The following is a 57,671-nucleotide window of genomic DNA, read 5'->3' as shown; positions in this document are numbered from 1 at the left end:
AACGAGCTGGCATCGGACAAGCCCGCTTGACGTTCACGAAATCGGAAATCATTGACGCTTTGCGTCAGGCACGGGAGGAACTCGATCCTTTCACGAGCGCGACGTACCGCGAATGGGCACAACAGAAGCAAGCACCAAGCCTGACGGATATCGTCCATCAATTCAACTCGTGGCAGCAGGCATTGTCAGAAGCAGATATCTTGAAGGAACGCGTACAGGAAATGGAACAACGGATCATCGAGTCACTACTTGAAGCGCAAGGTGCCTTGCCGGTCTTGACGAGCCAGACCTACACGAAGTGGGCGGCTGGTCAAAATCGTCCGACCGTCGCAACGATTGCCCGCCGGTACGGCTCTTGGTCGAACGCCCTGGAAATCATCGGGATCGAATTTCCCCGTAAACGCTGGCGGGAAGAAGAGGTACTCGACGTACTTGCTGCAGCCGCGCAAGAAACGGAAAATCTGACGATCGCAAGTTATCAACGGTTCAGTATCGGACGCGATGCACCGAGCATCGGTGTCATCACTGCCTTGTTCGGTAGCTGGCGCAATGCGTTGCTCATACTTGAGGCACAACGACCGTCCTGAATTCAAATCGAAGAAAAGGAGAATGGGTGATGAAGAAATGGAAATGGATCGTACTGACACTGACGGGGATTTGCCTGCTCCTTCTCTTCGGTTCAGGCGGATATGTCTATCATAAAGCGAGTCAAACACTTCAAGAGGTTCAAGTGCCGGTCAAGGCGAGCGTCGAGACAGAGAAGGCCGTCGAACAGAAAAAAGGACTCTCGTTTCTCTTGCTCGGCGTCGATCAACGGAAAAATGAGACAGGACGTAGTGACACGATCATCGTCGTGACGATTGACCCGAATACGAATAAGAGCCAGATGATCAGTATCCCACGTGATTTGAAGACAGAAATCATCGGTAATGGGTCGAATGATAAGATCAATCACGCGTATGCGTTTGGTGGTCCACAGATGTCACTCGATACGGTTAGTCATCTGCTCGATATCCGGATTGACTATTTTGCAGAGATCAATCTAGACGGCTTTACGGATCTCGTCAACGCCGTCGATGGGGTCACCGTCGAGAACGATATCGATTTTTCATACTATGAGATGCAGTTCCCTAAAGGAGAACTTTCACTGAACGGGAAGGAAGCGCTCGCTTATGCGCGAATGCGCTATGATGATCCACGCGGAGATTTCGGACGACAAATCCGTCAACGGCAAGTCGTTCAGGCGGTTGCTGATAAGATGACGGAGGACTTCTCGATTCGTCGCTTCAATGCCATCCTTGAAGCACTCGGGAAAAACGTTAAGACAAACGTACCGTTTTCCGTTGCTCGGACCGTCGCGACGGATTACCGGGATGCTTTACGAAATGTCGAGACCTTATCACTTGATGGGAAAGGTGGCATCGAATCGGACGGCATCTACTATTGGCATCCGACGGATAAGTCGTTGAAAGAAGTTCAAGCTCAGCTGCAGGAAGCATTGGAATGATATGAGGGAAGAACGAGCGTACGCTTTGTTCGCCTCGCATCGTTTTCCTGGGACAAGCATCGTGCCGCTTCGCTGCGCTGCAGGGTCATTTTCCCTAGGAAGCGATGTCGAGCGAACAAACTCCTCCTCTGTTCTTTTGACGCGTACTACAAATTGAACAAAAAAGATGTCCATCTCCGATTCAAAACCGAAAATGGACATCTTTTTTGATGAATTGATTAGCGTGTCACGACGAGCGGATCGTCCGAAGCATCGAGAATTTCATCATCGTATAGAGGAAATAAACAACAGTCAGAATGGCAGCACCGCTCCATAACCACTGGTATGCCGAACTGAAGTAGCCGAACCGAAGACCAATCAGTGCCGGTGCGATCAACGTCAACCAGCTCAAGACGAGGGCAACGCGGGCAGTGATTGCATCAATCGGGCGATTCATTCCCATTCCGAGGAAGAACAGGCTCCAGAGCAGTGCCCAGAACAACCAGGTCACACCACCGATGATGTCATTCGTCGTAAAGCTGACGAACGCATAAAACAAGGCGGCAATCGCGACGAACAAGGAAAACCAACCGACACCGCTCCCGTCGAGATTGAATAAGAACGTGATCCCGACGTACACATACGTAAAGGCAAACAGATAGATGCTCGCGTATCCGAACGTCAGGGCTGGATCACCTGCTGCACCGATGACGAGATAGGTCGCGATGAACGTCTGCAATAGACCAGTGATAAGGCTGAAGACACCCGCACTACGGAGATCGACTTTTCCGAACAAGGTCAAACTATTTAAAAAGAGCGCGACGCCCCCCAAATAACAAACTGACATTTCCCACGTAAAACTCTCCTTCATTAAGACGTCAGACGTCTGATTCTAAACTTAACTCTAAGATGAATTCGTTTTCAGCGCAAGCATAATTTTAGAGGCGAAACGAAAAACAACCTGACTCCCGGAAAGGGAATCAGGTTGTTGATTAAAAGATCATTGGTTCAAGACAGAACGGAGTGTCGTCTCGGTTTGAGACAACGATCCTTTCAGTGTGACAAGACCATATCGCGTCGAGCCTTTTTTGATGAAGAAGACACGTGTGTAACCAGATTCCGGTGTGTAACCGGTCTTGCTCGCATAAACACGCGTATCACCTGGAAGTGACGTGTTCGTGTGATACCACGTCAATGTCCGTGCGTACGGTCCTTTGACAGTCGTCTGGTATGATTTTCGTCCACTGATCGTCATGAGCGCGCTGTACTTCGCATATGTATTCGCGAGTTTTTGCATATCAGCAGCCGTCGTGTAATGACTTGGATGATAGAAGCCATGTGGGTTCATGAAATGGTTCGCACTCATCCCGATTGAACGGGCGCGACTGTTCATGTACGAGACGAACTTCGATTCAGAACCTGCTGTCCGGACAGCGATCGCTTTTGCTGCATCATTACCAGAGCGGATCAGCATCCCGTTCAACAGTTGACGCATCGTGACTTTATCGCCAGCCCGGAAGCCAGCGACACTGCTACCTGCCGGAACGGATAACATCGAAGACGTCAGAGTGAACACTTGATCGAGCGTACCTTTACGTGCTGCTTCATCATACGCGACGATTCCCGTCAACAGTTTCGTCGTACTCGCTGGGTAACGACGGACGAAGCTTTCCTTCGTCAATTGATAACTTGACGATCCAAGCTTGAAATACCGCATCGATGCAACCGGATAACTGCCACTCGATGGTTTAGGGCTGCTCGTCGTCACTTTTCGGGCAACTTGGCTAGAGACGTAATAATAATTGACTTTCCCTTTGACCTTATACCAACCGTTCGAGTACGAGACTGCATTGAACTTCGAATTGTAGGATGCGAGTCGTTTGATATTTTTTGATGAGGCCGTGCTTGGTGATGTCCGGACGTTCGCTCCAGCTTTCGAGTAGACGACGATTTTGTACGTCTTCACGGAACTACTCGTTACTTTTTTAGCGACTTGGTTCGATAGATAACGATATGTACCTCCGTCCTTGATCTTATACCAGCCATTCGTATACGAGACGGCTGTGAATTTTGCCTTGTACGCGGCACGTCGGACGATTGTCGCAGACGAGGCTGTACTCGGCTTTGAGCGGATGTTCGCCCCAATCGTCGAAGTGACGACGACTTGGTAACTGGCTGCCTTTGCAGGTATGGCAGGAAGACATAAAGCGAACAATAATAAGAGCGTAAGACTAGTACGGAGCAAGCGCTTCATAAAAACTCATTCCCTCCTTGTTCAAATATGGTTTTATCATAAAACAAAAAAAGGAAATTCACTTCTTTTCAAAAAAAGGAATTCGAATCCTGTAACGAGCTGATTTCCATCTTTTCGTGTCAATTGACGTATCATAGGGAATGTAAGCAACAGAGGAAAAGGAGGAGTTCACATGAAATTAGCAGTCATTGGTCTAGGGGACATCGCACAAAAAGCCTACTTACCCGTCTATGCCGAACGATCCGATATCGAGGTGTATCTGATCTCGCGAGACGAGGAAAAAGCAAAACGATTGCAAGCGGCCTATCGCTTTGCAGGAACATACGCGACGTTTGCTGACGCCGTACAGGAGGGAATCGATGCGGTCATGATCCATTCAGCGACTGTCGTCCATGCGGAGCAGGCACGGCAAGCGCTTGAAGCAGGAATCGCCGTCTACGTTGATAAGCCGGTCTCGATGGAAATCGAAGAGATTCGTGAACTGACACGTTTGTCGGAAGAGAAACAGTTACCGTTTATCACGGGATTCAATCGACGCTTCGCTTCAGCGCATCAGCGCTTGCTTGAGGTCAACGATCCGAATCTCGTCCTCATGCAAAAAAATCGGACGTCGTTCATCGAAGACGCTAAGCCGTTTCTATTTGACGACTTCATTCATGTTGCGGATACACTGCGTTTCTTGACAGGACGCGGTGAGATTGAAGACCTACACGTCAAGAGTAAGCAGGACGCAAGCGGTCTGCATCACGTGACGATTCAATTCGTCTCAAACGGTATCACGGCAATCGGTGTCATGAACCGCAATAACGGCATCACGGAAGAACGCGTCGAAATGATGGGACCGGAAGAAAAACGAATCGCAACGGACGTGACGATACTCAATCAATTGACGAAAGAAGGCACGCTTCGATATCCGCTCGATAACTGGGAAGCGACATTAAAGCGCCGTGGATTCGTCGGTATGCTGGACGCGTTCCTTCGGACGGTCAAAGGGGAATCCTCCGAGTCGGTCGTAGCTTCTGATAGCCTCGCGACACATGAATTATGCCAACAGGTGTATGAGCAGGTTCAAGCAACACGTTAAATTAAAATCATAAAAAAGCGCCGCTTCACTCGAGGATCGTCTCAAGTAAAGCGGCGTTTTACTGGTTATTTATCTGACAGTTGTTTGAGTTGATAGATGCGCTTACCGCCGGGACCTTCGAACGTCACGCGGAGTGTCGAACGGACGAAGCGATAGCTGACTTGTCCTCCAGATAAACTGACACGAGCGGAGAGATCGGGTTCGAAACGGATGGTCTCCTCATCGTTTCGGAGCGCGTCCGGGAGACCGAACTGATCAAAGCGAAGCGTCGCGATGAACGTATCTTGCTCATCAAAAGAGACATCGATGCGCCCAGTTCCGTCGAACGGCTCGTCTTCGAGCGTGCTTCGTTCAACTTCATATGTTCCTTCGAACTGTTTGACTTGTTGTAGCGTCTCTCTTGCACTGAGAGCGATGGCTTCGGCTCGTTTTTGGACGGGATGATCCGCTGCGAGTTGAAGGCGTTCGATCGCCTCCGCCGTTTTTAAGACATCACGCAGTTGATAACCGGCAAGCTGTCGCTCAAGCTGAACCATCAGTCGAGCAGCCGGTTCATCGATGTCTTGTTTCGATTGTTCAACGGCGCGGGTGTAGGTTTGCTGTTCGAGCTGTTCTTGAATCTTGGATGTTTCGGGTGAACACGCCATCAGGAGACAAAGGGGCAGACAGAGGAGTACACGTTTCATGAGTGCACCTCCGTCCGGTTGACATCAATGATTTGCAGATGATCCGTATGCACTTTCAAACGATAATGAACGCGGTAGGTCACAGGCTTTGAACCTTCTGCAGTCGCGATTTGGTACGTTTCCTGTGTGCGCAAGTGATACGTGGTGCCTTTTGACGTGAATTTTTGGAATGTCACGGCAAGAACACTTGGAGCGACAGGCGCATCAACGGCATTCGTCAACCGCTCAAGATGGTCGAACTCGGATTCGAATACCTTCAAGGTCGTAAACTGGATCGCAGAAAACGTCTCGATGGAATCGTATTTCTTTGAATACGTCGCAAGCTCTGGAATCGTTCGTGTGTATTGGCGGACGAAACGAAGGACATCATAGGATGTCGGAGGTCGATCTTTCGAATACGTTTGATTGTAAGCTGTTTGTTCATCGGACCATTCAGAAAGAGCGAGTGCTTCGACGCTAGGTGTCTGACCGGCTTCCGGCGAAACGGGATCTTTTAACGAATACCACAGGAAACCGGCCCCTCCGACGAGAAAGAGCAAAAGACAGGTGCTGATGAGCCAAGCCCGTGAAAAGGACGGAGCGGGTGGTTCAACTGGTCGTTCTTTTTTGATGACAGGATGTTGGCAATGAGAACAAGTCATATCGTGTTGACGAAGTGGTGTACCACATAACGAACAGCGTTCCATGAAATAAGACCTCCTGTGTATGTAAAATGAAATGTCAGATAAGGTAATAGTAATTTGAAATTAGTATCATCGTAACATTAATTGGAAACGCAATCAAAACTTGATATGAGTTTTTTAGGGGGAATGGACAGATGGGACGTCACTTGATTTTGATGGATGCATTCAAAGGGAGTATTTCTTCGAACGAGGCGGCAGAAGCTGTCGCCTCCGGAATCCGAGCGTATGATTCGACAGCAATCATCGATTCTTCGCCTGTTGCGGACGGCGGGGAGGGAACGCTCGATGTCTATCTCGCACTCGGATATGACGTGAAGACGGCGATGACGATGGATTTGGCAGGTCGTCCGTGTGAAGTAGAGTACGCTGTCAAGGGTACAGATGCCGTCATCGAAGTCGCGCGTATTTGTGGATTGCCGATGCGGCGAAGCGAGGATGATCCCGTCCGAATGAATACGCGTGGTGTCGGTCGTTTGATTGCTCAGTTACGTGATCAAGGAATCACGCAGATCCGACTGGCTTTAGGCGGGACTGGTACGACGGATGGAGGACTTGGTTTGCTCGCAGAAGTCGGCTGTCGGTTACAGGATGCCTTGGGTGACCCGATTTCATTTCAAACGAATCCGTTACTTGAGACGCATACTATTCAATGCCCGGCGTATCCTGTTCAACTGGAAGCGCTCGTCGATGTGACAGCCCTTTATCATGGTCCAGATGGTCCAGCTTATCTGTTCGGTCCCCAAAAAGGACTGCTTTTAGAAAACATCGTAAAGCTTGATCAACAACTTGAACGGATCGGGAGGTTACTTGGACTAGAAAATGTTAAAGGAACTGGAGCAGCCGGTGGACTCGGGGGAGCGATCTATGCGCTTGGTGGCACAATCGTTCCAGGAGCCAAGACGATCCTGCAACATCTTCGCGTAGCAGAGCGGATGGAGCAAGCAGATTATGTCTGGACGGGAGAAGGACGTGTCGACCGTCAAAGTCAAATCGGTAAGTTACCGGGTGAGGTCACGCGGATGGCACAAGCAGCTGACGTCCCTTGTCTGATCCTTGCCGGAATCGTCGAAGAAAACATGCCACACGCACTCGATTGTCGCTCGATCCATGGAGGACAAGCAATCACGCTCGAGCGAGAACAGACAATGGCTCGTATGAGCGAACAAGCACGTAAGTGGCTCGAGGAACTTTCGCTGAAACAGGGATGAATTCGGAAAAGTTTGGGTAAATAACTGTATATTGCCATACTTTTAGAGAAGGTAGGTCATCGTATGATCAATCAATCGATTCAATTATCGTTTCGCCAAGTCCGAGCGCTGGTCGAACATACCCTGCTATTATTCAAAGAGCTCGATCAACAATTAGCAAACCGTGGATACGAACCGGTCCTCCCGGAAGTCGTCCAAACGGAACATGGTCTGAGCATCCATCAGACGAAGGAGAGTGCGGAGTCACTCGTGCCGCACTTTTTAACACGGACGTATGTCCGGCAACAAGAAAAAACGAACCAACATGGATTGCTGATCTCTGTTCAATACACGCATCCGCTCCATGAACGATTCGACCCGGTCGTCCTTGTCGGTGATGTTACGTTCAAGCAGGCGAAACATGCGCAAAAAATCTTGAGTGAAAAGCCGTGGCTCCTGAAATATGCTGCCTTTGAATCCGCGATTGCGCAAGAGTTCGTTGCCGATGGTACACACTACACGACGCAACCGATTGAAGAAATCGAAGAGCTGATTGTCTGGGGACATCCGTTCACAGAAATGCGCGATATCGATGACGTCAAACGATTGGCGGAAGAGATGATCAGTCGTCATCTCGAGCCGGGAACAACATAAAAATAAGCTTCCGTTCCTTCAAGAGAGAAGGAGGGAAGCTTATTTTTTTAGACTTGAACGAGCAATCGTTCGATCGCTGCCGTCAAATCAGTTGGATTCGTTTTTGGTGAGAACCGCGTCACTTCTCCATCACGGGTCACGAGGAATTTCGTGAAATTCCACTCGACGTCTGTTGTACCGTCCATCGTTGGTGCTTGTGCTTTCAGTTCCTCAAATAGCGGATGTGCTTGCTCACCGTTGACATCGATTTTTGAGAAGACGGGGAATGTCACGCCGTAGTTGACTTGGCAGAACGACTGAATCTCCTCGTCTGTTCCCGGATCTTGATTCGCGAACTGATTACATGGGAAACCAAGTACGGTCAATCCTTGCGAACGATAGTCTTGATGCAATTGCTCGAGTCCTTCGAACTGTGGCGTTAAGCCACATTTGCTGGCTGTATTGACGATCAGCCATGCTTGAGCTGGGTAGTCACTTAAGGATGCCGACGTTCCGTCGACGCGTTGAAATGAATGATCTTGTAACATATCGATTCCCCCTTTTTAAGTACTTCTCCAGTGTAACAAATCCGTTTTCTCGTCGTCTTCTATCGCTACTTGCGAGATGACAGAAACATCACAATCGGGTGTCAGCGGCGCTTTTTCGACGAATCTTTGTTACGATGAAAAGGAATATGGAAGGAAAGGAGAGATGCCACATGAGAAAAATGTTGAAACAATCGCGGTTCGTCATGATCGCGACGCTTTGTCTCGTCCTGGTCAGTAGTTGTATTACATTGCTGACGCTTGGGTTCGAACGCGATATTGTGATTCTTGTTTCTGGAGTGGTTGCCCTATGGGTGACGATGCTAGCTCCTTTGACGGTCCATGCCAAAATGAATCAGCAATCATAATCATTGTTCGTTCATGAAACCGCGGAACGATTCTCGCTAAAATGGAGCTCCTCCATTTTAGATGAAGGAATCGATTTCTGTGGTTTTTTTCTTCTATAGCATAGGGCGGAAAAACGCTATTTTTCGAAAGTAAGTCATTAAAAAATCAGACTATTTTTTTTTCGACTTTTCTATTTACAACCTCAAACAATCGGAGTAATATCCATCTCATCAACGAACACTAACATGTTAATGCTTCGATCTCAAAGTACGCCGAATTCATGATTGAAGCGGGGGACCCAACCGTCACGACACGTGACACGGGGTGAATCCTTTCCGAACGGGAAAGGTAGGGCGAATTCCTAGGTATGCCCGAATCCGACAGCTAACCTCGCAGGCGTTTTAGGAGGGAACGACTCTTTTTCAGTATGCCAAGTTATCAAGGCGATGCTGGGGCCGTTTATTGCCTCACATCGTCTTTTTGTCGTGTTTAAATGTAAAAATATTGAATAATATGGGGGTAATTTCATAATGGGAGAGCTGTGGAGTATTTTACTGCTTGCCTTCTTCTTCGGTACGACGTTCAGGATGATTCATCTGATCGAGCGTGTCCAGTGGAGAGCAGGTGACCGCAAATGACATGGTTTTTACTGGCGACGGGTTGCCTCGTCTTCTTGTATCTCGGTTATTGTCTGATGTATCCAGAAAAATTCTAATCGCATAGGGAGAACAGAAAAACATGTGGACTCAATTCATGATCCAATTTTGGATCCTACTCGTCATCGCACTTTGCGCGGCGGTCTTGCTTGGTCGCTACATCGGGATATACTTCGCACCTGTCGCAGAGCGTCGGGTCGATAAAATCAGTAAGGTCGAACGACGGCTCCTGTTGTTACTCGGCGTCGATGAAAAGAAACACGATCAATCGTGGGTCGGCTATTCGAAAAGTTTGTTGCTTGTAAATATTTTCTTCTTCATCGGTGGTTATTTGCTACTTCGTTTCCAAGGCAGTCTACCGCTCAATCCGAACGGTGCTGTGAATCTCGATTGGTCGACAGCGTTGCATACGACGATCAGTTTCATGACGAACACCGATCAACAACACTATTCAGGCGAGGCACTCTCATATCTCTCGCAAACGTTCGTCCTTGGAACGATGTTGTTCGTCGCTCCAACGATGGCGTTCACGGTCTGTATCGCTGTCATTCGTGGTCTTGCGAACAAACCGCTCGGTAACTTCTATGCCGACTTCGTTCGCTTCATCTTGCGGATCCTGATTCCGATTTCACTCGTGTTCGGGATGGTCATGATCGTCTTCGGTGTACCACAGACGTTCGGAGGGGCGGTCAGCGTCACGACGCTCGAAGGAGCGAAGCAGTTGATTTACCGTGGACCGGTCGCTGCTTTTGAAGTCATCAAACAGCTCGGGAACAACGGTGGTGGTTTCTTTGGTGTCAATGGTGCTCATCCATTCGAGAACCCGAACCAATTCGTCAACTTCATCCAGATGTTCTTGATGCTACTGATTCCGATGTCACTTCCGATCGCTTACGGAAAAATCATCGGTTCGGCGAAACAAGGACGATTATTCCTTGATGTCATGACGCTTCTCTTCATCATGATGACGGTCGGGATGGCAGGGAGCTTACTTGCGAATCCAACGGCACATGGTCAGGAATTACGATTTGGTCAAATCGGAACGGCGCTCTACAGTTCGATCACGACGGCAGCTGAAACCGGAGCGGTCAACGCGATGCATGACTCGCTGCATCCACTTGCTGGATTGATCCAGCTCGGCAATATGATGCTTAACGTCGTTTACGGTGGAGCAGGTGCAGGATTCCTGAACGTCTTGCTTTACGCCTTCGTCGCAGTCTTCCTGACAGGTCTCTTGATCGGTCGGACACCGACGTTCCTCGGAAAGAAAATCGAGACGTTCGAAGTGAAGATGATCGCGATCGCGCTACTCGTACCGCCATTCCTGATTCTCGTCGGAACGGCAATCTCGATGTACGCTGCACCAGGCGTTGCCGGTATCTCGAATCCAGGTTATCACGGACTGTCGCAAGTCTTGTACGAGTTCACGTCCGCGACGGCGAACAACGGATCCGGGTTTGAAGGGCTTGGCGACGCCAACGTCTACTGGAACGTCTCGACATCATTCGCGCTGTTCTTCGGACGCTACATCCCATTGATCTTGATGCTTGCAATCGTGGGTTCGCTTAAAGCGAAGCCATCGGTTCCTCAAGATGAATTTTCGTTTAAGACAGATACACCACTCTTCGGAACAGTCTTCCTCGGTACGGTCGTACTCGTCGGTGCATTGACATTCTTGCCAGTGCTCGTACTTGGACCGGTCGCGGATTGGCTGACGATGTGAACAGGAGATAAAAGCATATGATGGAACGAATCATGCATCCGACGCCCGAGGAACACCAACCGAACGGGGAGCCGGAACACCAATCCAAATCAGCAATCAATGGCTCGATCGCGCGTCAAGCGACGATCGATGCCTTTAAAAAATTAAATCCCGTCAATATGGTCAAACAACCAATCATGTTCGTCGTCTGGATCGGTTGCTTGCTCGCAATCGGCTATACGATCTTCATTGACGAGATGCGTGGCTTTAACTTAACGGTCAGCATCATCCTCTTTTTGACGGTCTTATTCGCGAACTTCGCGGAGTCGATCGCGGAAGGACGTGGGAAAGCACAAGCGGACTCACTGAAAGCGTCGAAAGCAGACGTCATGGCCCGTAAACGTGTCGGACAACTGATTCAAAGCGTCTCGTCGGCGACACTTCGGAAGGGAGATATTGTCTTCGTCCGAGCAGGGGAGTATGTACCGGGTGACGGTGAAATCATCAAAGGACTTGCTTCGATTGATGAATCAGCGATCACCGGTGAATCCGCACCCGTCATCAAGGAAGCAGGCGGTGATTTCTCATCGGTCATCGGCGGAACACTCGTCGTCAGTGACGAGATCGAAGTCCGGATCACAAGTAATCCAGGTGAGTCATTCCTCGATCAGATGATTGCCCTCGTTGAAGGCGCAAGTCGTCAGAAGACACCGAACGAACTCGCGTTATCAACGCTCTTGACGAGCTTGACATTGATTTTCTTACTTGTCGTCATGACATTACCTGTCTTTACGAACTACCTTGGATTTGATCTGTCAGGTCCAATCTTGATCGCCTTACTCGTCTGTTTGATCCCGACGACGATCGGTGGCTTGCTGTCCGCAATCGGAATCGCCGGGATGGACCGAGTCACCCGCTTCAACGTCATCGCGATGAGCGGGAAGGCGGTCGAAGCAGCAGGCGATATCCAGACGATCATCCTGGACAAAACAGGAACGATCACGTTCGGTAACCGGATGGCGTCGGAGATCACGCCAGTCGGTGAGCGTACTGCTGAGCAGGCGTTCGAGGGGACAATCCTCGCCTCGCTCGCTGATGAGACACCAGAAGGACGTTCCGTTCTTGAACTCGCTGAACTTCGCGCAATGCCGGTTGAACAACACTGGTTAGATGGCGCAGAGATTGTACCGTTTCGAGCAGAGACACGAATGTCCGGACTCGACTTAAGAGATGGACGCCGTGTACGGAAAGGGGCGGGACAAGCGATTCAAGATTGGGTGACAGAACAAGGCGGAACGATTCCGAATGATTTGCAAGAGAAAGTAGATGCGGTCTCTCGTCTCGGTGGCACACCACTTGTCGTCGCGATCGACGCAACGATCCTTGGCGTCATCTATTTAAAAGATACGGTCAAACCGGGCATGCGGGAACGATTCGATCGTTTACGTGAAATGGGCATCAAGACGGTCATGTGTACCGGAGATAACCCGTTGACGGCAGCAACGATCGCCCGCGAAGCAGGCGTCGATGATTTCGTCGCGGAATGTAAGCCGGAAGACAAGATTCGTGTCATCCAGCAGGAACAAGCAGCCGGTCACCTCGTCGCGATGACGGGAGACGGTACGAATGACGCACCGGCACTCGCTCAAGCCGATGTCGGTCTCGCGATGAACAGCGGAACACAAGCGGCGAAAGAAGCAGCGAACATGATTGATCTTGATTCAAACCCGACGAAAATCATCGAAGTCGTCGAAATCGGGAAGCAGCTCTTGATGACACGGGGAGCGTTGACGACGTTCTCGATCGCAAACGATGTCGCGAAATATTTTGCGATCATCCCGGCAATGTTCATGGTCGCCATTCCACAGATGGAAGTACTCAATATCATGCGTCTTGATTCCCCGACGACAGCGATTTTGTCTGCCTTGATCTTCAATGCGATCATCATTCCGATGTTGATTCCGCTTGCGATGCGAGGAGTCACTTACAAACCGATGACGGCGGATCAATTACTCGGTCGTAACTTACTGATCTACGGTCTTGGCGGTGTCGTCGTACCGTTCATTGGGATTAAAATCATCGATGTCTTGCTTGCAAGCATCCTCTAAGGAGAAAACGAATCATGAAACAAGCCATTCGTGTGACGGTCTTCGTCGCAGCGTTATGCGGGATCGTCTTTCCCGCTTTGTTGACATTATTCGGTCAATTGCTCGTACCAGATAAAGCAGAAGGTTCTTTAGTGCAAGAAAACGGAAAATTCATCGGATCGGAATTGATTGCCCAGCCGTTCACGTCGAAACAGTATTTTCACGGACGTCCATCAGCAGTCGATCAATTAGCGGGAGCGTCTGCTGGGGATAACCTAGCAGCATCGAACCCGGAGCTTGGCACGAAGATGGCGGAATTACAGAAACAGAACCAAGTGGACGGCGCTTCGCTTCCGGACGATGCCCTCGTGACATCCGGTTCTGGCTTCGATCCGCACATCTCAGTCGATTATGCCTTGGTGCAGGCGAAGCGTATCGCAACCGCACGCGACCTGTCGCGTGAAGAAGTACGGAAGTTAATCACGAAGGAAGCCGGAACCCATGATTACGTCAACGTCCTGCGCTTGAACTTAGCACTTGATCGGAGTAAGTCATGACACGAGGAAAGCTGAAGCTGTACATCGGCTCAGCTCCTGGTGTCGGAAAGACGTATAAGATGCTGGCCGATGCACGAACATTGACGCTTGAAGGTAAGGATGTCGTCATCGGTCTGATTGAGACGCATGGTCGAAAAGAGACGGCAGAGATGGTCGGGCAACTCGAACAAGTCCCGCTACTTGAAGTCGTCTATAAGGACAAGACATTCCCCGAGGTGAACGTGGACGCGATCATTGCCCGTCGCCCCGATATCGTACTGATCGATGAACTGGCGCATACGAATGCGCCAGGATCGGTACGAAAAAAACGCTATCAAGATGTCGCAGCACTGCTTGAGGCGGGAATCAATGTCTATTCGGCCGTCAACATTCAGCATTTCGAAAGCTTGCTTTTTAAAGTCAAAGAAGTGACGGGCGTCGAAGTCCGGGAACGCATCCCGGATCCGTTTCTCGGTGAAGCCGATGAGATTCTACTCGTCGATGTCACGCCACAAACGTTACGGGAACGACTCGAGCAAGGAAAGATCTATAAGAAGGAAAAGATTGAACAGAGCTTGAATTCGTTTTTTTCGCTTCAGAATCTTGCGAGCTTACGTGAGTTATCGCTACGTCAGGTCGCGGACGAAGTCGACGATCAAGTCTATCAATCACGCTTGTTGATTGAAAAGGATCCAGCGTCGCTACAAGAACGGATTCTCGTCTGTATCCAGCTCAACGACAACGCGCGGAAGTTGATCTATCGTGGTTTTCGGATGGCGAGTCGGCTAAAAGCAGATCTATATGTACTGACGATTTTACCGACGGTTGAGAATCAATTGAATGCAAAACAAAAAGAAGTTTTAGCGATGGTCCGCGAGAGTGGCTCTTTGTTCGGGGCAGAAGTGCTGATCCGAATCCAAGGGGAGCGCTCGATTGCCCAAGCGATCACGGCAGCTGCCAAGCATCATCGCATCACTCAAATCGTCCTCGGTCAATCTGCACGGACCCGTTGGCAGGAAGTCCGGCGTGGATCGATCATCAATGAAATCATGCGTCATGTCCGCGGGATCGATATTCAAATCGTTGCCGATGACATGGAACGCTAGGGGAGCCCTTCCGCGTAAATGCAGGGGTTCTCTTCGAAGTTTGTCGTTTCACAAGACGAACGAGTCGGTCATTCTCCCTTTCCTCAGGCGGGAGGTAAGCCGCGGCATCCCCGCATGTGACGCGGTCTGCCGGGTCTTACCTAACCCTGACGAAAGCGCCGAGCGCGCTTTCTTATCCTGTAGGAGTGGAGGATGACTTTTTTCGTTCTACACTAATCAAAAAGGAAAGACCGTTCCAGTGAAGTCACCAGAACGGTCTTTCCTTTTTGTTGGAATTATTTCATTGATTTAAAGACTCAGCTTCATCGTTTCCTTAACGAGCGAAGACCGGAATATCGAAGGTAGCCGTATAGCTATCCATCTGTTGATAGAGTGAATAGATCCGTGACGTCTGTTTGACGGCCCATCCCATGTCTGTTGCGTACTGATGGCTACCAGGGCGCATCGGACTCCAACGCATTTTGTAAAGCGTATTTTGTCCATAGGCATTGTGGATGTACTTCGTGCTGATGAATTCAGCACCACCGACAATCGCGGCTTCCGGAGTGAACCAACCTTGGCTATACGCATAAGCAGCACCGGTGTTGATTGCATCGTAATCATACGCACCAATGCCGTACATGTTGTAGACTTTGCGTCCATTCCATGTCACACCCATTGCGAGTGTCGATTTTCCGTTACCTGTCTCAAGCAAAGCGTGGGAGATCAAGTAAGCTTCGTTGACGCTGTACTTTTGACCAGCATCGATAAACGCTTGACCACAACTACCGTTGCTACACTTGTTGAAGATTCCTTCGCCCTTCGTGACGTTCGCTAACATCTTATCGAGTGTCGCAGGTGTCGCACCTGTTGTTTTCGATAGATCAAGGAACTGATAGAAGTCTGAAGAATTCCGGTCGACCTTCAGTGGATCAGCAGCGTTACGGACGTCTGTTTCGAGTGCATTCAGCCACTGGATCGTCGAGTAATTCGTTGCGTTCGAATAGACACGTGGGTACGTCGTATAGAAGCCGCTGACGGATTGATAGACGCGAATCATCCGACCAGGCTGGAATTGACCATAGACGTGACTTGCTGTCGAAGCGCCTGAACGAATGTTGAGCGGTGTCGTCGCTGTGACAGTCGCAATCGTTCCATTGACTGGATCGAGTGCACCACCGAGACGGACGTAACCCGTGCTGACGTACATCAATTTGTTTTTGTAGATATCCGTTTGCGGAGGTGGATTTAGTTTCATCTGTGCGCTGATGAAACTATCGAACGTATACGGTGTCGCGACGGAGTTATAGACGTTTAATTTAGAAGAAGTCGTCACGAACGCCCCCTTATATGCATATCCACTTTTGCCATCGTAGGAAATCTTATACCAATCACCGATTTGACCAGAGACAGTGACGACGAGATTTTGAGGAAGCGTCTTGATGACATTGTATGAGCTACCGACGTAAGAGCGTAAAGCAACGTTTGATGTAGCCCGTACGTACAATTTTTGTTTTGCTTCGTATTTGATTGATGACGTGTTTTGTCCGGTGCGGATATAACCCGTTTTGCCATCAATCGTTACTTTATGCCACGAGGTGTTCGTGTAGGACGTGATCAAAGAAGATGTGTAATAGACATTTCCGAACGAGAGTGTCGTTACAGTTGTTGCTTGATCGTCCGGTGCTTGTTTGACGACAAGTGATTGATTCGCCAAGAAACGTGCACCCGTAATCTTTTTCGTTTCCGTGTACGGTGTCAGTGTTGATTTTAAAACATAGCCGTTTTTACCAGCGTAGCTGATTTTTAACCACTGATCGAGACTACCTGTTACTTGAACGACGGCTGCTTTTGGCAGCTTCGTCACCGTCGCATAAGCTGAACCGGCATCCGACTGGAGTGTCGTATCCGTCGTTGCTTGATAGCGGTGGTTATTGACACTTTCGTATGTGACAGGTGAACCTTGATTGATTTGAATGTAACCAGTTTTCCCGTCAACCGTCAGACGATGCCATTGCTCCGAACGACCAGTCGTGACGACTTGATTTGTCGTGTAGACGTCTCCAGAAGAGAGGCGAACGAGAGTGTCAGCTGTGGCTTGGTGCGACGTTTTTACTTCGACGGTACGTCCAAGGCGATAAGAAGAAGATGGAATCGATTGCGTCATGACTTTTTCCTTAGCGTAACGTGAAGCGATATAACCTGTTTTCCCGTTGTACGTCACACGATACCAATCATTGATCATTCCAGTGACCGTGATGCTCGTACCAGAAGGAATCGTTTTGACGGTCGCGTAAGTGTTTCCAGCATATGAACGGAGGGGAGTCGAAGTCGTCGTCTGCATGACGATCCGGTCCGATTGATAACGAACGCTCTTCCCTTGACCGACAGGAATGTAGCCTGTCTTTCCATCCTTGCTCACACGATGCCATTGCTGACCGTTTGACGTCACGAGTTGTGTCGTGTAGTAGATGTCACCGATCTGCAGTGTTGCAAGCGTGGATGCTTTTGCATCTGGTGAAGATTTAATGGAAACTGCTTTTTCAAGCTCAAAGCGTGCACCTGCAATTTTCTGCTTCGTTGCAAGCGTCGTAAAGGTGCTGGAAGCAGCATATCCTGTTTTACTGTTATAACTGACCCGGTACCAATTGCCGATCCGTCCAGAAATTTTGATGATCGTATTGCTCGGGATCGTTTGCACTGCAGCATACGATGGACCTGCATACGAGCGGATCGTTGTCGCGGCTGTCGTTTTCAATGAAAGGTTTGATTGTGATTCGTAAGCGATTGGTGTTGCCTGATTCGCTAATACGAAGCCGGTTTTACCTTCCTTCGATACTTGATACCATGTTTCACCGAGTGGATTCGTCACACGTGTCTTCGTGTAGTAGACGTTTCCAGCACTTAGTGTCGCAAGTGTTTTTCCATTGGTTGCAGGTGTCGTCTTGATGGCAAGTGATGCTGTCAACAGGAAGCGTGAAGACGGAAGCTTCGTCTTTTCTGTGTACTCTGCCAATGTAGCGGATAAAACGTAACCCGTTTTACCAGCGTATGTGACTTGATGATACGTTGCCGTCTTAGCGCTTGATGTGACAATCGTGTCTTTCGGAAGACTGGCTAAGCTATTCTTCGCTTCCGCTTGACTGTAAAGGGGTGTCACACTTTTCGTCTGATACCGTGTTTGTGGAATCAATGTCACACTTTGCTTTTCAGAAGAGGCGAACGCATCTTGATGCATGTAGCCTTTTTTCCCATCGTACTGAACGCTGACCCAGTCCTCGATCCGACCGACGATTTTGACGTCTTTTCCAGATGGAATGGTCTGAACTTTTGGATAACCTGTTCCAGCGTATTGGCGCAAGATATAAGCGTCGACCGTTCTTGACGTCGTGTTCGTCACCTTTTTATAGGCAACTGCTTTTGCGCCGGCAGCTACATAGCCCGTCTTCCCGTCATATGTGACGCGGTACCATGTTTCGCCATATGGATTCGTCACACGTTGTGACGTGTAGTACACATCCTCTTCGTTCAACGTACCGATCGTCGTTGCAGTATCCACTGCGGTCTTTTTGATCGGTGTTTTTTTGAGGACGAGGTAGCGCTGTCCAGAAACGGTTTGTTTCTTTTCGTACAGCGTGAGGTATTTCGACGCGACATATCCCGTTTTTCCAGCGTATGTCACTCTTCTGAATGCTCCAGAAGCATACGTGGATGAAACGACAGTTCCGGTCTTGATCGTCAACAAGCGTTTCCGAGAAGATGCCGTCTTGTCGTACAGATAACTATCGGTAGACAGACGGTAGGTCGTCGCTTTCGTCGTCGCTGCTTCAGCTACTGGTAAAGATGTTAAAACGATGCTGAAAACGATGAGAAAGCTTGCGAACACCTTCAAGGTCTTCGAGAATGATGTCGTGTTCAAAGTATCTTTCCTCCTAGTAGATATTCGTCCGGATGGACGGAATCGGCTTCTAGGATGTCTAAGTCTAAGTTGTGAAATCTATTGCCTATCCTTACTATCGACAATATCGGATTTTTATGAACAAAATATTGAATTTTTTTGAAAAAAGGGGTCTGGTTTTTTGAAAAACCCTCCTGTTTTTTTAAACAAGAGGGAATATGGTCAGATATTGAGACGAGCGAGGAGTTCCGTCAGATTCGTCGTTGGTCGTTCACACGAAAAATCATGACAGAGATAAGCAGTAGGTACGTTTGGATCAGGATAATCTGCGAGCAGTGGTACAAGCGGTAGAAGGTCACGTTTCGTCCCAATCAACAAAGCGACTTCTGGCAAGCGCATCCGTTGCAGTTGATCGATTTCGATTGGGATCTCCGACTCTTCAGGAATCAAGATGATCAATTCCTTCGGTTCCATCTGCCGGTAGGTGAAAGTACTGACAAGTGAGGCAAAGCCTGTTGGTTGTTGCTCGACTTCCTCTACTAATGCCGAAAGAGCCCGTTCAGCACTTTCTTGATAGACGAGACGCCCGGTGAGGCGACTGAGCGTGAAGAAGACATGTAAGGCAACGCTGTTTCCGGCGGGTGTGACCCCATCATACAGATCAAGTGGACGAACGAGTAGTTCGTCGGAGTGTGAAGACGTCAGATAAAAATAACCATCCGCTGTTTGGAACTGTTCTTGTAGCACATCTGCAAGTGCTAAAGCCTCCTTTAGATGAAGCGCCCGTCGTGTTGATTGGAACAGTTCAAGATGTGCGTCGATCAAATACGCATAGTCATCGAGGAATCCGCGTCCGGTTGCTTGTCCTTCGCGGTAATGAACGGCAAGTTGATTCTCCGTACGGACGAATCGTTCAAGCGACGTCATCGCACGCGTTGCGACATGAGTATAATACGGTTCACCGAAGACGCGACCGGCTTTAGCGAATGTCGAGATCATCATCGCATTCCACGATGTCAACCGTTTATCATCACGAAACGGGCGCGGACGTTCATTTCGCGCATTGAGGAGAAGCTGGCGCTCGCGTTCGAGTTGTGCCGCTGTTTCAGCAGGCGACAAGTGAACAGAACGTGCGAATGCCTCAAGTGTTCGTCCTGTTCGATAAAAGACGTTCCGTCCTTCGAAGTTCCCCGATGGTGAAGCATGGTAGAAGCGCGGGAACAGTGCGTCTGGTCCGAGTAAGTCCGTCAGTTCAGCTACCGTGAACGTATAAAAATGTCCTTCGCCTCCTTCGCTATCTGCATCCAGTGCGGCATAGAAGGTGCCATCCGATGCGGTCAGTTCCTGTTCTATGAATGTCAGCACTTCTTCTGCGTAGCGTCGGAACCGAATCTGTCCAGTCACTTGGTATGTTTCGATGCATAAGGTCGCGAACCACGCGTTGTCGTACAGCATCTTCTCAAAATGAGGAATCTGCCACTCGGCATCGACCGTATAGCGGAACAGACCGTAGCCGACTTGATCCGTCATCCCGCCGTCACGCATCGCGATCAATGAACGCATGACCATATGGAGCGCCGTCTCGTCTTCCGCGAATCGATAATAATCAAGCAAGAAACGAAGTAGGGCAGGCGACGGAAACTTCGGTGCCTCGCCGAATCCACCATGTTGACGGTCGAATTGTCGCATCGCCTGATCGAAGGTATCGTGAATGATGGATTCATCCCAAGTATGGGTAGACGTCGCAGGCTGTAATACGTCGCGAAGCGTCTGCGACATGTTCTGACCGACTTGGGCGATTTTTTCTGGTGAACGGCGGAATTGCTCGCTGAGCTGAAGTGTCACCTGACGAAAACTCGGGCGGTTGAACTGAGGCGTCTTCGGAAAATACGTACCGATATAAAACGGTTGCTGGTCCGCTGTCATGAAGACGCTCAGTGGCCAGCCGCCTTGTCCGTTCATGACTTGAGCCGCCGTCATGTAGACATGGTCGATGTCAGGACGTTCTTCCCGGTCGACCTTGATTGCGATGTAGCGTTCGTTCAAGAGTCGTGCCGTTTCTTCATCCTCAAAGCTCTCATGAGACAGCACATGGCACCAATGGCACGTCGAATAACCAATCGATAAAAAGATCGGCTTGCCGCTTTCTCGAGCGGCAGTGAAGGCGTCTTCGCCCCATGGGTACCAATCGACAGGCTGGTGAGCGTGTTGCAATAGGTAGGGACTCGTTTCATGGATAAGTCGATTCGGCATGATGGATTTCCCTCGTTTCTTCTATAGTAATGATTCCTCTTCACGATACTCGGCTTTTACGGCAGGTGCAACTCCAATTCTGAGACAGGAGAAAACGGTTTTTTAAAAGAAAGATTGACTTTATAAAAGAAAGTGTGATAGATTAATATAAGTCATGAATCGGGGATGATCACTCATGTGAGAATCTTCAATCCATATCATACAATTAAATCGACAGGTCAGGATTTTTAGACCGCTACTGACAAATGAGTCAGACATAAGTCATCGCTTTTATTTTGTCCTTCTTCATACTACGAGGAGAAGTTGACCCAGCAAGATAAACCTTCCAATCGATACTTTTCCGCTCATTCCCGAGCTATTTCTAAAAATCCCAGTATCATGCGTCCGTTGCAGACGCATCACGATTCTTGCTAAAATGCTTGATTCAGCTGGCGCGGCCAAGGAGCCGTAACAACGAAAGAGAGGTAGGGCTTTCGTCGTTTCAGGTGTTTTGATCACCTGTAATCCTCGATTCTCATGACAACCAAAAACAACGACACGCTGATGAGGCGTTTTTTTGTGCCTTTTTTTGGGTAATGCTGAAAGAAGGGGGTGACGACATGCCATGGAACGAAAAGGATTATCCAGAGTCATTCAAGAATTTTGATCCGCCACTTCGGAAAAAAGCGATTGAGATTGCGAACGCTCTGTTAGAAGAAGGGTATGAAGAAGGACGCGCGATCCCGATTGCGACGTCGCAAGCTGAAAAATGGTACGAAAGTCACAAAGACGAACAATAAAAAGTTGTAAGCGATACCATTTCTTCCATTTACGAAGGATGGTATCTTTTTTTACGAAAAATATACACTATTGAGAATATAATCTGATATTATAAAGAAGTGTCAGAAAATTCAATAGGGGGTCTCATCATGAAATACGGCAGTACGTTTGGAAAGTGGGCATTGGCCGGAGTATTAACAGCAGGAATCCTTCCACAAGCGGGTCTTGTCGGGGCAGAAGGCGAAGGCGTCATCTTGTCTGAATACATAGAAGGAACAAGCAACAACAAGGCAATCGAGCTATACAATGGGTCGGGGCAAATCATTGACTTAGCAGACTATACACTCGTTCAGTATACGAATGCTGGACCGTCAGAAGCGAAAATCACACTATCGGGGAAAGTGGATCCAGGGAAGACGTTCGTCATCGCGAACTCGAGTGCGAATGCAGATATTAAAGCAAAAGCACAATTGACGACGGGATCATTGAACTTCAACGGGAATGATCCGATTGCATTGAAAAAGGGTGATGTCGTTCTTGATATCATCGGGCCACTCGGTTCATCGACGGATTTCGCAAAAGATACGACACTTGTCCGGAAATCAGGCGTCACATCGGGTGCTAAAACGTACGAACCATCACAGTGGACGAGCTTCCCGGTTGATACACTGACGAATCTCGGCAGTCATCAGACAGAAGCGGGCGACGTTCTCGCGGCACCTACAGCTTCTCCGGTTGGTGAAGTGGAACGTGGAGATCAAGTAACGTTGTCAGGCGAAGGAACGATCCATTATACGGTTGATGGCACGACACCGACTGTCGACAGTCCAGTGTACACATCACCCATTACGATCAACGATGAAGTGACGATTCAAGCAGTTGCCGTCAAGGACGGTAAAACGTCAGCTGTTTCGACGTTTAAGTATTACATCGCACCACCGATCACGAAAATCAACAGCATCCAAGGTATTGCGCATGCATCACCATATGCCGACCAGCTCGTCCGGACGACAGGTGTCGTCACGTATGTCGTTGATGCGAATAACTTCTACATGCAGGATCCGAATCCGGATAACGACAGCCGGACATCAGAAGGGATTCTCGTCTATGCAAAAAACCACGGTGCTGCTGTTGGACAAAAAGTCGCGACGACAGGATATGTCAAAGAGTGGTTGCTTGGCGGCTACAGCGATAAGTTCGATACAGACTTAGCAGTCACGGAAATCAGTACGGTCAATCTTGTGAAGGGTGCACTCAACGAAGGGTTACCAGCGAGTATTGTTCTCGGTGATGAAGGTGTCTTGATTCCGACACAAGTCGTTGATAACGACTCGTTCGCTCAGTTTGACCCAGAAGAAGATGCGATTGATTTGTATGAAAGCTTAGAAGGCATGCGTGTCGCTTTACCGAATGCAATCGTCACAGGTCCGCAAGCAAACCGGACGATTCCAGTTCGGACGCAGACTGCGGATAAGGTCTATACGAAACGCGGAACTCCAATCTTGACGAAGGACAACGTCAACCCGGAACGTCTCTTCGTTGAGATGGGTAGCTCGTCGTTCCGTGCAAAAGCTGGTGATACGTTCGACGGAACAATTGAAGGGGTCATGAGCTACAACTATTCGGCGTATAAAGTACTTTCAAAAGCAGCGGATCTTCCGAAACTCGTTGCGCGTGAAGCGAATCGTCAGCCGACGAACATCGAAACGGGTGAATCACGCCTGACTGTCGCTTCGTACAACGTCGAGAACTTCGCCTCAACAGCAGACGCTGGAAAAGTCGATCGTGTCTCAGAAGGTATTGCGACATTCCTCAAGACACCGGACATCGTCGGTTTGACAGAGATGCAGGATAACGATGGTGCGACGGATAGCGGTACAGTTGATGCTTCGAAATCATTTGAGACATTAATTGCAGCGATCGAAGCGAAAACAGGTGTCCGGTATGCGTACACAGACATCGCACCAGAAGATAAGAAAGACGGTGGACAGCCAGGCGGAAACATCCGTGTCGGATTCCTCTACAATCCAGCACGTGTATCGCTCGCACCAGGTGAAAAAGGTAGCGCGACAGAAGCCGTTGCGGTGGAAGAAGGTAAGTTAACGAAAAACCCAGGTCGTATCCAGCCGACGGATCCGAACTTCGCGAGTTCACGGAAACCACTCGTCGCAGAATTCCTCTTTAACGGTGATTCGTACCATGTCATCGTCAACCACTTCAACTCAAAAGGTGGCGACGGAGCTGACTTCGGTAAAAACCAACCGGTCGTGCGTAAAAGTGAAGTCCAGCGTCATGCGATCGCGAACATCGTTCAGGACTTCGTCTCTGAATTGAAGACGGAAGTCAAAGACTCGAACGTCGTCGTTCTCGGTGACTTAAACGACTTCCAGTTCTCGAAAACACTTGATATCTTAAAAGGTGATAACTTGTGGAACACAGTCGACGATCTGCCGGAATCAGAGCGGTACTCGTATGTCTATAACGGAAACGCTCAAGTGCTCGACCATATCTTGATCTCGAATAACTTGAAATCGTATACGTCGTCGGATATCGTCAACATCAACTCAGAGTATATGGAAGCAGACGGTAGCGCGAGTGATCACGATCCAGCGATCATCTCGATTCAAGGTGCAGAGACGGCCGTACCTGTCAAAGGAAAAGCAGAAGTCGGCATCTGGCGTGCTGTTCAAAAAGGAAAACATATCTTCATTGAACGGAAACTAGGGCGCAACTGGGATAAAGCAAGTGAAACACATGCAGACCAACAAGGTGAGTTGCTTGCACTCCGTGTTTCGCAAGGGCGTCCATACATTCAAGTCAAAACGATCAAAGGAAAAACGGTTTGGCTTGAACTGTCGAACAAGTATAAGTTGAAAGAAACAACAAAATATCAATAAAATTAAAAAGCGGACTTAGCGGTCCGCTTTTTTGCGTGCTGGAATTAAAAGCGAAAGAAGTGAGAGGGTGCTGATAGAGAGCGTCGAAATTAAAGCAATCGGTAGAGGAATGACGCGGAACATATACGTGAAGTGGATCAAGATTAAAAAAAGGATGATAGCAAGACCAGGAATGAATTTCTTAGAGAGAAGCATACCTGATCCGGGTACGAGCAACTCGAAACCGAGCCGTTGATTCAGGCGGACATCTTCGTGTGCATTCGCTAAACTAAACGATACGGTCAAGACGACAAGAATCATCCAGCCGGAAAATAAGTATTGTTGAATCGGTAAAAAAGCAATGGATTCATAAATGAAATACAGTAAAACCATAGGTCAACTCCTTCATATCATCTTGTTATTTGGAAAAGCATTGAAAGTTTGGCTTACGAATTCTAATGATACCGAGTCGATAATCGGAGAGCAATCAAAATTCGCTGAGAATGAAATAAAAGAATGTTCGCACATTTCAACAATAGGGGAAGATAGTTTAGAATGTATATTAAATTCTTTCAAGAATCGTTTAAACAAAAGCTTTTTTGAAATGGGAGCGTTCTCACGAAATATGTCGGATTTGTGGACGAAAGATGTGATTTAGACAAATGAGAGCCGATGACTGTTCGAAGGAATGATTTTCTTTTAAAATAAAGGTAATGAAGTAGAAGGAGGCGAAACGAGGACATGAAAAAATGGTTGATCATCGGATTAGCAGCAGTAGCCTTTTTCGGCTACGAAAACATTCCAATGGAACAAGCAGAAGCCGATTACCCGAAAAGCGGCGGCAAGCTGATTGATCGATATAGCAGTGAGTACCCGGGATACGACTGGGAAGTCAGACGGACATCAACGGAGGAATTCGTCGCCTTGACGAAAGATGGTAAGGACTACGGGAAGTATCGTTTCAAGAACGGGGTGACGACGCAAGGTGCCGTTCTTAATAAAGATACGGAATCGTCGCTGAAGAAAAAGGGTTGGACCGCAGTGAAGTCCTACCGTAAAGGCAACACAAACTACATGTTGAACCTGGATCATGCCGCGGTCTATGAGAAGAAAGGCAATTACGTGACGTACTTCTTCGATCAGCATGACGGCAATAAGGTCAAAGCGACGCTTGCGATTCCAAAAGACGTCGAAGCGAAGAAAAAAGGCTTCTATGGTACGGCTTCGAATGCGTTACGAACGACAGATGAGAAACTGATGCTTCGGTTGATGAACTGGGAACGGGTTGACTATAAGTTGAATCCGTTAGCACCGTACACGGCACTGAAGCCGGTCACACGCGGTCACAGCGAGAACATGGCGAAGAATAATTTCTTCTCGCATACAGATCCACAAGGTCGCGATCCGTTCGATCGAATGGAACAAGGCGGTATCAAGTTCATGGGAGCCGGTGAGAATCTCTCGATGGGTTATCCGAATGTCTTTGCGGCGCATTGGGGCTTGATGAACTCAAAAGGACACCGCGATAACATCCTTCAAAAGAGCTTCAAGCAGGCGGATGTCGGTGTAGCATTCCGAGATGATTCACCGTACTTCACGATTAATTTCCGAACACCTTAATAGAAGAATGGAGGACGATATCGCTCGATGTCGTCCTCTTTTTTATGAATTAGTTCATTCTATAATACAGGTAGGAGGTGGAACAGTTGGAAATACGTCAATTGACGGCAGAAGATGCAGTACTGTATAAGGCGTTACGATTAGAGGCGTTGCAGAATCATCCGGAAGCATTCGGTTCTGATTATGAAGCAGAAAAAGATCGACCGGTCGAACAGTACGCAACGCGTCTCAAAAGTGAACAGGCATCGACGTTCGGTGCGTTTCATGAAGGAGAACTCGTCGGTGTCGTCACCATCGTCTGTTTAGAGCCAGTGAAGATGAAACATCGGGCGAATCTATTTGCGATGTACGTCACGCCACGCACTCGAAAGCAACAGGTCGGACGACAACTCGTACAAGAGGCATTACGTCGTACATTAAAGCAGCGTCCTGTGATTGAGCAAGTCCATCTCTCGGTCGTCCGGACGAATGAAGCTGCTAAAGCGTTATATCGCTCACTTGGTTTTGAATCATACGCGATTGAACCACGGGCGCTGAAAATCGATGACACGTATCATGATGAAGAACTGATGTGGTATCGGTTCTAACACAAAATGACCGGAATTCAAAGAGATGATCTCTCCTTGAAATCCAGTCATTTTTGCATCAGTTTGCCCATTCAGGCTTGCTGAAGCCTTTAAATGATTTTTCGATGACTGTATTGAAGGCGTCCGATTCGACGGCTGCTTTTAAGTCTTTTGCGACTTGTTTGTCCGCATCTTTCGTTTGGACAGCGACGAGGTTACGGTATTGTTCGTCCATCGTCTCAAGCGCTAACGCATCGAGTAAGTCGAATTTCGCAGCAAGCGCGAAGTTCCCTGGAACAGCTGAGATATCGACACTTTCGACAGCACGTGGCAATTGAGCCGCTTCGAGTGGTTTGATGACGAGTTTCTTCGGATTCTTGACGATATCTTTCTCTGAAACGGTCAGTGGATCGACATCCGGCTTAAGTTCAATCCAGCCTTGTTCCGCAAGCAAGTTCAGTGCCCGTGCTTGGTTCGTCGGATCATTCGGCGTCGCGACTTCAGCACCGGTCTTGACGTCGTCGAGTGTCTTCGCTGTCTTGCTGTATAGTCCCATCGGTGCTGTCGGGACCGTGATGAGTCCTTTTAAATCGAGGTTCTTTTCTTTAGAAAACGTCTTGAGATAGATCGAGTGTTGGAACAAGTTGGCGTCGATGTTTCCGCTACCGAGGGCGATGTTCGGTTGGATGTAATCGCTGAACTCGACGATTTCGACTTTGTAGCCTTTCTTTTCGAGTTGTGGCTGGATCGCTTGTTTGACCATGTCGCTATACGGACCGCTCGTCGCCCCGATCTTGATCGTCTTGTCTTTTTCATCAGCACTGCTGTCTCCACATCCTGCGAGGACTCCTGCACCGAGTAAGGCTGTTGCTAAAAAGGCATATCGTTTTTTCATGATTCCACTCTCCCTTTATATGTATGATTAGCGTTTATCTGTTTTTCGCGCCAGTTGATTGCCAAGTGCTTGAATACTTTGAACGATGACGATGAGCACGACGATCGTCACGATCATGATGAGATTATCGTAGCGATAGTAACCGAAACGGATCGCGAGGTCACCGACACCACCGCCGCCGACGATACCAGCCATCGCTGAGAAGCCGATCAAGCTGATCGTCGTTAATGTGATGCCCTGAATGATGCCAGGGAGTGCTTCCGGTAAGAGGACGCTGACGATGATCCGCAATGGTTTCGCCCCACAGGCTTCCGCTGCTTCGATTAGACCAGGCGGAATCTCACGTAGTGATGTTTCGACGAGGCGTGCGAGAAACGGAATCGCTGCGACACTAAGGCTGACGGACGCTGCCGTCGGACCAATCGTATTGTCGAGCAAGAACTTCGTTAACGGAATGAGGGCAACCAGCAAGATGATGAACGGTAGCGACCGGACGATGTTGACGACGAAATCAAGAACACGTCGGACGGCAAGGTTTTGAAAAAATAATCCGCGGTCGGTGACGAACAAGAGAATCCCGAGCGGAATCCCGACGACCAATGCGAAGGCGAGTGAAATTCCGACCATCCATGCCGTCTCGCCGAGTGCCTTCAAGAGCTCAGGTAACATCGTTTGAATACGATCAAGCCACATCCTGAATCACCTCGAGTGCGTGAAGTTCCGTCGCGAGCCAGTCGAGGGCAGGAGCGATTTGGTCGGATGATCCCGTCAAGCTGACAATCAGGACACCGAAGGCGACGTCTTGAATGTAGTCGACCTTGCCGTGCAAGATGCTGACTGAGATATCGTAACGGCGGATTGCTTCTGATAACGTACTCTCGCCGGTCTTCTCGCCTGTGAACTGCAAGCGGATGATTTTTCCCGGTGTCGCTTGTAAGATGCGTTCCGGTAGCTCGATTTGTAACGCCGTGTCGACATAATGTTGCGTCACCGGATGTTTGGCTTGGCTGAACAAGTCATAGGTAGAGGCGACTTCGACGACTTCCCCTTGCGACATGACGGCGACACGATGACAAATCTGTTTGACGACATCGATTTCATGCGTGATGAGGACGATCGTCAATCCGAGTCGTTCATTCAAATCTTTTAACAAATCAAGAATCTGAAGCGTCGTGACCGGGTCAAGAGCTGATGTCGCTTCATCACATAACAAAACGGTCGGATTGTTTGCGAGTGCCCGGGCAATCCCAACGCGCTGTTTCTGCCCACCGCTTAATTGACTCGGGAAGTTCGTCTCAAATCCTTCAAGTCCGACGAGCGAGACGAGTTCGCGAATGCGCTCCGGGAAATCTGCTCGTTTGACGCCAGCAGCCTTGAGTGCAAAAGCGATGTTATCCGCGACGTTGCGCGACTGGATCAATTGGAAATGTTGAAAAATCATCCCTGTCCGCAAACGAAGTTGACGTAAGTCCGCTTTTGACATCCCGCCGAGCGAGACACCGTCGACCTTGACGGTTCCTTGTGTCGGGTGCTCGAGCCCGTTGATCAGGCGAAGCAATGTACTTTTACCGGCACCGGATTCACCGATGATCCCGAAGATTTCTCCTTTTTGAATCGTCAAATCAACATCTCGTAATGCGAAAATCGGAGTCCGGTCTCGGACGAACCGTTTTGTAATCTGTTTGAATTCAATCATCCGCTCATCTCCTTGTACAAAAAAAGTCGCTTTTTCCTAGTAGCAGAGCAACCAGAAAAAAGCGACGAAAGTGTAAGATTTCGTAACTTATCTCTCAGAATGAAATCCATTCTGTAGGATGTGGCACCGTTCCTGATAGGTGGTTGCCGGACGTCGTTGGGCCTAATCCCTCGGTCGCTCTCGATAAGTAGTTATGCTGTTGGGATTTACTTTAACGGAAATGATTCCCATCTGTCAAATATTTTTTCAGAATTATTCCGCAACAGGTGTCCGGAATAGGTTGAGCGTTCCGATTCGGTCGACGGCCTCTTCCAATCGTTCGACATCAGCAATCAGACTGATCCGGACGTAGCCTTCACCGTATTCGCCGAAGAATGATCCAGGCGTCACGGCGACATGTGCTTCGTCAAGCAGATGATCGGTGAAGCTCTGGGACGTGTAACCTTCAGGAACAGGCAGCCAGACGAAGAAGGAACCGCCCGGACGTGGTCCACTCCAACCGATCGCATCAAGTTTTGCGAACAATGCATCACGTCGTGTTTCATACAAGCTATTTAACTCACGGACACATGTCTGGTCACTCGTCAGAGCGACGGTCGCAGCATGTTGAATCGGTGTGAAGGCACTGACGTAAAGATGTTCCTGATACGTCTCGATGCTTGAGATGACGGACGGATTTCCGATTGCGAAGGCAATCCGGAAGCCTGACATGTTGAAGCGTTTTGAGAGTGAGAATAGCTCGATCCCGACGTCTTTTGCACCTTCCGTTTGCAGGAAACTTCGCGTCGGACCATCGAAACTGATGCCGCCGTATGCTAAGTCATGGACGACACAGATATCATGGGCATCGGCGAAAGCGACTGTCTGTTCGAAGGCTTCTGCCGTCGCCGTAGCGCCTGTCGGATTACTCGGGTAGTTGAGGAACAACATCCGGGCACGCTCGACATCCGTCGTATCAAGTAAGTCGTAATCGGGTAAGAAACCGTTTTTCTCGAGCAACGGAAGCGTAATCGGGAATGCGCCAGCAAGTGCGGCGCCAGACAGGTAATCCGGGTATCCTGGATCGGGGACGATGACACCTTCTCCAGGGTTGACGATCGTCTGCGGTAAGGCGACGATTCCGGCTTTACTGCCGAGGAGAATCGCGACTTCCGTTGCCGGATCGATCGTGACGCCGAATTCAGTCGCATAAAAGCTGGCGACGGCTTGTTTTAGAAAATCATGGCCACGAAACGGTGGATATTGAAGGTTTGTTGGCTCGTCGATGGCTTGTTTTAACGCATCGAGAATATGTACGGGCGTCGTTTGATCGGGTGTTCCTTGACCAAGTGTGATGACATCGTGTCCGGCAGCTTTTACAGCACCGATTCGGTTTGCGAGCTCAGCGAAAACGGGAGCAGGAAGCCGATCAATGGCGATGGATGGAGCGAAATGTTTCATGGATGAATGCCTCCTTCGTGGTATTGTCGTCAAGGATAACGAATATTCAGTCAAAAGAAAAGAACTTTTTCGAAATTCAAAAAAATTGTCGGATAAACAGGTACAGATAAGTGGAGCGGGAATAAAGAGTAGGGAGAGGAGTGAGGAGATGAAGCGAGCTAACTGGAAAGAGGCAGTCGTCTATCAAGTCTACTGGCGTAGCTTTAAAGATTCGAACGGGGATGGGATCGGTGATTTGCGAGGTGTCATCGACAAGCTTGATTACATCGCTTCACTAGGTGTCGATGTCGTCTGGTTGAATCCATGTTATCGTTCACCGGACGTCGATAACGGTTATGATATTGCCGATTATTACGGGATCATGGAAAAAGCCGGAACGATGGGAGATCTACAGGAGTTGATCACGACCGCTCATGCCCGTGGATTGAAGGTCATTCTCGATTTAGTCGTGAACCATACAAGTGACCAGCATGACTGGTTCCGTCAGTCGCGGGAGCGGATCAACGATAAGGAAGACTGGTATATCTGGCAGGATGGCACGAAAGATACGCCTCCAAACAATTGGCGCTCCTACTTTGCGCCAAGCCCGTGGACGTGGAGTGAAGAGCGCGGGCAGTATTATTTTCATTCCTTCGCAAAAGAACAGCCAGACTTAAACTGAGAGCACCCAGCTGTGAGGCAAGCGATCTACGATATGATGAACTGGTGGATCGCTCAAGGGATTGACGGCTTCCGGATGGATGTCATCAACTTGATCAAAAAACGGTCGTTCGAGGATGTCGCCAATCCGTTTGATCTATCGTACCTTGGAAATCAGCCAGGCGTGCATGACTTCCTGCAGGAGATGCATGCGAACGTCCTTGCGGGAAAAGATTTATTCACAGTCGGTGAGATTCCGTTCGTTGGTCCGGAAGACGGTCTGTTATATGTCAGTGAAGAACGAGAAGAACTTCGGACGCTGTTTCACTTCGAAATCGCGGACGACATGGAGGCAATGGATCTCTTACGATTCAAGGAAATTCAGAAACGCTGGTACGACGTCTTATACCCACTAGGTGTCAATTCACAGTTCCTCAACAACCATGATCATACGCGACAAGTGACACGATTCGGCAGTGAACGGTACCGGGTCGAGAGTGCGAAATTACTCGGTTTGATGTTGCATACGTTACCTGGCATTCCGTACGTGTACCAAGGAGAAGAAATCGGCATGACGGGGATTCGTTTCTCAGATCCATCGCTCTATCAAGACGTCGCCTTTCGCAATCGATACGAAGAACGCGTTGCTGGTGGAGAGGACCCGGAGGTCGTACTCTCATCGATGCAGTTACTCGCCCGCGATAACTCCCGCACGCCGATGCAGTGGGACGACACGCATGAAGCCGGTTTTACGAGTGGGAAACCATGGTTAGCGGTCAATCCGAATTATACAGACATCAATGTCGCGCAGGCAGAAGCCGATCCATCGTCCGTGCTTGCTTTTTACCGATCGTTGATTCAGATGCGAAAGGATCATCCGATTATGGTCTACGGTACGTACCGAGACTTAGCACTCCATGATCCATATCTCTATATCTATGAGCGGGAACTAGAGGGAGAGGTCTGGCGGATCGTCCTCAACGTGCATGATGAACCGATGCAGACTGCCCTCGTTTTACCACATGAAAAATTGCTCGTATCAAACTATCCGGATAGTCCGGATATCTTGCGTCCCTATGAAGCACGCGTCTACCGTTATACTGTTACAGAACAGAAGTGAGTCGTCTGTTGAACGAAAAAACATCCGCGACATATCAGGAACACGTTCGCGGATGTTTTTCATATGCGTATATTATTTGAAAGGTGATGATTTTTTCGTCTGTAAGACCTGAGTGAATCGATCGACGGCTTGTCGCATCTCGTAACTCGGTCCGAGAATGAGGGGACCGTGTCCGACGGCAAGAATATCTGGAGACAGTTCCGTCAGTTGATCAGCTGAGCGAAGGGCAACGTCCGGATCCCATGTCGCGAGTGCGGGGAACGGGAATTGCCAACGGACATCACCGGAGACGGCAAGTCCACCTTGCGTCTGAAAAGCATCTCCAGCGATCAAGGTCCGGCTTCCTTCATGCCAAAGCGAGATTGAGCCAGGTGTATGGCCGGGTGAGGCGATGACACTGAGACTACCGACTTGTTGACCACTCTCGAGTAATCGATCCGGTCGCGTTTTGATGTTTTTCGGAATGCCCCCTTTTAAGGGTGTCGTTTCACCTTCTCGTAGCGTCTCATCCCCGCTGAGCAATGCAGCATCTCGGTAACTGATACAGACTTCAGCGAGTGGGAAGGCGTTCGCCAGGAAATCAAGTGAGCCGACATGATCGGCGTGCGCATGAGTCAGGATGATTGCACCGAGTGGTTTCTCTTGCTGTCGAATGTAGTGATAGAGCGCCTTTGCGTTGATTCCGAGTCCGGCATCAATCAATGTTAAACTGTCTACTTCTTCAAACAGGTAGCAGTTGACCGGGAAAAAGGATGGGGTCGTCTGCAATTGGTGTAAACGTTCGATTGTCGTGACACGCATCGGCTTCACTCCTTTAAAAAATGAATAGTCTTCTTCTTTAGTATCGTCTGTTTTTTTAGATGCGTCTAGACGAATTGTGTGGAAAAAGAGGCATCACCTCTAAAAAGATGATCCCTCCTCTACGAATCATTCAAATGTTACGGCGAAGACGGCACCAGCGTGTGGTGCATCATCTCCATTAGCAGCGGTCGTGACGAGCAATCGATCTTCATAGAAAATCGGACACGTCGGATTTGCGACTGGGAAGTCGACATGATCCAATTTTTCGCCTGTCGCAAGATCCCACCGGGTGATGCATGATCCAGCATAATGTGCGATCCAAGCGTGACCTTCCGCGTCCTTCGTCATACCATCCGGGAACCCTTCTTCCTCTTCAAGGTCAACGGCGACACGCTTATTCGAAAGTGGTGCGTCTGGAGCGTAGTCAAAGGCATAGACTTTTTTCGTCGGTGTATCGATGTGATAGAGCGTCTTGCCATCTTCTGACCAGACGAGTCCATTCGAGTTCGTTAAGTCTTCGTGCAAGACATCGATGGAACCATCGTGACGCAGACGGAACAATCCAGCGGTCTTGCCGTCTTCTTCATTAATGCTACCGGCAACATATTGTCCGGTCGGATCAAGCTTTCCGTCGTTCATTCGGTCGGAATCGGGTAACGACAGTTGATGCTCAAGAGACAAGTGTCCTTCTTTGAGATCAAACGTTCCGAATCCGTGTTCAGCCGTGACACGTAATAAATCCGGTGCATCGGTCAAGGCAATCGATGTGATGGCGCTTGGTAACGTATACGGTTTGAGCGCTTCTGTGACGAGGTCATATGAAAAAAGAAGTTGATTCGGAATATCAACGAAATAAAAGCGCTTTGTTTTTGCGTCGTAAACAGGAGATTCGCCTGTCTTACATGCGACATCAATGAATAGGGAAACGGTCATAAGTACTCTTCCTCCTAAGTGGACACCTTTTACGAGCAGTCCAGATAATAACAATTTAGTATACCTGTTTTGACGCGCAATCAAACCTGGATCAAACAGCTGGTATACTAAATAAACGTCTAAAAAAAATAGCCTGCTATCAAAGCAGACTATCCTACGAGCGTTATATCAGCGGCTCTTAACGAGCAAGTTGACCGCTTCCTTGACGAGTTCCTCGGTTTGTCCATCGCCATTTTGTTCGGCGTCCTTGACGCACTCAATTAGATTCGAACTGACGACGACGCCGATCGTCCGGTCAATCGCGGAACGGGCAGCGGAAAGCTGGGTGATGACATCGCGGCAATCTTGCCCTTCTTCCATCATCCGTAAAATGCCTCGTAGCTGTCCTTCGATCCGACTAACACGGTTCTTCATCTTCCGATCATAATCCATTATTATTCCTCCGATTCCCGTTGACCTGACGTCATGTAGTATCTTTATGCTATGCCCATTACGGTATCGCTGTCAATTCAACAGAATTTTAAGCTATATTTTTGATAGAATGAGGGAATATGGATGTGGTGAAGTTTTTTACTTAGAAATTTGATAAAATCGAAAACGATTTGGTGTCAGCTTGCGTATACTATATGATAAGGCTGACATCAGAAGGAGGAGAAGGATGCACACTCAATCCGATGAATCGCTTTATCATCTGATGCGTAGCGGTGATGAGCAAGCTCTCGAGACATTGTACGATAAGTACGAGAGGCTGTTGTTCTCATTCGCCCATCGCTTTACGAATAATGACCGGTTGTCCGAAGAAGTCATACAAGAAGTATGGATGAAGATTTGGAATGGTCGTGTTGATTTTGATACACAAAAAGGAAAGTTTTCATCGTGGATTTTAACGATTACACGTAACGCGGCACTTGATTGTCTCCGTCGCGAAAAACGACAACCGACAATCGAAGTCGAGGAGCGCGATGGTGGATATGACGAGCCGGTCGAGCGGACGGTCATGCAGCGGGAAACGGCTGCTGAAGTGCGCGGGGCGGTTAGTGAACTGAAACCCGAACAGCAAGAGCTGATTGAACTCGTTTACTTCCAGGGTATGACGCAGCAACAGATTTCAGAGCAGCTCGATTTACCTCTTGGAACGGTCAAGACGCGAATCAGGAGCGCGATTCAAGCATTACGAAAACGAATGGATGGGAGGGAACGAGATGGAAGAACGTTGTCATGACTTAATCGATTATTTCAATGGAACATTATCCGCAGCAGATCGCGACGCGTTCGAAGCGCATCTTGCGACGTGCGAAGAATGTCGTGAAGCGCTTTTAGAAATGGAAGAACTCATGCTTCCCATCGCTGAATCGCTTCCGGAGCGACCCGTTCCTGCAGGTATGAAAGCACGGATTCTTGGAGAAGTCCTTGGTTCAGCAGAGACAGCATCTCCGAAGGAAGCACCGATGACTACTCCGGTAGACATCAAACAAGCACGTCAGCAACAAACGAAGAAAAAGAGTGTCCCACTCGGCTGGTTGATGAGTATCGCCGCCGCCTTGATTCTCTCACTTGGTGCGAATGCCTACTTCCTCTCACAGGAAGAAAGTACGGATACACCTGAGACGTTAGCGATGGATGAAATCAAAGGGATGGGGAACTTCGAAAGCACAGAGTCCATCAAAGGATCGAGCATGATTTTCACACAAAACGATAAATCGTACATGCTGGTTCAGTTAAAAGATTTACCACCCCTTCAAGAAGGGCAACTTTATCAGTTATGGACGATCGAAGGCGAAACACCTACTGCGAACGGTGTCATCGAAAAAGATGGAGAAGCAGCAGCTGTCTTCCCACTTAAAGGAGACGGCAAAGTGGACGCGGTCGCCATTACGGTTGAACCCGAACCGGATTTAGAAAAACCGACAGGCGAAATCGTCGCATCGGTTGCGTTATAAGAATGAAGTTTAGCGGATCCGTCTCGTACGGATTCGCTTTTTTTGTGCAAGGTGCTGAATGGAATAAGTAAATACGCGTTGAAATGATAAGAAATCGAATGAATTTCTAATTTTTACTGAAGAAATGAGACCGAGCAGACGATAGTTAGGAGAATGACAATCCACAAAGAGAGGCCTCATACAATGAATGAATGGATTATCTTAACGAAACATTACGAAGTGACATTGGTCGTGTTGTCGGTGCTTGTTGCCATCATTGGATCATACGGCTCACTAGAGTTAAATCGGCGTCTGGCGAAGGCCACTGCCTTAAAGAAGCGTGCTTTGTTTCTATCGTCGTTAACGATGGGATTATCGATCTGGGGAATGCATTTCGTCGGGATGGGCGCGTTCGCGCTGTCGGTTACGGTTCGCTATGATTGGTTTTTAATGTTCTTGTCCGTTATTCCCGCCATTTTGGCTGCTTTCATTGCCTTCCATCTGTTGTATTCGTCGGTGATTACACGCAAGAAAGTCATTTTAGCGGGAGGACTGATGGGGGGCGGAATCGCCATGATGCATTATCTCGGGATGATGGCAATGGAGTTCGGCGGAACCGTCCGGTATGAGACAAGCTTATTTCTCTTATCAGTCTTGATTGCTGTCACGGTCGCCTATATCGCCTTGCTACTACTTCATCGTTTGCGACATGTCGATAAGAAACGCATTCTGATTCCCATCGCGATCGTGATGGGGTTTGCCATCTCGTCGATGCATTATGTCGGGATGCTTGGCACCTCGTTTTGTATTCCATCTACTAATGCCGGAATCATCGGGGATACTCCGATCACGTCGAATATCTTGAACGAAGTCGCGATTCCCGTCTTCTTGATCGTCATCTTGATTGCAGGTCTTTATATTCATCTTGAACGTCGAGCACTGCAAATGATGGCGTATACCGATCATTTGACGGGGCTGCATAATCGCCGGTGGCTCGATCATCATATGGCGAAGGTCGATACCCATTATGGTCGATCGAAACAGGAAATGGCGATGGCATTACTTGATCTGGATGGATACAAATGGGTCAATGATACATTCGGTTTTGATAAGGGTGATGCCGTCATCCGCCAGTTCGCGGAGCGGATGCTACGGACGCTAAAGGAAGATGAAGCATGTATCCGTTACAATGGTACGCAGTTCTTCCTGATCAAACGTGTCTCGCAGGAAGATATGACAGAGGTATTCGAACAGATTTTAGAGGACGTGCGTCAACCGATCGACCTCGAAGATCAGGCAGTCCATCTGACAGCGACGATGGGCGTCATCTTACCAAATACGAAGGAATCGCTTGAGATGCGGATTGGTCAGATGGAGAGTGCGTTACGTGCTGGAAAAAACGAGGGGCGCGACCGCTTCATCGTGTATGATGAAACGCTACACTCGGATCGCAGAGAGCAATTGATCGTCGGTTCGTTACGCCGAGCGATGACGGACTTCAAGGAGTTCGCCCTCGTTTACCAACCGAAAATCGCACTCGCTACAGGAAAGGTCGATCAAGCAGAAGTCTTGATTCGCTGGAATCATCCGAAGTTCGGTTTCATCTCACCGGCAGAGTTCATCCCGCTGGCTGAGAAATATAGTCTGATTCATCGTTTAACGGAGTGGGTACTAAAAGAGACCGTCGCACAGATGGAAATTTGGAAGAAGGAAGATTATTTCATTCGCCAAGTCTCTGTCAACTTATCCGCGATGCACTTCCGGTCCGAGTCGCACAACGTAATGATCAAAGAAATCGTTCACCATTCCTTAAAGAATGGAAGTGAATTGCAACTACAGCTCGAAATCACGGAAACGTCCGTCATGGAGAACCTCGACCGAGCGATGACGATGCTTGGTGAATTGAAACAACTTAGTTTGACGATTGCACTTGACGACTTTGGAACCGGTCTATCGTCGCTAACGCACCTGAAGCATCTTCCGATTGATATCCTGAAGATCGACAAGTCGTTCATCGATGAAGTACCGCATGATGAACGAGGAACGGCGATTACGGAAATGATCATCCAACTCGCGAAAAGTCTTGGGATCGAAGTCGTCGCGGAAGGTGTCGAGACACTTGAGCAGCATCTTTTCTTGAAACGCCTCGGTTGCGATTATGGTCAAGGCTACTATTACAGTAGACCGATGCACGTCAAGGATCTAAACCAGCGGACGATTGAAGAAACGGTTCTAAATGTCGGATGAGGCAATCCAAACACGACTTTCGTTCGTATACTAGATAAGCATGCGAGGACGATGCATGCGACGTCTGGGGGGACGCAAAGCGCTGGGTTTCACCAGCTCGTGCACGATGCAGACAGACATCCAGTACATTTAACTATACTCAGGCAATCCAGCTTTCAACGCAGCAACTGTCTGTTCGAACACAAACAAAGGCAACTTCCACGACGGAAGTTGCCTTTTTCATCTGTGCTTATGAACGAACCGTCAGCACACAGCCTGTCTGATCCGTCACGAGCACATTCGTATTGAAGTATTGTCCATCACTTTTTAAGATGAGGGATTTTTTCTCTGCGTTGTAATCGAGTGTCATTTCTTGATCGAGGAAATGGCTCGACCACCGTTTGACGAGAACGGGACCAACGTTCGAGTCGATCGTCATGTCTTCCGGTGTCGCTTCATCGACGATACGAATACTGAAAATACCAGAGTTTCCGCAACCGCAACCCTCTGTATCGTAATAGAGGTGCAGTTGACCGGATACTTCACCGCGTAATTGGCGGATCCGCTCCTGAGCAGATGGTGTAAATGTGATGTTCATGGTCATTCACTCCTTTACCTTAGTATACGCCGTTTGTAGCGGAAAAGAACGTCACTTGCTCACGCTGACCTGGCGGCGCATCCGGACGAGAAGGAAGATGTAACCGGCTAACAATAAGACGACACTACCGAGAACCGTCGTATCGACGAGACCGTTATCGGACTCGAAATTGATCGCGATGTATGCCCAGACGAAGACGAGCGGATAAATCGGATCACGGTTAGCGAACATGAAGAGAAGCGCAATGATGACTCCGACGACAAGTATGATCATCGTCCAACCCGCATCTCCGATTCCGAGCCAAGATGTCACACCTTCTGCGTTGATCGTCAGGAAGATATCAGCAATCGTCGCGACTGATACCCAGCCGAGATAAAGCGAGAAGGGTAACTTGAAGCGTAACCCTTTCGTCTCACGATCAATTTTTGAGTAGATCACGATCAATGACAGCAATAGACCGACGATGACGACGACCGAGACAACGAACAGTTCAAACGTGAACGAGACGATCCAACCCGCGTTGAACAGACAGCTGATTAAGAACCATGGTCCGATTTTTTTCGCGAGTTCGTGTTCCTTGAATTTCGGAATCGATTGTAAAATCAACCAGATGAGTAATACCGCATAAATCAATCCCCAAATCGAGAATGCATACCCAGCAGGTTTGAACAATGTGATGATCGAGTCGGAAATCCGTCCCGTCTTTCCTCCATCGAGAGCGTTCACGGCAATCGTGAAGATGAAGCCGACCCAGTTGAGCCAAATCCATTTATTATTTTTCAAACGAAAAACCTCCTTTATTCTCTAAAGAAGGTTTACCCAAAAATCATTTTCATTAGTCATCAAGGTCGGCGCGTCGGGTTCAAAAAGGACATCCCAATGGCTGGGTTCCCCGTATGCGAACCGAGAACCGGTGTTAAGTCATCAATGCGGACACGCACATCGTACTTCGATTCGAGGCGTTGTTTCCATTCGAGTGCCAGTTCATGCGCTGTCGCATGGAATAAAGAAATATCGGTCACTTGACCCTGTTCAATAATCGCGACGAGATGATCAAAAATCTTCGAATGGGCTTTCTTGAATGTCCGGACGGTTTGATAAGGAACGATCTTTCCTTCTTCAAAGTGGAATAACGGGCGAAGCTGCAATAGGTTACCGACGAATGCCTTCGTCGAAGAGATGCGTCCTCCTGCTTGTAATTGATCGAGGTTCGCAACCGTGAATTCAATGTGGTGATCGAAACGACGCTCGAGAATGATCTGTTCGACGGATTCGATCGAGTGCCCCGCTTCGACGAGTTCAATTGCTTCTGCCAGAAGTTGACCGGCTGGGTAAATGCCACAGCGGGAATCGATCGCAATCAGACGAAAACCAGCAATCTCTGCCCCTTGAACGGAAGCGCTGTACGTTCCGCTCAGTTCACTCGATAAGTGAACAGCAAAACCGACATCATATTCTTCTTTCAACCGTTCATAATGCTCGGTGAAACTACCGATCGAAGGTTGGCTCGTTGTTACCTTGTGTTTTGCATCAATCCAGCTGTAGACAGTCTCCGCATTAACATCGACACCATCGACGAAACTTTCACCATCCTTCATGACGAGTAAAGGGACAACCGAAAGATCATCGCGCTGAGCAATCGTATCCGGTAAAATCGTTGTACTATCAGTGATCCAAGCGATCCGCATAACAAGTTCCTCCTTAAATTAGTACCTGATATTAATTGTAGGTGTAAGCGTTCTCGCTGTCAAATGAACATTAAAAAATATTGAACGTTTTAGTTGATTAAATAATGAAATACGCTATAATCGGTACGTAATTAGTAAACTTTTAGTCATCTTATACTAAACTAAGCCGATGAGAGGAGGACGTCGATTGTACTCAATCGGACAAAAAATCAAGAACCTCCGTCTTCAAAAGGGATTGACGCAAGAGGAACTAGGGGAAAGAACAGACCTGAGTAAAGGTTATATCTCGCAACTCGAACGGGAAATCAGTTCACCGTCGATCGAGACGCTGTTTCATCTCCTTGAGGTCCTTGGCATCTCCCCGAAGGATTTTTTTGATGAGGACACACTCAATCAAAAAGTCGTCTATGGGGAAGAGGATGTCACGACGTATGCCGATGAGGAGCAAGGGTATCATGTCACATGGCTCATTCCAGAATCGAACGAAAAAGAGATGGAACCGGTCTTGCTGACACTCGCACCAGATGGAGCATTCAAGACATATGAACCGTCGGGTGCTGAAACATTCGTCTACGTGCTGGCAGGAAGCGTCACGCTGACGCTTGGTCATCAGTCTTTTGTAGCGAATCAAGGGGAGACACTTTACTATAAGGCTTCAGAAATTCATCAATTACGCAATGAGTCGACACAAGAGACGAAGGTCCTCGTGACTGCGACTGACTCATACTTATAAAGGAGGAACTAGATTGGCAGATACTACGATCATTCAATTCAAGGACGTCACGAAACGATACGACGATCAGACCGTCCTCGACCAAGTCAGCTTTGAAATCGAACGCGGGAAGTTCTATACGTTACTCGGACCATCGGGTTGTGGGAAAACGACGATCTTACGACTGATTGCTGGCTTTTCGGAAGCAACAGAAGGAGACATCATCTTCAACGGAAAACGAATCAACGATGTGCCGGCGAACAAACGTCAAGTCAATACTGTTTTCCAAGACTATGCACTCTTCCCGCACTTGAACGTTTTCGAAAACATCGCCTTCGGTCTTCGCATTAAGAAGGTAAAAGAAGCGGATATCGCAAAACGCGTGACCGACGCGTTGAAGTTCGTCAACTTGTCGGGGTATGAGAAACGAGAAATCACCGAGATGTCGGGTGGACAACGGCAACGTGTTGCGATTGCTCGGGCGATCGTCAATGAGCCGGAAGTCATCCTGCTTGATGAACCACTCTCAGCACTCGATTTAAAACTACGGACGGAGATGCAGTATGAGCTCCGCGACTTACAACGTCGTCTAGGGATCACGTTCATCTTCGTCACGCACGATCAAGAAGAAGCACTCGCGATGTCAGATGAAATCTTCGTCCTCAATCACGGTGTCATCCAACAGTCTGGAACACCGACAGATATCTATGACGAACCGATCAACCGCTTCGTCGCTGATTTCATCGGTGAGTCGAACATCATTCCAGGCCGAATGGTGGAAGATTACCGAGTCTGGTTCGCAGAAAAGGAATTCGAATGTGTCGACCGTGGTCTTGAACTAAACGAACCGGTCGAGATCGTCATCCGTCCGGAGGATCTTGAAATCACGAACGTGACACAAGGGAAACTACAAGTCACGGTCGATTCGCAACTCTTCCGTGGCGTGCACTATGAGATCGCTTGTATGGATGAAGTCGGCAACGAATGGCTCGTTCACAGTACGAAAAAGGCGACGGTGGGTGAGCAAATCGGTCTGACATTTGATCCGGAAGCGATTCACGTCATGCGATTGAACGAGACGGAAGAAGAATTCGATAAGCGTCTGGAATCTTACGACGGGGTGTTATGATGCAAAAATCACGTAACTGGTATCTCATTCCGTATCTATTCTGGATTGCCTTGTTTGTCATTGCACCAATCGTACTCGTCGTCTACTATTCGTTCCTTGATTTGGATGGCAACTTCTCATTTGAGAACTACCAGAACTTCTTTACGTCGACGTATTTGACGATGACACTCAGCTCGTTCTGGTATGCGTTTTTGATCACGGTGTTTTCGCTCTTGATCGGTTATCCAACCGCTTACTTGTTAACGAAAACGAAGCATAAACAGTTGTGGCTATTGCTGATCATCTTGCCGACGTGGATCAACTTATTGCTGAAAGCTTATGCCTTCATCGGATTGTTCAGTACGTATGGTCTCGCGAACCAAACGCTTGAAGCGATTGGGATCGGGCGACAACAGATTCTCTTTACCGACTTCAGTTTTGTTTTCGTATCGGTCTATATCTTCATTCCGTTCATGATCCTACCGATCTTCAACGCGATCGAAAAATTGAGTCCGTCACTCGTCTTCGCTGCACGTGACCTTGGAGCATCGAACTTCACGACGTTCCGCCGTGTCGTCTTCCCGTTGACGCTTGATGGTGTGAAATCGGGCTGTCAGCTCGTCTTCATTCCGGCATTATCGCTGTTCATGATTACGCGTCTGATTGCCGGGAACCGCGTCATCACGCTCGGTACAGCGATTGAACAGCAGTTCCTCGTAACGCAAAACTGGGGCATGGGAGCGACGATTGCCGTCTTCCTCATCATCGCGATGGCAATCATCCTTGCGTTAACGAGCACGAAACGGAAGAAAGGAGCGACGACTTGATGAAACGTCTGAAACTAGCAAATCTTTATTTAATCGGTGTCTTCATCATTTTGTATGCTCCGATTTTCTACTTGGCATTCTATTCGTTTAATAGTGCTGATAACATGACGAACTTCGATTCGTTCACGTGGGACTGGTACAAGGAAGTCTTCCAAGACTCACGCTTGTTGATCATCGTCTTGAACACACTCGTCATCGCCTTGTTATCCGCAGCGATCTCGACGATTCTTGGCGTGTTCGGAGCGATCGGAATTCAAGCCGTGCGCAAGAAGCGCGTCGAGACGTCATTATTAACACTGAACAGCATCTTGATCGTCAGTCCGGATGTCATCATCGGGGCATCGTTCTTGATTTTCTTCACGCTACTTGGCATCCAGCTCGGGTTTACGTCGGTCTTACTGTCACACATCGCATTTTCGGTACCGATCGTCGTCATTCTCGTCCTGCCGAAGTTGCAGGAGATGAGTCCGACGCTCGTTGATGCAGCGCGTGACTTAGGCGCAAGCCGTTGGGACGTTCTGACGAAAGTCATCCTGCCGTACATTACACCAGGTATCTTTGCCGGCTTCTTCACGGCATTGACGTACTCACTTGATGATTTTGCGGTGACGTTCTTTGTGACAGGAAATGGCTTTACGACATTATCTGTAGAAATCTACTCTCTTGCCCGTCAAGGGATTTCGATGAAGATCAACGCCTTGTCGACTGTCATCTTCTTGTTTACGTTCTTACTCGTCATCGGCTACTACTTCTTGAACCAACGAGCTGCTACAAAGCTTTCGCGACCGGAGGTGAAATGACCGTTGAAAAAATTGATTCAATTGTTCGTCGCGATTTTCTTGATTTCAGGTGTCATCCTATTCACCTTGAATCAGTTGAACGAGACACAAGGGTATTCGGGTAAAAATGTCCTGAACATCTACAACTGGGGCGATTACATCGATCCAGCACTGATCAAACAGTTTGAAAAAGAGAGCGGCATCAAGGTCGTCTATCAAACATTCGATTCAAACGAAGCGATGCTGACGAAGATCGAACAAGGCGGAACGACATACGATATCGCCGTTCCGTCCGACTATGCGATTGCGAAGATGATTGATGAGAAGCTCGTTGTTCCGATCGATCATCAAAAGATTCCGAATCTCAAAAACATCGATTCACGCTTTCTAGATTTATCGTTCGATCCGAACAACAAGTACTCGATTCCGTATTTCTGGGGAACGGTCGGTATCGTTTACAATAAAGACTTAATTGGTGGGAAAAAACCGACGAGCTGGAAGGACCTTTGGGATCCGAAGCTAAAGAATCAGATTCTACTCGCTGACGGTGCTCGTGAAGTCATGGGGATGAGCCTGAATAGTCTAGGTTATTCGTTGAACGAAACGGATGAGTCGAAACTACAGGAAGCCAAAGCGAACTTGATGCGCCTGACGCCAAACGTCAAGGCAATCGTCGGGGACGAAATCAAGTTATTGCTCGCAAATGAAGAAGCAGGACTTGGTGTCGTCTGGTCTGGTGACGCAAACGAGATCATGAGTGAAAACGAGAATCTCGACTATGTCATTCCAAAAGAAGGATCAAACGTCTGGTTCGACAACATCGTCATTCCGAAGACAGCGAAAAACGTCGAGGGGGCACATGAGTTCATCAACTTCATGTTGCGTCCTGATATTTCAGCGAAGAACGCAGACTACGTCGGCTATTCGACACCAAACAAAGAAGGCTTGAAACTGCTCGATAAATCGGTTCGGACCGATGAGCGATTCTATCCTGATAAACAAGTTACTGATACGCTTGAAGTCTATGAGAACCTCGGAAAGAAAATGCTCGCGCATTACAATGAGTTGTTCTTGGAGTTTAAGATGCATAAGAAATGAGGCAGAACCTAGTGTCATGCGACACTAGGTTCTTTTTTATTTCTCATCAAAAAAATAAATATAAGTTCCCAGAAAAAAACTATAAAAACTGAATAATTTTTTGAAATAGGGGAATCAGTTTATTATCAACGCCTTTCATAGGCGCCGAGGAGGACATCATCATGAAACAAGTCTTAGGAATCATCTTAACTGCCGCACTCACTGTCAGCATCGTGTCAGGCACTTCATATAACCAACCGGTCGAAGCAACAAAACAGACAGACGTCAAATGGTTGCAAGAAATTCAAACACAAGCAAAACAAGCGCGTTCACTCGATGGAAAAGTTGCACTTGAAAAAACGACACTTGCACAAGTACATAAAGCGTACAAGGGGGAAAAGAACTCGAATTGGTGTCAAAGCGGAAATGGTCTCGCCTCAGCGGATCGTGCCCTCCATTACTGTTCTACGTATGGTGTGAAAGATTCAAAAGCGAAAGTCAGTGCTATCGTCTATGATCCGAAGCAGGTTAAACGGACTGTGACGGTCAAGGAAGTTAAACAAGCGTATCCGACAGCGAAACTCGATAAAACATTCAACGTCATGACGGTTTCCTCAAAACAGGTCAACATTTATCTAAATTTGAATTCCGACCGTACACAAGTCATGTCAATTCTAGTAAAATATAACTAATGTAAAAAGGATGACCGATTCGGCCATCCTTTTTATTTAATCGTTTTGTAGAGTGGTACGAGATACGAATAGGTATTTCGAATCATTTCCAGTAATTCTTCGCGTGACAGGTGATGCACTTGTTCTGCCGGAATATGGCGGCCAACAAGGAATTCTGCCTTTTTGACGTCGTGGAAACGTTGTAATCCTTTTTCAATATCCGCCTCATGAACGGAGACTGCGTCTTTTTTCATATGATCGTATGAGACGACGAAATCATCCGGAAGGGATGTCAGCAGTTCTGTATGCTGTAATAGTTTCGATGCGTATTGTTGTTTATTCGGCAACTCGTAAATGTAGGCGAGCCAAATGAACAGATGATCATCAAACAGACCGACTTGGAAATGCGGATGTTTCTTGTATCCACGTTTATCGGGGGAGAAGGCCATCCATGTATCCTTCGGAGGGTTGACCTTCCGACGGGCATGTTGCGCGATGTGAACATGGACATCTTCTGCTGTTGCGACCGTTAAGTCAGGTGCGACTTCCTGACCGATGTCTCGAAAGACCGGCTGGATGCGTTCGCGAATCGCTTCCATCCGTGGTTCTAGTCCATCGATCTGAAATGTATCAAATGCGTGTTGCGTGAATGTTTTTGTCATGAAAAAATCACCTCGCGTCAATTGTATCAAAGGAGACCATCGAAGTTCGACTTTTTGCTCGAAAAGTAGAATAATGGACATATCGATTTCCAGTAATATACAACTACATAATTTAAAGGAAGGGGAATGTTTTGTGCGTCGTTTTCAACAATATCTCCTTCGAAGCTGGGTTGTTTTTTTCGTAATCGTCATTGGCATCGATCTTTTTGCGAAGTCGAAGGATTATAGTCTCAGCATCGATTTGTTTACATTCTTATTGATTGCCGCCTTATCGACGATTTTTGTCGTCGACCCTGTACGCCGTCGCCATATGAGTTTTACTTTCCATTTTGGATTCGTCCTCTTCACATTCTTAACGTATGGATTGTTATCAGCGATTTTTGTCGGGCAATTGACGATGCTTATTTATCAATTACGAACGATTCATACACCAATCGGACGTCGACGGATGTTACATAACTATCCGTTCAACGTTGCCCTCGAATTGTTTTTGATCGTTCCAGCAGGTCTTGCTTATAATGCACTCGGTGGAACGCATGGCAAAGCGTTCGTATTGACAGAAAACATCGTGCCGTTACCGGCGATGGTCGCGATTCTCTGGATCGTCCTCTTATTGCAATATCAGTTATCTCGATTTCTTCTTGGAGAAAACATTCCAAGTGACGTCATGTTCCAGCTGCTACGTTTTGAAGCGGTCGTCATCACGGCAGAATTGTTATACGGTATTTTCAGTACGCTCGTCGTTCAAGGAAACGGAAATAGTGGACTTGTCATGGCGGCCTTTGCCTTATTCATCATCAAACGCGCACTGGGGAGTTCGGTCGAAGCGACGGATCGGATTGAACATTGGGAACAGATTGAGCGATTGAAAGAAGCGGCTTGGAAGGACGGTGATGCGCAGTTCATCATTGAGCGGTATTTACGACAGCTCAATCAATTCGTCAAACCGGATATCGCTTGGATTAAATTCGATTTCAAAGAAGGAAAGCAAAGCGTGTACTATTCGTTGAAGGACGGACGAAAGTTAAAAGCCGATCATGTCGAAGGGCGAATCATTGAAGACATCATCGAAAAAGAAGAAGTGCTTCTTTACGGGATGCAACAGGAGTGGGATATCCGTCTTTACGATAGTTTGCCGGAAGAGACACAGTCCGTCCTCTTCATTCAACCGGAAGCGACAGAGACGATCAACTGCTCGTTGCTCCTTGCCTCGAACGCAAGTGGTGAATTCACGCAGGATTTCGGATATGAGCTATACCGCGCTTTACGTGTTCTGTCGTGGGCAGTGGAACGAGCACACGAACGAGAGCGCTTGTTGACAGACAGTCGGACGGATGCGATGACAAAACTACCGAACTATCGTGCCTTGCAAGAGTGGGGCGATCGTCGTATTAAACAACGCGATCTTTATCCGTTTTCAGCCTTAATGATCGATTTAGATCATTTTAAACAAATTAATGATACGTACGGGCATGAAGTCGGAGACGTCGTCCTATTTGAAGTTGCGAAGTTATTGATGCAGGCAACACGTATCACGGATCTTGTCGCGCGTTACGGGGGAGAGGAATTCGTCATTTTACTTCCGAATACGGATCTTGATTCTGCCCAAATCGTCGCAGAACGAATCCGCGAGACGTTGCATGCAAATCCGATTTTAGTCGAAGGACATACGCTCCGGATTACGGCTAGTATCGGAATCGATACATTAAAAGAACTTGGTGATCTTGCGAGTTTGATTCGAAATGCCGACCGCGCGATGTACGTCGGAGCGAAGTTCCAAGGACGCGACCGTGTCGCATCGTATCAGGAGTGGAAAGAGAAGGTTATTTAAATCAAGTAGAAGAAGGTGGCAGAGACGCTATCTTCTTTTTTGATATAAAAAATCCTCCCAGTTCAGATGAACGAGAAGGATCGAAAAAGAATAAGTTCATTGTGCTTGTTGTTTGCTGCGACGAATCTCGTTTTCGATCGCATGAATTGCAGCTGACCAAGAACCATAACGATGAAGTAAAGCTTTCGTCGACGGTTTGTTGTTCCGTTTTGCCCATTCCCGATACGCTTCAAAAGAGAGGGCAAAGCCGACTTCCTCGATTGCTTGACGCAGAGAAGCAGCAAGTTCAGCTTTCGAATAAGTGACGCTCGCTTCAAGTCCTGCAGCGGTACACGCATCGTGCCACGAACCGAACATCTTGACGATGTGATAGTGACTCGGTGCATGATGGACGGATTTACGCCACATCTGGTACTTCTTGAGTGTGATCGTAGAGCCGACGTCTTGTGCGTACCGTTCGAACGACTTTAAGATTTCGTCTTTCGTATATTTCGGTGCCCGCTCGAGCTCCTCCGGCTGTTGATCGACATTCCACTCGTATCCAGCAGCAGACAAAGCTTCCGGCCACGATCCGAATTGACGAATGATATTTTCCGGCTGAGGCCAGTCATTAACTAAAGCATAACGGCGATAGACAGTACGGCGTGGACGGTCCTGGATGAGTTCACCGACCGCACGGATGGCTTCAATCATCTCAAGTTGCTCTTCTGTATAACTCTGTTGACTCGTAAGTACACGTTGCTTCATGAGTGAGTCCTCCTTCCTAGTTCGATGTAGTATTGAGGCAAAAGTCCTCTGTATTAGATATATCGGTACATTTCCATTAATTATGAATAATTCCCGCAAAATATTGTAAATAAAGTGAATCGGATTCTTTGCTTAGTATAAATGGAAGTCATGGAAATGAAAACAGAATGACACGAAATTTTAATGCTATTCAGAAAAATAGGACAAACGACTTAGATGGAAAAAAAGACCAGACACGCTCGTCAGCGAATCTGGTCTTTTGATATAACTTATTTTCCTTCGATGTAAGCCCATTTGTACGAAGTATCGGCACCAACTTTGTGGTTGACGATTCCTTTGACGTACGGTTTACGAAGAAGTGAAACACCTTTTTGGTACATGACTGAGATCGCTTGATCCTCTTCAAGGAGTGTTTTCTCAGCATCTTTGAGGGCCTGCCAACGTTTCTCAGCATCTACTTCTTTTTGAGCCGATTTGATGAGTGAATCATACTTATCGCTTGAGTACTTACCACGGTTGTACGGTCCACCAGTTACCCACATATCGAGGAATGTCATCGGATCCTGGTAGTCAGGTCCCCATCCTGCGAACGATAGCTCGAACTCACCTTTAGACTCGAGATCCAACTTGTTCTTGAACGGTTGTTGTTTGATCGTGACTTCAAGACCTGGAAGGTTTTTCTCCCACTCGCCTTTGAGGTATTCCGAGATTTTTTTCGAGTTGTCATCATCGTATGAAAGAAGTTCGAGTTTGAGAGACTTCTTGCCGACGGCTTTCAGCCCTTTTTCGAATGATGCTTTTGCAGATGATGCGTCATATGAACCGAAACCTTCGTTGCCATCACGGAAATCTTTACCGTCTGGACCTTTCGCGAAGTCTTTTGGTACGTAGTAGTAAGCAGGGATCGAACCGTTGTTCAAGAGAACATCAGCCATCTGCTTCTTATCGTATCCTGAGTCGATCGCTTTACGGATATCCTTGTTTTTCAAGAGGTCATTCTTGAAGTTCATTTGGATATAGTACATTGCTGCATCAAGACGTGTATCAAAGTCTTCTTTGTCTTTGTATTGATCAACGAACTCACTCGTTAAACCAGCTAGATCGATGTCACCTTTTTCGTATAAGTTGACGCCTGTAGAGACTTCTTTAACGATTTTCGTGTTGATTTCTTCAAGTTTGACATTATCTTTATCCCAGTACTGATCGTTTTTCTTATAGCTCCAGCCAACATCCGTTTTCCAATCTGAGAGGACGAATGGTCCGTTGTAAAGGAATGTGTCCGGCTTCGAAGCAAAGTTTTTACCTTGTTTCTCAACGAATTCTTGTTTTAGTGGCATGAATGAACCGAAACCAGTCAACGATTTGAAGTATTCAGCTGGTTGAGTCAACTTGACTTCAAGTGTTTTGTCATCAACCGCTTTGACCGCGACATCGTCTGCTTTTCCTTTACTTGTGTTGTAAGCTTCTGCACCATCGATGATATACATGATGTATGCATACTGCGAACCACTCTTCGGATCAAGGACGCGTTTCCATGCGTATTCAAAGTCTTTTGCTGTGACATCGCTGCCATCCGACCATTTCGAATCACGAAGTTTGAACGTGTATGTAAGTCCATCTTCAGAAACATCAACACTCTCCGCAACACCTGGTGTTGCTTCTTGATTCTCGTCTAGACGGAACAGACCTTCTTGAACGTTGTTCAAGACTGTGAAGGATACAGAGTCTGTTGCGACTGTCGGGCTAAGTGCTGGAATATCCGAACCGCTGATGATATTCAAGACTTGTTTGTCTGAAGATTTATCTCCTGACGTCGAACCGCCTTCTTTTTTACCTTCATCTGTCGTCGAACATGCCGCAAGACTTGATCCAGCGATTGTCAGTGCTCCGACGAGTGCAAGTGCCTTTTTCTTTTCCATAAAGTAAATCCCTCCCAAAAGAAATAGATATATCTGGTGAAACGATAAGAACCGATAGGATAGCGATCCGGTGTCCGACTAAAAATAAGAGGGGTCATCGCCTTTTATTCTTAAGCTAAGGAAAGCACCGGATCAACTTGTTATCAATAATAAATACAATATTCAGAAAAATCAATAGAATATTTTCAGATTATTTCAAAATTATTAAATTTATGTGTGATACCAACGTTTTTTCACGAAAAATTATTTTTATGTAAGGATAAAATTAGGAGTTTTTAAAAGGATTGAATACAAAAAGAACCAGTTGTATAAAACAACTGGTTCTTGAACTCATTTCTGCTCTTGGACGTACTGGAGTGCTTCTGCGACGTGATCCTTTACTTTTACGCTGCGCCATTCCTTGACGATTTCACCGGACTCATCAATCAGGAAAGTCGAACGAACAATTCCAAAATATTCCTTACCGTAATTCTTTTTCAGTTGCCAGACGCCATATTGCTCACACACTTCGTGATCGACATCTGATAACAATTGGAACGGTAATTCGTATTTTGCAATAAAGTTTTGATGCCGTTTCTGACTATCAGCAGAAACACCGAGAATGACCGTGTTATTTTCTTCGAACGCTTGCGTCGCATCACGGAAATCACATGCCTCGGTCGTACAACCAGGCGTTGAATCCTTCGGATAGAAATAGAGTACGACTTTTTTTCCACGATAATCCTCGAGGGAAATCGTTTCTCCTTGTGCGTTCGGAAGGGTAAATGTAGGTGCTTGCATGAAAAACTCCTCCTTATCCTAATTCCATGTTTAATTGATCCGCATATTTCTCAAGCTTCTTTTGAAGACTTTCTTTTAAGGAATCGAGGGCAATCAAGTACTTCTCATAATCCGTTCCGGCTTTCGCCGTCTTCATGAGGAGTGGCTGTTCTTCTTCATACCAGTCTGCATAGTCTTGATAGTAATCAACGAGCGTCTCAGGATTTCCTTCGTTCTTCAATGCCTCACCGTAAATCATCAGGATATTACTGTTCATCTCGAGTGCCATATAATCCGTTTGGGCATTGACGCGAGAGAAGACAGCATCCTGCTCTTTTTCATCCGTTTTTCCGATCTCGTCGGCCGCCTTCGCATTGACACCATACTCGTCAGCGTTAAATCCAGTGAACATGTCGCCAAGCGTCGAGAAGACGGACGGATCGAATGTCGTCGGTGTCAGGACGATCTTCCATTCATCGTCTTTCTTCAATAACAGCTTCGATCCTCGGTTCGGGAGAATCGATCCTTTCGCATCCTTGAATTCGTGGATGATGTAGGCGACATCGCCTTTTTGGAACGACTTGACGACCTTACCGGGAACGACATTCAAGTTCTTCGCACCGACGGCGAGCGGCTCAAGTTGTTTTTCGTCACCCGTATATTCAATCGATGCAAGGTCTTTTGCATCTGCTCGTCCTGATTGACCGAGCGTTTTTTCGTATGTTTGATAGACGTCAATAACGGCTTGTTCAGCCTTCTGTTGTTTCGTTTCCGTCGTCTTCGGGGATTTGGTATCTGTAGAAGACGAGGAGTCGTTTCCGCAACCGACGAGTACGAGACTGGTCGCAAGCAGCACTACGAGCGATCGTTTCATTCGAATTCCTCCTAAGATGAATGTTTCATGGTGATTCCTTAGCTAATCTTGTCTCTACCATACAGGAAATTCGCTTTTTTGAGTAGGATATCGGTACACTAAACGAAAGGGGAGTGATAGATATGAAAATTCATATTACAGATGAGGCATTACAATACTTTAAAGATGAGATGGAAGCAAAATCAGGAGATACGATTCGCTTCTTTGCAAAATATGGTGGCTCAACGGATTTAACACAAGGTTTCTCGGTTGGTGTTCATATGGAAGAAGTCGAACGGGCAGCGGTCGAAGAAGTTGTCGACGGCATCCACTTCGTCGTCTCGGATCAAGATGACTGGTTATTCCAAGGACAAGACGTCAAAGTTTCAATTGAACATGAAGAGATCGTCTTTTCACAAGCAAAGGAATAATCGAGAACTGAGGAGAGACCAAATCGGTCTCTCCTCTATTTTTTTGACTAGAATAATTGTAAGCGGACTCATGCTTCTGTACAATGGAGAATGTAAGCGATTTAAAGTAGAGATTAAAGGGGGAATAGAGATGATTCCGTACAAACACGAACCATTCACGGACTTCTCACAAGAAGCAAACAAGAAAGCGTTCGAAGAGGCACTTGCACTCGTCACGCAAGAACTCGGCAAAGATTATCCGCTCGTCATCGGTGGAAAACATGTGACGACGGAAGATAAAATCGTCTCCGTCAATCCGGCTAACAAAGAAGAGATCGTCGGACGTGTCTCGAAAGCGACACAGGAACATGCAGAAGAAGCGATGCAAGCAGCAGTCACAGCTTTCGAAACATGGAAATTCGTCAATCCGTCTGTACGTGCGGACGTCCTATTCAAAGCAGCGAACATCATCCGTAAGCGGAAACATGAGTTCTCTGCCTACCTCGTCAAAGAAGCAGGGAAACCTTGGAACGAAGCCGATGCCGATACAGCAGAAGCGATCGACTTCCTCGAGTACTATGCACGCCAGATGCTCGTCTTAAAAGACGGCAAAAAAGTCGAGAGTCGTCCAGGCGAATACAACCGTTACGATTACATTCCACTCGGTGTTGGTGTCATCATCTCACCATGGAACTTCCCACTCGCGATCATGGCTGGAACAGCTGTCGCAGCAATCGTGGCAGGGAACCCGATCCTCTTGAAACCCGCATCAACGACACCGGTCGTCGCGGCGAAATTCGTCGAAGTCATGGAGCAAGCAGGTCTTCCTGCGGGCGTCTTGAACTTCGTACCCGGTTCAGGAGCAGAAGTCGGTGACTACCTCGTCGATCATCCGAAAACACGTTTCATCAGCTTCACGGGATCACGTGATGTCGGTCTTCGTATCAACGAACGGGCATCGAAACTAAACGAAGGTCAAATCTGGCTCAAACGCGTCATCGCGGAAATGGGTGGAAAAGATACAATGGTCATCGATGAGTCGGCTGACCTCGATTACGCAGCGGACATGATCACGAAAGCGGCATTCGGCTTCTCGGGTCAAAAATGTTCAGCTTGTTCACGTGTCGTCGCACTCGACTCTGTCTATGACGAGTTGCTCGAAAAAGTCGTCGCGAACACGAACAAACTCAGCATCGGTAACCCGACAGACGTTTCAAACAATGTCGGACCGGTCATCGACGCGGCAGCGTTCAAGAAAATCACGTCGTACTTCGACGTCGCAAAAGAAGAAGGACGCATCGTCGCAGGTGGTACGGCAGACGATTCAACAGGATTCTTCGTCTCACCGACAGTCGTCGCGGACGTTCAACCAACGGATCGTTTGATGCAAGAAGAGATCTTCGGACCAGTCGTCGCCTTCACGAAAGCGAAGGATTTCAAAGAAGCGATCGATATCGCGAACAACACGGAATACGGTTTGACAGGTGCTGTCATCACGCAAGACCGGACGAACCAAGAGTACGCGCGTGCGAACTTCCACGTCGGTAACCTCTATTTCAACCGTGGTTGCACAGGCGCAATCGTTGGCTACCAACCATTTGGTGGATTCAACATGTCAGGTACGGATTCGAAAGCGGGCGGACCGGATTACTTGACTTTACATCTTCAAGCAAAAACAACTTCAGAAATGTTCTGAAATGGTGTTTAATAGATGAAACGGGTGTGCGACCTGCATGCCCGTTTTTCTTATATCACGGAAAAAGGGGGAGCAAGGATGAACGGAATGTGGTTTGCGATTTTGCTGTATCTCGGACTGATGGTCGCACTTGGCGTCATTGCGTATTATCGGACAAAGAACATGAATGACTACATGCTTGGGGGACGTACGATTGGTCCCGTCGTCACAGCGCTCTCTGCTGGAGCGAGTGACATGAGTGGCTGGTTGTTGATGGGATTACCGGGTGCGATGTATGCAACTGGTCTGTCCAGTGGATGGATTGTCGTTGGTTTATTGCTTGGTGCTTACGCCAACTGGTTACTCGTCGCGCCGCGTCTGCGTGCGTATACGGCACATGCAGGAGATGCGATCACGATTCCCGATTACTTTGAAAAACGATTCCACGATAAAAGTGGCGTCTTGCGTACGGTTTCAGCTGGAGTTATCTTAATATTCTTTATAATGTACGCATCAAGTGGTTTTGTCGCTGGTGGTCGTTTGTTCGAAGCCGTTTTTGGTCTCGAGTATACGACAGGTCTTTGGATTCTAGCGGGCGTCGTCATCGCCTATGTCTTCCTCGGTGGTTTCCTTGCCGTCAGTTGGACGGACGTCGTCCAAGGGATGATCATGGTCATTGCCCTGCTGATCGTACCAGGCGTTGCCCTCGCTTTCAGTGGCGGTATCAACGATACACTCGAGACGATCCGGTCGACGGACGGTTCGAAACTGGAACTCTTCAAAGGAACGACGACGATCGGTATCATCTCGCTCCTCGCCTGGGGACTCGGGTATTTCGGTCAACCGCATATCATCGTTCGTTTCATGGCGATCCGTAACTTACATGAGATGAAGTCAGCACGTCGCGTCGGAATGATCTGGATGACGTTCTCGATCGTTGGTGCGATGGTGACAGGTTTAATCGGTTATGCCTATTTCACACAACAAAGTGCTGGACTAAAAAATCCAGAGAATGTCTTCATTCAGTTATCACGAGATCTCTTCCCTGGGTTCATTACGGGACTGTTGCTAGCAGCATTACTTGCTGCGATCATGTCGACGATCTCGACACAGCTACTCGTCTCTTCGAGTGCGGCAACGAATGATTTCTATCAACGTTTCTTCAAGCGTGATGCTTCGGATCGTGAATTGATGGTCATGGGGCGCGTGATGGTCCTTGTCGTCGCTGCTCTAGCGATTCTCTTATCGTTCGGTGCACAGAAGTCGATCTTGACTCTCGTTGGTTATGCGTGGGCTGGTTTCGGTGCCGCGTTCGGACCAGTTGTGCTGTTCAGCTTGCTTTGGCGCCGGATGAACAAGACAGGAGCACTTGCTTCGATGATTACGGGATCTGTCGTCGTCATCGCCTGGATTCTCATTAACCAAAATGTTGATGGATTACCATTCTACATTTCTGAGATGTACGAGATGATTCCAGCTTTCATCGCTTCGACGATCGCGCTCGTCATCGGTAGTCTCGTGACGAAGGAACCGAGTCAAGCCATCTATGATGAATTTGATCAAGTGCAAGCACAGCTAAAAGGTGCAGAACCTGAGCGGAAGATTGTCTAACTAACAGAAGGGGTGTTTCCTGATTACAGGAGACCCCCCTTTTTTGTTCACTTCATACGTTGTTATTTACCATAAACATATTTGTTGCTCTTATGCAAAATAAGCGTATAATAAAAACCAAAAGTGAGGTGAACGAGATGGCGACACAGCCACTTACACAAGATTTACCCAAAAAACGGACATATCTTGGACCAGCGTTCGTCGCTGCCGTCGCGTATCTCGATCCGGGAAACTTCGCGACGAACATGACGGCAGGTGCCCAGTATGGCTACTTACTGCTCTGGGTCATCGTCGCCTCGAACTTGATGGCCGTCGTCATTCAGTTCCTATCAGCTAAGCTCGGAATCGTCAGCAATCTCAGTTTAGCGGAGGTGATCCGGGAAGAGTTATCGCCGGTCTTTCGCTTTTTCTACTGGGTCCAAGCGGAGCTCGTCGCGATGGCGACCGATCTCGCCGAGTTCGTCGGAGCCGCACTCGGATTTCATTTACTGTTTGCGATCGATTTACGGATGGCAGCATTACTGACGGCAGTTCTATCATTCGTCATCCTCGGATTTGAGCAGAAGGGACTTCGACATTTTGAAGCCGTCATCGCCGTTCTTGTTTTAATCATCGCAGCGGCTTTTGCGATTGAAGTCTTTGAAGTCCATCCGGTCTTCCGTGATCTATCAGCAGAACTAATGCCGGGATTCGAAGGCACATCGAGCATCGTCCTTGCTGCCGGCATGCTTGGTGCGACCGTTATGCCACACGCGATCTATCTCCATTCCGATTTAACGAAACGGCGGATGGGGCACATTGCGAATAAAGCGTCGATGTTACACATCCAACGCTTCGACATCTGGGGAGCGATGCTGATTGCCGGAGCGGTCAACGGGGCGATGCTCGTCATTGCGGCAAGTGTCTTTTATGGCACGAAGTATCAAGCGGGTTCGCTTGAAGCGATCTACGAGGGACTTCATGTCACGCTCGGTGGCATTGCGCCATATCTGTTTGCGATTGCTTTACTCGTCTCGGGTCTCGCTTCTTCAAGCGTCGGCACGATGTCAGGTGACGCGATCATGCGTGGATTCCTTCATCTCCAATTACCGTTGTTCGTTCGACGGACCGTGACGATGTTACCGGCGATTT

General features: G+C 48.0%; 51 protein-coding genes, 1 pseudogene and 2 riboswitches (2 of these 54 only partly in view). Of the genes and pseudogenes, 29 read left to right on the top strand and 23 right to left on the bottom strand.

Annotated elements, in window-relative coordinates; translation table 11 throughout:
- Both P401_RS0111810 and P401_RS0111805 read left to right on the top strand, forming a co-directional pair.
- Positions 1–587, top strand: partial view of a hypothetical protein gene (locus P401_RS0111810; RefSeq protein ID WP_231925654.1) — the 3' portion only. It extends 184 nt beyond the left edge of the window; only the last 587 of its 771 coding nucleotides appear in the window; the start codon falls outside the window, past its left edge; the stop codon is at positions 585–587.
- Positions 588–616: 29 nt separating this feature from the next.
- Positions 617–1,507 carry an LCP family glycopolymer transferase gene (locus P401_RS0111805; protein WP_029342623.1) on the top strand — a complete coding sequence of 297 codons (891 nt, stop codon included), beginning with the start codon at positions 617–619 and terminating at the stop codon, positions 1,505–1,507.
- A gap of 226 nt (positions 1,508–1,733) precedes the next feature.
- Here the strand turns inward: P401_RS0111805 and P401_RS0111800 are convergent, their stop codons facing one another.
- Entirely contained in the window at positions 1,734–2,333 is a 600-nt protein-coding gene (locus P401_RS0111800) for an AmiS/UreI family transporter (RefSeq protein ID WP_029342622.1), read from the bottom strand.
- 153 nt (positions 2,334–2,486) lie between these two features.
- Positions 2,487–3,740, bottom strand: coding sequence for an SH3 domain-containing protein (locus P401_RS0111795; protein WP_029342621.1), 1,254 nt, complete (start codon positions 3,738–3,740; stop codon positions 2,487–2,489).
- A gap of 172 nt (positions 3,741–3,912) precedes the next feature.
- Here P401_RS0111795 and P401_RS0111790 point away from each other — a divergent pair, with 172 nt between their 5' ends.
- On the top strand, positions 3,913–4,824 hold the full coding sequence (locus P401_RS0111790; protein WP_029342620.1) for a Gfo/Idh/MocA family protein: 912 nt from the start codon (positions 3,913–3,915) through the stop codon (positions 4,822–4,824).
- Positions 4,825–4,889: 65 nt separating this feature from the next.
- On the opposite strand, the gene P401_RS0111785 is transcribed toward P401_RS0111790, so the two are convergent.
- Both P401_RS0111785 and P401_RS0111780 read right to left on the bottom strand, forming a co-directional pair.
- Positions 4,890–5,510, bottom strand: a complete 621-nt coding sequence (locus tag P401_RS0111785) for a hypothetical protein (RefSeq protein WP_029342619.1) — start codon at positions 5,508–5,510, stop codon at positions 4,890–4,892.
- Positions 5,507–6,196, bottom strand: a complete 690-nt coding sequence (locus P401_RS0111780; RefSeq protein ID WP_029342618.1) for a hypothetical protein — start codon at positions 6,194–6,196, stop codon at positions 5,507–5,509. Before P401_RS0111780 ends, P401_RS0111785 begins: the two co-directional genes overlap by 4 nt.
- Positions 6,197–6,327: 131 nt before the next feature.
- Here P401_RS0111780 and P401_RS0111775 point away from each other — a divergent pair, with 131 nt between their 5' ends.
- Both P401_RS0111775 and P401_RS0111770 read left to right on the top strand, forming a co-directional pair.
- Positions 6,328–7,401, top strand: coding sequence for a glycerate kinase (locus tag P401_RS0111775; RefSeq protein WP_029342617.1), 1,074 nt, complete (start codon positions 6,328–6,330; stop codon positions 7,399–7,401).
- A 63-nt stretch (positions 7,402–7,464) separates the two neighbouring features.
- A complete protein-coding gene (locus P401_RS0111770; RefSeq protein ID WP_029342616.1) occupies positions 7,465–8,034 on the top strand; it encodes a hypothetical protein in 570 nt (189 codons plus the stop codon).
- Positions 8,035–8,081: 47 nt separating this feature from the next.
- On the opposite strand, the gene P401_RS0111765 is transcribed toward P401_RS0111770, so the two are convergent.
- A complete protein-coding gene (locus P401_RS0111765; RefSeq protein ID WP_029342615.1) occupies positions 8,082–8,561 on the bottom strand; it encodes a glutathione peroxidase in 480 nt (159 codons plus the stop codon).
- A 170-nt stretch (positions 8,562–8,731) separates the two neighbouring features.
- On the opposite strand from P401_RS0111765, the gene P401_RS0111760 reads away from it, so the two are divergent.
- The 5 genes from P401_RS0111760 (at position 8,732) to P401_RS0111730 (ending at position 14,993) form a co-directional block, all read left to right on the top strand.
- The gene (locus P401_RS0111760; protein ID WP_029342614.1) at positions 8,732–8,926 is read left to right on the top strand and encodes a hypothetical protein; all 195 of its coding nucleotides are present in this window, start codon (positions 8,732–8,734) and stop codon (positions 8,924–8,926) included.
- Positions 8,927–9,166: 240 nt separating this feature from the next.
- Positions 9,167–9,320, top strand: a riboswitch (cyclic di-AMP (ydaO/yuaA leader).
- Between the two features lie 324 nt (positions 9,321–9,644).
- The gene (kdpA, locus tag P401_RS0111745) at positions 9,645–11,285 is read left to right on the top strand and encodes a potassium-transporting ATPase subunit KdpA (RefSeq protein WP_034786104.1); all 1,641 of its coding nucleotides are present in this window, start codon (positions 9,645–9,647) and stop codon (positions 11,283–11,285) included.
- 17 nt (positions 11,286–11,302) lie between these two features.
- Positions 11,303–13,372 (top strand): potassium-transporting ATPase subunit KdpB, encoded by a 2,070-nt coding sequence (gene kdpB, locus P401_RS0111740; protein ID WP_029342612.1) that lies wholly within the window; start codon positions 11,303–11,305, stop codon positions 13,370–13,372.
- 14 nt (positions 13,373–13,386) lie between these two features.
- Positions 13,387–13,908 carry a K(+)-transporting ATPase subunit C gene (gene kdpC, locus P401_RS0111735; RefSeq protein WP_034786102.1) on the top strand — a complete coding sequence of 174 codons (522 nt, stop codon included), beginning with the start codon at positions 13,387–13,389 and terminating at the stop codon, positions 13,906–13,908.
- Positions 13,905–14,993 (top strand): universal stress protein, encoded by a 1,089-nt coding sequence (locus P401_RS0111730; protein WP_029342610.1) that lies wholly within the window; start codon positions 13,905–13,907, stop codon positions 14,991–14,993. Before kdpC ends, P401_RS0111730 begins: the two co-directional genes overlap by 4 nt.
- A gap of 313 nt (positions 14,994–15,306) precedes the next feature.
- Here the strand turns inward: P401_RS0111730 and P401_RS0111725 are convergent, their stop codons facing one another.
- Positions 15,307–18,891 (bottom strand): SH3 domain-containing protein, encoded by a 3,585-nt coding sequence (locus P401_RS0111725; RefSeq protein ID WP_029342609.1) that lies wholly within the window; start codon positions 18,889–18,891, stop codon positions 15,307–15,309.
- A 201-nt stretch (positions 18,892–19,092) separates the two neighbouring features.
- Positions 19,093–21,123, bottom strand: a complete 2,031-nt coding sequence (locus P401_RS0111720; protein ID WP_029342608.1) for a thioredoxin domain-containing protein — start codon at positions 21,121–21,123, stop codon at positions 19,093–19,095.
- Between the two features lie 599 nt (positions 21,124–21,722).
- Here P401_RS0111720 and P401_RS0111715 point away from each other — a divergent pair.
- Together P401_RS0111715 and P401_RS0111710 are read left to right on the top strand one after the other, a co-directional pair.
- Positions 21,723–21,902: a DUF2188 domain-containing protein gene (locus tag P401_RS0111715; RefSeq protein WP_029342607.1), complete on the top strand. Its 180-nt coding sequence runs from the start codon at positions 21,723–21,725 to the stop codon at positions 21,900–21,902.
- A gap of 129 nt (positions 21,903–22,031) precedes the next feature.
- Positions 22,032–24,779, top strand: coding sequence for an FN3 associated domain-containing protein (locus tag P401_RS0111710; RefSeq protein ID WP_029342606.1), 2,748 nt, complete (start codon positions 22,032–22,034; stop codon positions 24,777–24,779).
- A gap of 15 nt (positions 24,780–24,794) precedes the next feature.
- Here P401_RS0111710 and P401_RS0111705 read toward each other — a convergent pair whose 3' ends face one another.
- Positions 24,795–25,151: a hypothetical protein gene (locus P401_RS0111705; protein ID WP_029342605.1), complete on the bottom strand. Its 357-nt coding sequence runs from the start codon at positions 25,149–25,151 to the stop codon at positions 24,795–24,797.
- Between the two features lie 348 nt (positions 25,152–25,499).
- On the opposite strand from P401_RS0111705, the gene P401_RS0111695 reads away from it, so the two are divergent.
- Both P401_RS0111695 and P401_RS0111690 read left to right on the top strand, forming a co-directional pair.
- Positions 25,500–26,378: a CAP domain-containing protein gene (locus P401_RS0111695; protein WP_029342603.1), complete on the top strand. Its 879-nt coding sequence runs from the start codon at positions 25,500–25,502 to the stop codon at positions 26,376–26,378.
- Positions 26,379–26,464: 86 nt separating this feature from the next.
- On the top strand, positions 26,465–26,965 hold the full coding sequence (locus tag P401_RS0111690; protein WP_029342602.1) for a GNAT family N-acetyltransferase: 501 nt from the start codon (positions 26,465–26,467) through the stop codon (positions 26,963–26,965).
- A gap of 58 nt (positions 26,966–27,023) precedes the next feature.
- On the opposite strand, the gene P401_RS0111685 is transcribed toward P401_RS0111690, so the two are convergent.
- From P401_RS0111685 to P401_RS0111670, 4 genes are all read right to left on the bottom strand, one after another.
- Positions 27,024–27,839, bottom strand: a complete 816-nt coding sequence (locus P401_RS0111685) for a MetQ/NlpA family ABC transporter substrate-binding protein (protein ID WP_029342601.1) — start codon at positions 27,837–27,839, stop codon at positions 27,024–27,026.
- A 27-nt stretch (positions 27,840–27,866) separates the two neighbouring features.
- Positions 27,867–28,532, bottom strand: a complete 666-nt coding sequence (locus P401_RS0111680; protein WP_023469366.1) for a methionine ABC transporter permease — start codon at positions 28,530–28,532, stop codon at positions 27,867–27,869.
- Positions 28,522–29,535: a methionine ABC transporter ATP-binding protein gene (locus P401_RS0111675; protein WP_029342600.1), complete on the bottom strand. Its 1,014-nt coding sequence runs from the start codon at positions 29,533–29,535 to the stop codon at positions 28,522–28,524. The genes P401_RS0111680 and P401_RS0111675 overlap by 11 nt, the downstream gene beginning before the upstream one ends.
- An 84-nt stretch (positions 29,536–29,619) precedes the next feature.
- A riboswitch (SAM riboswitch) is annotated at positions 29,620–29,725 on the bottom strand.
- Between the two features lie 62 nt (positions 29,726–29,787).
- The gene (locus tag P401_RS0111670; RefSeq protein WP_029342599.1) at positions 29,788–30,975 is read right to left on the bottom strand and encodes an aminotransferase class I/II-fold pyridoxal phosphate-dependent enzyme; all 1,188 of its coding nucleotides are present in this window, start codon (positions 30,973–30,975) and stop codon (positions 29,788–29,790) included.
- A gap of 148 nt (positions 30,976–31,123) precedes the next feature.
- On the opposite strand from P401_RS0111670, the pseudogene P401_RS17770 reads away from it, so the two are divergent.
- Positions 31,124–32,734, top strand: a pseudogene (locus P401_RS17770) (alpha-glucosidase).
- A 72-nt stretch (positions 32,735–32,806) separates the two neighbouring features.
- Here the strand turns inward: P401_RS17770 and P401_RS0111660 are convergent.
- From P401_RS0111660 to P401_RS0111650, 3 genes are all read right to left on the bottom strand, one after another.
- Positions 32,807–33,535, bottom strand: a complete 729-nt coding sequence (locus tag P401_RS0111660; protein ID WP_029342598.1) for an MBL fold metallo-hydrolase — start codon at positions 33,533–33,535, stop codon at positions 32,807–32,809.
- A gap of 126 nt (positions 33,536–33,661) precedes the next feature.
- A complete protein-coding gene (locus tag P401_RS0111655) occupies positions 33,662–34,468 on the bottom strand; it encodes an SMP-30/gluconolactonase/LRE family protein (RefSeq protein ID WP_029342597.1) in 807 nt (268 codons plus the stop codon).
- Between the two features lie 168 nt (positions 34,469–34,636).
- Positions 34,637–34,900, bottom strand: coding sequence for a metal-sensitive transcriptional regulator (locus P401_RS0111650; protein ID WP_023469359.1), 264 nt, complete (start codon positions 34,898–34,900; stop codon positions 34,637–34,639).
- A 226-nt stretch (positions 34,901–35,126) separates the two neighbouring features.
- On the opposite strand from P401_RS0111650, the gene P401_RS0111645 reads away from it, so the two are divergent.
- The 3 genes from P401_RS0111645 to P401_RS0111635 all read left to right on the top strand — a co-directional run bounded on the left by P401_RS0111645 (position 35,127) and on the right by P401_RS0111635 (position 38,634).
- The gene (locus P401_RS0111645; RefSeq protein WP_029342596.1) at positions 35,127–35,690 is read left to right on the top strand and encodes an RNA polymerase sigma factor; all 564 of its coding nucleotides are present in this window, start codon (positions 35,127–35,129) and stop codon (positions 35,688–35,690) included.
- Positions 35,671–36,408: an anti-sigma factor gene (locus P401_RS0111640; RefSeq protein ID WP_029342595.1), complete on the top strand. Its 738-nt coding sequence runs from the start codon at positions 35,671–35,673 to the stop codon at positions 36,406–36,408. The genes P401_RS0111645 and P401_RS0111640 overlap by 20 nt, the downstream gene beginning before the upstream one ends.
- 183 nt (positions 36,409–36,591) lie before the next feature.
- Positions 36,592–38,634 (top strand): bifunctional diguanylate cyclase/phosphodiesterase, encoded by a 2,043-nt coding sequence (locus P401_RS0111635; protein ID WP_029342594.1) that lies wholly within the window; start codon positions 36,592–36,594, stop codon positions 38,632–38,634.
- A gap of 229 nt (positions 38,635–38,863) precedes the next feature.
- Here P401_RS0111635 and P401_RS0111630 read toward each other — a convergent pair whose 3' ends face one another.
- From P401_RS0111630 to P401_RS0111620, 3 genes are read right to left on the bottom strand one after another with little or no spacing between them, the layout of a single operon-like run.
- Entirely contained in the window at positions 38,864–39,211 is a 348-nt protein-coding gene (locus tag P401_RS0111630) for an iron-sulfur cluster biosynthesis family protein (RefSeq protein WP_029342593.1), read from the bottom strand.
- 51 nt (positions 39,212–39,262) lie between these two features.
- Positions 39,263–39,994, bottom strand: coding sequence for a hypothetical protein (locus P401_RS0111625; protein WP_029342592.1), 732 nt, complete (start codon positions 39,992–39,994; stop codon positions 39,263–39,265).
- Positions 39,995–40,053: 59 nt separating this feature from the next.
- Complete coding sequence (locus P401_RS0111620; protein ID WP_029342591.1) at positions 40,054–40,899, bottom strand: DegV family protein; 846 nt, start codon at positions 40,897–40,899, stop codon at positions 40,054–40,056.
- 187 nt (positions 40,900–41,086) lie between these two features.
- On the opposite strand from P401_RS0111620, the gene P401_RS0111615 reads away from it, so the two are divergent.
- From P401_RS0111615 to P401_RS0111590, 6 genes are all read left to right on the top strand, one after another.
- Positions 41,087–41,632 carry a helix-turn-helix domain-containing protein gene (locus P401_RS0111615; RefSeq protein ID WP_081834740.1) on the top strand — a complete coding sequence of 182 codons (546 nt, stop codon included), beginning with the start codon at positions 41,087–41,089 and terminating at the stop codon, positions 41,630–41,632.
- A 13-nt stretch (positions 41,633–41,645) separates the two neighbouring features.
- Positions 41,646–42,740, top strand: coding sequence for an ABC transporter ATP-binding protein (locus tag P401_RS0111610; RefSeq protein ID WP_029342589.1), 1,095 nt, complete (start codon positions 41,646–41,648; stop codon positions 42,738–42,740).
- The gene (locus tag P401_RS0111605; RefSeq protein WP_029342588.1) at positions 42,737–43,546 is read left to right on the top strand and encodes an ABC transporter permease; all 810 of its coding nucleotides are present in this window, start codon (positions 42,737–42,739) and stop codon (positions 43,544–43,546) included. Before P401_RS0111610 ends, P401_RS0111605 begins: the two co-directional genes overlap by 4 nt.
- Positions 43,546–44,346 carry an ABC transporter permease gene (locus tag P401_RS0111600; protein ID WP_029342587.1) on the top strand — a complete coding sequence of 267 codons (801 nt, stop codon included), beginning with the start codon at positions 43,546–43,548 and terminating at the stop codon, positions 44,344–44,346. The genes P401_RS0111605 and P401_RS0111600 overlap by 1 nt, the downstream gene beginning before the upstream one ends.
- A gap of 3 nt (positions 44,347–44,349) precedes the next feature.
- The gene (locus P401_RS0111595) at positions 44,350–45,423 is read left to right on the top strand and encodes an ABC transporter substrate-binding protein (protein ID WP_029342586.1); all 1,074 of its coding nucleotides are present in this window, start codon (positions 44,350–44,352) and stop codon (positions 45,421–45,423) included.
- A 161-nt stretch (positions 45,424–45,584) separates the two neighbouring features.
- Positions 45,585–46,094, top strand: a complete 510-nt coding sequence (locus P401_RS0111590) for a hypothetical protein (RefSeq protein ID WP_029342585.1) — start codon at positions 45,585–45,587, stop codon at positions 46,092–46,094.
- A gap of 32 nt (positions 46,095–46,126) precedes the next feature.
- Here P401_RS0111590 and P401_RS0111585 read toward each other — a convergent pair whose 3' ends face one another.
- On the bottom strand, positions 46,127–46,735 hold the full coding sequence (locus tag P401_RS0111585) for a YktB family protein (RefSeq protein WP_029342584.1): 609 nt from the start codon (positions 46,733–46,735) through the stop codon (positions 46,127–46,129).
- Between the two features lie 133 nt (positions 46,736–46,868).
- Between P401_RS0111585 and P401_RS0111580 the strand changes: the two genes are divergently transcribed.
- Positions 46,869–48,566: a GGDEF domain-containing protein gene (locus tag P401_RS0111580; protein WP_029342583.1), complete on the top strand. Its 1,698-nt coding sequence runs from the start codon at positions 46,869–46,871 to the stop codon at positions 48,564–48,566.
- Between the two features lie 96 nt (positions 48,567–48,662).
- Here the strand turns inward: P401_RS0111580 and P401_RS0111575 are convergent, their stop codons facing one another.
- From P401_RS0111575 to P401_RS0111560, 4 genes are all read right to left on the bottom strand, one after another.
- Positions 48,663–49,313: a homing endonuclease associated repeat-containing protein gene (locus tag P401_RS0111575; RefSeq protein ID WP_029342582.1), complete on the bottom strand. Its 651-nt coding sequence runs from the start codon at positions 49,311–49,313 to the stop codon at positions 48,663–48,665.
- Between the two features lie 269 nt (positions 49,314–49,582).
- Entirely contained in the window at positions 49,583–51,232 is a 1,650-nt protein-coding gene (locus P401_RS0111570) for a peptide ABC transporter substrate-binding protein (RefSeq protein WP_029342581.1), read from the bottom strand.
- A 330-nt stretch (positions 51,233–51,562) separates the two neighbouring features.
- Positions 51,563–52,012, bottom strand: a complete 450-nt coding sequence (gene bcp / locus P401_RS0111565; RefSeq protein WP_029342580.1) for a thioredoxin-dependent thiol peroxidase — start codon at positions 52,010–52,012, stop codon at positions 51,563–51,565.
- Positions 52,013–52,025: 13 nt separating this feature from the next.
- On the bottom strand, positions 52,026–52,865 hold the full coding sequence (locus P401_RS0111560) for a hypothetical protein (RefSeq protein WP_029342579.1): 840 nt from the start codon (positions 52,863–52,865) through the stop codon (positions 52,026–52,028).
- A gap of 122 nt (positions 52,866–52,987) precedes the next feature.
- Between P401_RS0111560 and P401_RS0111555 the strand changes: the two genes are divergently transcribed.
- From P401_RS0111555 to P401_RS0111540, 4 genes are all read left to right on the top strand, one after another.
- Positions 52,988–53,275, top strand: coding sequence for a HesB/YadR/YfhF family protein (locus P401_RS0111555; protein WP_023469340.1), 288 nt, complete (start codon positions 52,988–52,990; stop codon positions 53,273–53,275).
- Between the two features lie 130 nt (positions 53,276–53,405).
- Positions 53,406–54,950, top strand: coding sequence for an L-glutamate gamma-semialdehyde dehydrogenase (gene pruA, locus P401_RS0111550; RefSeq protein WP_029342578.1), 1,545 nt, complete (start codon positions 53,406–53,408; stop codon positions 54,948–54,950).
- 78 nt (positions 54,951–55,028) lie between these two features.
- A complete protein-coding gene (gene putP, locus P401_RS0111545) occupies positions 55,029–56,540 on the top strand; it encodes a sodium/proline symporter PutP (RefSeq protein ID WP_029342577.1) in 1,512 nt (503 codons plus the stop codon).
- 92 nt (positions 56,541–56,632) lie between these two features.
- Positions 56,633–57,671, top strand: the 5' portion of a protein-coding gene (locus P401_RS0111540; protein ID WP_081834739.1) for an Nramp family divalent metal transporter. Its footprint extends 224 nt past the window's final position; only the first 1,039 of its 1,263 coding nucleotides appear in the window; the start codon lies at positions 56,633–56,635; the stop codon falls past the right edge of the window.

Origin of the sequence: Exiguobacterium acetylicum DSM 20416 (genome assembly GCF_000702605.1) — a bacterium.
In the GTDB taxonomy this organism is placed as follows: domain Bacteria; phylum Bacillota; class Bacilli; order Exiguobacteriales; family Exiguobacteriaceae; genus Exiguobacterium_A; species Exiguobacterium_A acetylicum.
The sequence above is the reverse complement of the archived record's forward strand: the minus strand, read 5'-3'. Positions and strand labels throughout refer to the sequence as shown.

Excerpts from the sequence above, each read along its gene's own strand:
- P401_RS0111805 (WP_029342623.1), top strand. The coding sequence starts at position 617 with ATGAAGAAATGGAAATGGATCGTACTGACACTGACGGGGATTTGCCTG.
- P401_RS0111800 (WP_029342622.1), bottom strand. The coding sequence starts at position 2,333 with ATGTCAGTTTGTTATTTGGGGGGCGTCGCGCTCTTTTTAAATAGTTTG.
- P401_RS0111795 (WP_029342621.1), bottom strand. The coding sequence starts at position 3,740 with ATGAAGCGCTTGCTCCGTACTAGTCTTACGCTCTTATTATTGTTCGCT.
- P401_RS0111790 (WP_029342620.1), top strand. The coding sequence starts at position 3,913 with ATGAAATTAGCAGTCATTGGTCTAGGGGACATCGCACAAAAAGCCTAC.
- P401_RS0111785 (WP_029342619.1), bottom strand. The coding sequence starts at position 5,510 with ATGAAACGTGTACTCCTCTGTCTGCCCCTTTGTCTCCTGATGGCGTGT.
- P401_RS0111780 (WP_029342618.1), bottom strand. The coding sequence starts at position 6,196 with ATGGAACGCTGTTCGTTATGTGGTACACCACTTCGTCAACACGATATG.
- P401_RS0111775 (WP_029342617.1), top strand. The coding sequence starts at position 6,328 with ATGGGACGTCACTTGATTTTGATGGATGCATTCAAAGGGAGTATTTCT.
- P401_RS0111770 (WP_029342616.1), top strand. The coding sequence starts at position 7,465 with ATGATCAATCAATCGATTCAATTATCGTTTCGCCAAGTCCGAGCGCTG.
- P401_RS0111765 (WP_029342615.1), bottom strand. The coding sequence starts at position 8,561 with ATGTTACAAGATCATTCATTTCAACGCGTCGACGGAACGTCGGCATCC.
- P401_RS0111760 (WP_029342614.1), top strand. The coding sequence starts at position 8,732 with ATGAGAAAAATGTTGAAACAATCGCGGTTCGTCATGATCGCGACGCTT.
- kdpA (WP_034786104.1), top strand. The coding sequence starts at position 9,645 with ATGTGGACTCAATTCATGATCCAATTTTGGATCCTACTCGTCATCGCA.
- kdpB (WP_029342612.1), top strand. The coding sequence starts at position 11,303 with ATGATGGAACGAATCATGCATCCGACGCCCGAGGAACACCAACCGAAC.
- kdpC (WP_034786102.1), top strand. The coding sequence starts at position 13,387 with ATGAAACAAGCCATTCGTGTGACGGTCTTCGTCGCAGCGTTATGCGGG.
- P401_RS0111730 (WP_029342610.1), top strand. The coding sequence starts at position 13,905 with ATGACACGAGGAAAGCTGAAGCTGTACATCGGCTCAGCTCCTGGTGTC.
- P401_RS0111720 (WP_029342608.1), bottom strand. The coding sequence starts at position 21,123 with ATGCCGAATCGACTTATCCATGAAACGAGTCCCTACCTATTGCAACAC.
- P401_RS0111715 (WP_029342607.1), top strand. The coding sequence starts at position 21,723 with ATGCCATGGAACGAAAAGGATTATCCAGAGTCATTCAAGAATTTTGAT.
- P401_RS0111710 (WP_029342606.1), top strand. The coding sequence starts at position 22,032 with ATGAAATACGGCAGTACGTTTGGAAAGTGGGCATTGGCCGGAGTATTA.
- P401_RS0111705 (WP_029342605.1), bottom strand. The coding sequence starts at position 25,151 with ATGGTTTTACTGTATTTCATTTATGAATCCATTGCTTTTTTACCGATT.
- P401_RS0111695 (WP_029342603.1), top strand. The coding sequence starts at position 25,500 with ATGAAAAAATGGTTGATCATCGGATTAGCAGCAGTAGCCTTTTTCGGC.
- P401_RS0111685 (WP_029342601.1), bottom strand. The coding sequence starts at position 27,839 with ATGAAAAAACGATATGCCTTTTTAGCAACAGCCTTACTCGGTGCAGGA.
- P401_RS0111680 (WP_023469366.1), bottom strand. The coding sequence starts at position 28,532 with ATGTGGCTTGATCGTATTCAAACGATGTTACCTGAGCTCTTGAAGGCA.
- P401_RS0111675 (WP_029342600.1), bottom strand. The coding sequence starts at position 29,535 with ATGATTGAATTCAAACAGATTACAAAACGGTTCGTCCGAGACCGGACT.
- P401_RS0111670 (WP_029342599.1), bottom strand. The coding sequence starts at position 30,975 with ATGAAACATTTCGCTCCATCCATCGCCATTGATCGGCTTCCTGCTCCC.
- P401_RS0111660 (WP_029342598.1), bottom strand. The coding sequence starts at position 33,535 with ATGCGTGTCACGACAATCGAACGTTTACACCAATTGCAGACGACCCCA.
- P401_RS0111655 (WP_029342597.1), bottom strand. The coding sequence starts at position 34,468 with ATGACCGTTTCCCTATTCATTGATGTCGCATGTAAGACAGGCGAATCT.
- P401_RS0111650 (WP_023469359.1), bottom strand. The coding sequence starts at position 34,900 with ATGGATTATGATCGGAAGATGAAGAACCGTGTTAGTCGGATCGAAGGA.
- P401_RS0111645 (WP_029342596.1), top strand. The coding sequence starts at position 35,127 with ATGCACACTCAATCCGATGAATCGCTTTATCATCTGATGCGTAGCGGT.
- P401_RS0111640 (WP_029342595.1), top strand. The coding sequence starts at position 35,671 with ATGGAAGAACGTTGTCATGACTTAATCGATTATTTCAATGGAACATTA.
- P401_RS0111635 (WP_029342594.1), top strand. The coding sequence starts at position 36,592 with ATGAATGAATGGATTATCTTAACGAAACATTACGAAGTGACATTGGTC.
- P401_RS0111630 (WP_029342593.1), bottom strand. The coding sequence starts at position 39,211 with ATGAACATCACATTTACACCATCTGCTCAGGAGCGGATCCGCCAATTA.
- P401_RS0111620 (WP_029342591.1), bottom strand. The coding sequence starts at position 40,899 with ATGCGGATCGCTTGGATCACTGATAGTACAACGATTTTACCGGATACG.
- P401_RS0111605 (WP_029342588.1), top strand. The coding sequence starts at position 42,737 with ATGATGCAAAAATCACGTAACTGGTATCTCATTCCGTATCTATTCTGG.
- P401_RS0111600 (WP_029342587.1), top strand. The coding sequence starts at position 43,546 with ATGAAACGTCTGAAACTAGCAAATCTTTATTTAATCGGTGTCTTCATC.
- P401_RS0111590 (WP_029342585.1), top strand. The coding sequence starts at position 45,585 with ATGAAACAAGTCTTAGGAATCATCTTAACTGCCGCACTCACTGTCAGC.
- P401_RS0111585 (WP_029342584.1), bottom strand. The coding sequence starts at position 46,735 with ATGACAAAAACATTCACGCAACACGCATTTGATACATTTCAGATCGAT.
- P401_RS0111575 (WP_029342582.1), bottom strand. The coding sequence starts at position 49,313 with ATGAAGCAACGTGTACTTACGAGTCAACAGAGTTATACAGAAGAGCAA.
- P401_RS0111570 (WP_029342581.1), bottom strand. The coding sequence starts at position 51,232 with ATGGAAAAGAAAAAGGCACTTGCACTCGTCGGAGCACTGACAATCGCT.
- bcp (WP_029342580.1), bottom strand. The coding sequence starts at position 52,012 with ATGCAAGCACCTACATTTACCCTTCCGAACGCACAAGGAGAAACGATT.
- P401_RS0111560 (WP_029342579.1), bottom strand. The coding sequence starts at position 52,865 with ATGAAACGATCGCTCGTAGTGCTGCTTGCGACCAGTCTCGTACTCGTC.
- P401_RS0111555 (WP_023469340.1), top strand. The coding sequence starts at position 52,988 with ATGAAAATTCATATTACAGATGAGGCATTACAATACTTTAAAGATGAG.
- pruA (WP_029342578.1), top strand. The coding sequence starts at position 53,406 with ATGATTCCGTACAAACACGAACCATTCACGGACTTCTCACAAGAAGCA.
- putP (WP_029342577.1), top strand. The coding sequence starts at position 55,029 with ATGAACGGAATGTGGTTTGCGATTTTGCTGTATCTCGGACTGATGGTC.